A 57,671-nucleotide genomic window follows, 5' to 3' on the forward strand; every position below is an offset into this window, starting at 1 on the left:
GAAATTGGGTAATTTGATGATACGATAAAAAATACTTTCGATATTGACTAATACTAATTTTTCGTCAAATTGTTTCCGAACTAGTCGGATTTGAAAAATCAAAAGCTAGTTTTTCAGCTTTAGATGGTTCGTTTCATTTATCGGTTTGTTCTACAATATCTGCAACAGGTTCATCTTTTAAAATAATATTTCGTTTATATGGGTCAATATAATCTTCATCATCCTTCATCATTGTATTTTTTCTGCTATCATCAAAATTATTAGAAGTTAAATCAGGAATATCAACTAAAGCAATTTTAGGTTTTTCTTTTTCATTTTTAATTGGATATAATAATTGCATAAAATTTTGATAGCGGTCCGAAAAAGATAAACTACTAAAATCAATCATTTTTCGTACTGATGTTGTTTTTGGTTTTGCAACAACTTTTGGTTTTTCTTTTTGTTTAACAACTGGTGCTAATTTTTTAGTTACCACTGTTGGTCGCAGAACCTTTTCTTGTTCGTCCTCTTCATCATCTTGTTGGCGACGGTTAAATGATTCTAATGTTTCATTACCAACATAACCATAGCCACGAAGAAAAACAACACGGTTATTTTTTAACAAGGTAATAAATTGATTTGCTTGATCTGATGTTACTCTTGGAAAATATGTATGAATCAAATTTAATAACTCAGCTTTAATAATTCGATTACCATTTTTTGGTAAATATGTTTTAAATAAATATATTTCTAAATCCGTTAGATTTTTCATTTTTTTAATTTTAGCTAAATCAAATTTCATAAGGCCTCCTATTTACCAATAATCTTTTGAACAATGTCGTTAATAAGATCTGCTTGCTGATTCTTTACCATTCAATTACTATATAAAATTGATTCAATTTTTCAACCACGATCAACTAAATACTTTTGCCAATAAAAATCATATTCTTTTTGTTCAACTCCGATTGGATATATTAAATCATCACAAATAATCCCTAAAACATAATGATCATTTTTTTGATCATAAACAGTAACATCAATTTGATAAGTTCCTTGAACAGTGTGTGTGGCAATTTGATAACGATCATATTTGCTTAATGCGGTTGTTAAAGCAGCAGCAACTTCGGATGTAAATTGACGGTTAACTTTATAACCTTGTTGCTCTTGATGATAACTTTTAGCTGTTGCTAATTTTTCTAATACTTTATGTTCTTGATCTTTACCACGATTTAATTGTTCAACATATTCTAAATAATATTTAAAATAGCGCGGACCGGGATGTTTTGAATCTTCAGAAATTAATGATGACGGAAATGATTTAACAATATAAATTTTTTCTTTTGCCCGGGTAACAGCAACATTCAAACGGTTTTCACCCCCAGCTTGGGATAACGGCCCAAAGAATTGTGCAAATTTATTATTTTCATCGCGGGCAAAACCAATTGAAAAAATAATAATATCACGTTCATCACCTTGAATATTTTCAATATTTTTAACAAATAATCCCTCATTCCGACCATCATAAACACGGTGCAACTCTTGTTCTAGTTCTGGTGTTTTTTCAAATTCTTCTGTCAAATATTGTCAAATTAAGTTTTTTTGAACTTCGTTAAAAGTAACAACCCCAATTGTTTCTTGTTGTTTGCGCGTTACAATGATTTCTTTTATTAAAGCAACAACCCGTTTTGCTTCAGGAATATTACCACGGTTTTTTCAAGTTCCATCCGGAACTTCAATTAGTTTTAAGGGAAAATCTTTTTTTGTATTATTTGAAATCATAATTAAATTGTTATCATAAAAAGCCGCATTAGAAAAATTAATTAATTCACTATATTTTGAACGGTAGTGAAAACGCAACATACTAGAATTATATTGTTTACTAGCAAAGTCAAGTAAACTTTTATCTGTTAAATTTGTTTCAATTTCTAATAATTCGGCACTATTTTCCAACCCTTCATAATCAAAACGCGATGAAAAAAAGTTTGTTGGTCCTAATTGTTTTTTATCTCCCGCTACTAAAATCCGATTAGAGCGGTAAATAATTGGAATTGCTCGTTCAACAAAAATTTGTGACGCTTCATCAAAAATCAATTGGTCAAACTCCTGATGATTTAATGGTAATAATTGCGAAGCAATATCTGGCGTTACCATAATCATTGGAAATAACGTTTTAATTAATTCATAATTATTTTTAAAAAAATAAGTAATTGATCTTTTTGTTTTCTTTTTAGATTCTTCAATAATTTTTGGTAATGTTTCAATGAAGTTTTCTTTAATAGAATCACGAATTTGTTGATGATATAAATAAGTTAAATATTCTGTGGTATTAAGCATTGATTTATTACTTAAATTAGTTAGTTCCTGACGTCAATTCAATGTACCAACCTTTAATAATGCTCCATGTTTAAGTTTAAATTGATGGACAAAATAATGTTGATAAAGCAACGGGATGTCTTCTTCATCCGCAATAATTGGTCCTAAGTAAGCATATAATTCATAGTTTTTATCTTCACGTTGTAAGCGATCATTTTGATCAATTAATTCCAAGCGATTAACAAAATAATCAATATTTTTAAATTCTGTTGTCAAAGCCGCAATTAATTCTTCTTTTTCAACTTTAAATAAGTTAAATTTATTTTCATCAACACCATTAATTGTGTAACTAACCAGATTATTATTTAATAAATTAAAAATTAACGCTAAAAATTTTTGTGGTTTTAATCCTGTCGCTTTTTTTAACATTTTTTTAAATTCTTTCGTACTAAAACGATGATAAAGTGCCGCAAAATTTGGAAAATCATTAAATAACGCTAAAAATTTCTGAACAACGATTGTATTCTGATACATACGATGACAATGATGCAAATAATCATTATATTCTAATTCAAAGAAATAAAACTGACTTAATAATTCAAAATCTAATGTCATTGGATGGGCTTTAACATTATCTAAAAATTGGAGGTAGTACTGATACTCATTTTGACGCACAAAAGCTTTGTATCTTTTAATATCATTAAACATCGTATCCATTTTGCTTAAGAATGTTGCACTTTCTACTGGTGGATACAACTGGTTAATATTATTTATACTATCTAAAATTTTTTGATAAAAACTTTCCTTTTCTTCTAAATTCGTAATCATTAAAGCATAATTTTGAATTTTTTTCATATTATTATAAACTACCTTAATTGCATCTTGTTTTTCCGCACAAAAAAGAACTCGTTCACCACGACATAAATTATTAACAATTAAATTACTAATTGTTTGTGATTTTCCGGTTCCCGGTGGACCTTGAATAATTGTATTTTTTTCTAAAGCTTTTTTAATTGCTACTTTTTGAGAAATATCATAATTATTAATAGCCATAACAGCACTTTCTGTTAACTCTTCTTGATATAGCAACTGATTTTCTTTTCAATCTTCTTCGACATTATATTCATTTTCAAAAATTTTATTAACCGAATCATCAGTAACTTTTTCTAGATCACAATAATCACGATATAATGTGGTTGAGGAAATATTATACATCCCAAAATAACCATCAAGGACTAATCCTAAATTATTAATCTGATAATTATTATTTAAATAACTTTCTAAATTCTCATCATGTTTGAGAAACAATTGTTCTTGTTGTTTATAATAATTTAAATTATGTAAATGATTAATGCTGTCTTCGTTTTTAACTTTAAAACCCAATGTTTTTAAATCAGTAATTGCCTTCATAAAAATATCATCTGTTAAGGTTAATGAATCAAAACTAAATTCCGCAACATTATAATTACTATCTTTGATTTGACTCAAACGAATCGCTGAGTTTAATAAGATTTCATCATGTTTTGTTGCAAGAACAATTTTAGTTTTATTTCGACTAATTTCAGTAATTGGTCATAATAATAATGGGGCACGAAAAACTTTTTGTGATTGTGTTAATCCTTCAATGTATGGTCACCCAATATATAAAGGATTAATATTTTTTTCAAATAAATATAGTTTAGCATCTTGTAAAATTCGGGCAAATTTATTAAAAATTTTCGTTGTTTCTTCGGTAATAACTTTCTCTAATTTTAATAAACTTTCTTCAGTAATCTTTTTCCCCTCTTTTTTTACAAACAACGTAAAAATAAATTCAAGAATTTTTGAATAATGCAAAATTGGATACTTAGTAAAACCATGTTGTTTTAAATGCAAAGCAAATTCTTCATCGTTCCTGCTTTTATTAATAATTCCACCAACATAGCCACAAATTTCTTTAATTGTTTCTGTTGATAATTTTGTAATAATTAGATTTTCTTTTTTGCTAATATTTTTTCACACTTTTTCCGGATTTTGATTTGACAAAAATAACAAATCTAACAAATTAATAATATTTTTACTTTTTGTATTAATTTTTGTTAAAAAGATGTCTCCTACCGACTTGTCATTTAATAGTCGTTTTTTATACTCACTTAAAATTGTTAAAATATTTTTTTTCATAGTTTTTCTCTTCCTATTAATCTTAATTATACTAGCACATTTGCTAAGGGTTGTAAAATATTAAAAATAAAAGTAGTATTTTTGATTTTAAAAATACTACTTTTTTCTAAATTAAAAAGTTATCGAGGTATAAGTTATTATAAAAATGATATTGTTATGAAGTTAACGGTTAAATAATATGTGCACTTCACCGCGTAGTGAAGTTAATAATAATACTGGAAAAATAACACCATAAAGAAATGAAAGAGCTAAGAAATAAGAAATAATACTTACATATAATTGTGCTTTTTTATTTTTTGAATTAATAGAAATTAATCCTAATCAAAAGGAAATTAAACTTGAAATAAAAAGGATTACAATTGTTAAAAATGTTTCAAATGACATTTTTAGCACTGTTAACTCTGCTTTTCTTGTTATAAAGAAATTAAGTCCCTGCGGTAATAAAATAACATAAAGTAGTCAAACTACCATTACTAAATTAAAAATTCAAATACCTTGTTTTCCAACTTTATTATATTTATCATTATAATTTTGTAAATCAAAAGTATGACTTTCTTGACAACTAGGATCAAAATATAATAACAAACTGGAAAAAAACATTATAATCGAAGGAAGCACACTAATCAAAATCAAGATTGGTCGAATAAATTTTGCTTTTTTAGTTTTAATACAAAAAATAACAATGTTACAAATAAAACCAAAAAAAGTAAAACTAACCAAAATTATGCAATATGCTCACACTAATGAATAATTAAAATAATAACTTGTTATTTCACCACCATTTACTGCTACGACTTGATAAAATAAAAAGAATGGAAAAATTGTTAAAATACTAAGCTGATAAAGTCCTATTATTCACATGCCTCATAAAAATAATTTATAATTTTTCATTATGACATTGCTTTGCAATTAACAATGCGAAAACCAAACTGGAGTCACTAAATAAAAATGAAATATCATCCCATCATCAGTATTTCAATCATTTCCAATTAAACTTAATATTCCACTAGCAATCGCGATAATTGTACCATATAGTGTTTGTGACAGTCCATCAGCAAAAATACTACTAGCATTGCCACCATTTGTTAATAAATTATAGACTTGATCACATCTTCATTTTGCAATGTGTAGTTTTCAATATCCAAACCAGTATCACTTTGTTTCTTGCATAAAACCATTGTGTCAACCATATGCAATATTATTAAAAAAAGATGGTTCATCAGCATTAAACTTAAGGATACCTAACTGACTCATTAGTTCTAAATAAGCAAGATACTCATCACTTGTTAAAAACTGATAGACCGTTGGACTTCATAACGTTTGATTTAATTGTTGACGATCAATTTTAATTTTATTTTCTATTTTTTTAATTGCAGCTAATAAATTATTGTGCTGTTCAACACTAATTAAATTATCATCCTGCCCTATCTGTTGATCAGAAGTTATTTTACTTGTTGGTAGGCTCATCCGTTGTTCTGTTTCTAGTTTTTGTTTTAATAAACTATCATTTGTTATATTAATTGTTAAGGTTGTTAATGAAATGATACTAAAAATCATTAATAACTTTTTCATTATTAAACGTCCCTTCTATTGAACAATTAATAAACAATTATCATAATTTTTTCTTAATTTCATTGTAGCATAAAAAATAATTCTTATTGAATTAACCAATAAGAATCATTATAATTTATTAAACTATCAAATTTTTTTCTGAAAAATTTAAATCTCATTTCTTAGCAAACGCTAATGTTTTTTCTTTATATGCATTTTGATCAACAACAAGAGCCCCTGTATGTTCTGCTTTATTAACTAAAAAGATTTCACTCTTCTGACTTTCTTGTTGTTGTAAATAATACATCACCACTGAATTATGATATTTTACAAAACTATCTTTTGTCCCATGAATAAATAAAATTGGTAAATCTTTTAGGCGTTGATTTTCTTTTAATAAATTCATATGTTTTAAATTTGTTTTTGAATGCTTACGAAAGTTACGGTTAATTCCTAACGATATTAATCATCATGGTAACTTAACATATTTTCGTAAAAAAGCACGAATTTGTTGTACTGGTTGTGAAAATGGACAATCAACAATTAATCAATCAATTTTATTTTCATAATAAAACTGATGGGCAAATCATAATGCTGTTTATGCTCCCATACTAATCCCAAAGACACCAATCACACTTGGATTTTTATTTTGTTTTAATCACGTAATTAAAAAATTTAAAATAATTGAATTAGTAACACCTAAATCAGATTTATTACCATAAGTATTTCCGTGCGCGTAAGCATCAAATGTTAAGATGTTATATCACGCTTGATAAAAATGATAAATATTTCGTAACCCAATATATTTATTTCGTTTAAAACCATGTAACCCGACAACTCATTTCGTTGAAGTTGGATGTTCTAACGTTAATGTACTAATTTTATTATTATTAAATTCAATAAATGATTCTTGTAAATCATTTTCATTAATAATAAAATCTTTTAGTTTTTTCGCTTTAACATCAGCTTCTAACTGTTGTAAGGTATTTAATTCAACATTATTTTGATCAATACCACTCCGTTTATATTTAAAAAGATGTGGCACAAATACTTTTGAACAAATAAAGTATAGTAATAAAACAATTGGAAATAAGATAATTACTAATAAAACTTTAAAAAAGTGTAATTATATTGTCTTAGTTTTCGTAAACTTTTTTTGTAATTTGCCTCCATAGTTTCACCACCAATTTGTTATTTAATATATAATCGTTAATTATACAACAAAAGGGGAGAAAATCTTAACTAAATTAAATAGATTAATTAAATGAATTTACATTATTTAATTAATCTATTTAACATATTCTTATTATTTTCTTCTAAGATACTCTTCAATATCAAGTTCTTTTTTATATTCTAACTTTTTATTATAAAGTTTATATCACTCTTGTACATATTCATCGACATGAATCAAATAAGAAATATAGTTTTTACACGTTTTTCTATCATTTGCCTTATTTTTTAATTTAAAAGAAAAACCTTCTTTATTTTGATAAATTTTAGTATTTAAATGATACATATCTCAAAATTTTTTTGATATAAAAAACAACATTTTATGAAATTGAGATACTTCTAATAAGTCATCGAAGTTTTTTTCTTCTTCTAAAATATCTAAGATGATTGCTTGTAGTGGTATATTTAAAATCTTTGCAACTTTATTAATAATGTTCCTAATTATATATACAAATTTAAAGAAATTTGTATTCTTATACGTATTATTTATTTTATTAAATAACTTTTCATCATATGTCTCTTCTAAATTATCATAATTTTTAAAAACATAATCACAATCTTTAATTGAAAATATCGGAACAATATCAACTTTAATTTGATTTTTTCCCGTAATTTGTATTGACCTATTGTTATCTTTTACTTCCTTGCCTTTTCCAACACTTTCTTCTAAAAAATTAAAAATATCTGTTTTTATTTTTTTAAATTTTTCAAGATTTAATTCATTTTCAAAATATTTTATTGAAATATCTAAATCATTGTCTTTTAATTTTCTTTCAAAATAAACAGTTTTTGTTTTTACTGAACCCTTTAAGGCTATTTGACTTTTAAAAATAAAATTATTTTTAGTTAAAATAAATTTAACATCCTCAAATTTTTCTAACATTTTTTTATACTTAAAATTAAAATTATTCTTTTTTTAGGTTCTTTATATAACCATAGATATGTCATAAATTTATTCTTCATCTATTTTTGACATTTATCCTTTATATGAAGAAATGTTCCTTAAATTAATGTAGAATTTCCATAGTCTTTAATTTAATATTATCATTTATTTTTTAAATAATGTTTTTATCCTAATTATTTTTAAAAGGCATTATAATCAAACTAAATAACCTTACCAAAAATTATCAAAAAATAATTTTAATTAAAATATTTATTAATAATTTTTAACACATTATTTGTAAATATGTTATTTAATACTTATAAAAGGAAGGAATTTATTTATGTTAATTGCACATCGAGGTTTTCGTAGCCCCGCCGGAGAAAATCGTATGGTTGATTTTATTAATGCATTAGAAACTTGTCCTGGAGTTGAATTTGATATTCGAATGACTAAAGATCATCAAATTATTATTTTTTATGACCATAATTTTAAAAGAATTGGGAATGTTAATAAAACTGTTCGCCATTTTACTTATCAAGAAATTAAAGAGCTTGATTTTTTTAAAAAAAATCCCGAATTTTTACCACCCTTATTGATTGATGATTTTACTAACAAAATTGCTAAGCAATACCGAGTAATTAATGTTGAAATCAAACCAGATCGTTATAATGAACAAGAATTTACTTTGATTAAACAAGCATTGTTATTACTACAAACAAAAACAAATGCTGAAATTATTGTTTCTTCATTTGGCCATGACGCTTTAAAATTTATTAGTAATTTAAATAGCCCTTTTAAAAAAGGTTATTTAATTGAGAGTTTAAAAGATATTGATCAAACTTTAATTAACAAATTTGATTATTTACATCCGTCAATTGCAACAGCCAAGCAAAAAAAGAATGTTGCTATTATTAAAAATCTTAATTTACCATTAAATATCTGAACTTTTAAAAATGAAAAAGATCTTAAAATTATTAATAATTTATATCCCCAAGATTTTGTCCATAGTTATATTAGTTACATTGCAACCTTAAATCCGACCTTAAAATAATATTTTTATTTTGAAAGGAAACAAAATGAAAACATCAGAACAACAGAAAAAAATTAGTAGCAAAACAATATGAATTATTGCTCTTTTAGCACTAGCCGATGTCTTAGTAATGGCTATCCCATTCTACTTAAAAAACGTTATTTCTTCTGTCAAAATTTAAGAAGGATTGGGAATTAGCGCCTCGCAGTTTTCCCAAGCCAATGCTATTTATGGATATGTAGCATTATTAAGTTATTTTCTGGGCGGTTATTTTGCCGATCGCTTTAATTTAAAAAAGTTAACCCTAATTGGGTTAACTGGAATTGGGATTGTCAGTATTTGATATGGCTTAATTCCTTTTATTACTGGTGGAAAAATTATTAAAGTTTATGTTATTTTTTCCTTATGAAGTTTTATTACTTGCTTTATTTTTTGAAGTGCGCTATGGAAATTGTTATCAGAACAAGGAACTCCTGCTCAAAACGGTAAACTAAATGGAATTCATGGTAGTTTAAATGGGTTGATTGGAACAGTTATAATTGCAATCGCTTATTTAGTCTTTTGATTTTTTGAAAATGTTTGAACAGAGTCATTAGGAAACTGAGCTTTTAGTACTCTTGTCTTTATTTTTCCGGGTTTAATTTTTATTAATTGTATTTTATTATGAAAATTTGTTCCTAATATAAATCATAATTCTAATCAAAATAATAATTTTGATATTAAAGAATTGGGTAAAACATTAAAAAATTTTAAATTATGAATTGTTACTTTATTAATTATGGGAGTTTATATGTATCAATCTGGTTTAAGTATTTTTGTAACTTTTATGCAAGATGCCTTAAAAATTCTACCAATTATTGTCGTTGTTGTAGGAATTTTACGAACATATTTCTTCCGGTTTTTATTTAGTGCCCCCGCTTGTAAATTAGCTGATCGTACCCAAAAATATATTTTATTTATTGTAATTGGTTTAAGTTTAGCATCCTTAATTACTATTACTGCGATTAGTTTACCTGGTTATAATGAAACGTCATTTGAATCATTATCATCAACTTGAAAAATTGTTATTCAAACTTTAATTGTTATTTTATATTTAACATTAGGAATTATTTGTTGATCATTAGTTACCAACCGTTGAGCAACAATTTATGAAATTAATATTAGTCAAAAAGAATATGCTGCCTCTGTTGGGTTAATCTCATTTATTGCTTTTTCACCAGATGCCTGATTTTGACAAATTGATTCAATTTTATTAAAACATTATGGAACTGAAGCGGTTTATCTAACTAATAAATTAGCAAACCAAATTAGTTTAACAATTATTACAGGAATTGGCCTTTTTGCCTCTCTCGCAGGAGTTCTATTATTATTGGTTCTAAAAAAAGAGAAGCGACAAAAACAACAACTTGTTACCCTTGAATTTTAAAAAAAGAACTGTTGTCGTTGAAAGTTCTTTTTTTTAAAATAACATTTAATTTTATTCTGTTTTGTCAGGTTCTTGTAAATCCCCTTCAGCCTGATAAGCTTCCTGGCGAATATGTTTAGCATCCTGATAATTTGGATTATCTTTAGATTGATAAATTTTTTGATTTCGAACTAAATAACGATCTAATTCAGTTTGAATTTCCTTCACAACATAATTTCAATCATCTGTTACCGTAAAGAGAGCATCTAAAGTCGCTTGTAATTGTGGATTAGTTTTTAATCGTGCTTGATATTTTTTTCAATAGTATGTGTAATACCAAATAACAGCAAAACTAATCATTCCGACAATATAAGCAATTTCTAATGTATTTGATACAATCGTTGCAATTCTTTTTGAAGCACCTGTATTTAACAAATTAATTGCAGTATGATATGAGCGTCCTAAGTCAACAAAGAATTGCACAAATTATCAAATTAAGAAAATTAATACTAATGATCAAGCAATCATTTCTCAAACCTTTACCCGCATTTTTTTCGTAAATCCTAACTTTAAAGCAACCATTATCACAAACGAATAAATAATAATCATAATTAATGATGCTTCCCCAGTAATAGCAGCATACGAGAAGACAGCATTGCCACCCGTTGCACCTTGAATAATATCAGGAATAAATAATCAAATCATTGCAAAGATAAAAGTAATAATTAAGTTTAAAAACGAAGCTTTAAAAGGAATTCTATCTTTATTTAATTCTTTATATTTACTTGGCATTAACCCTTCCACGGCAAATGGTTCTAAAATCGCCCCTGAATATAACGCATTTTGCATTCCCGCATTTGCTTTTAGCGAAATAGTACAAATTAACATAATAATAACACCAGCATAATAAATTCACTGTCCAACATGATTACCTAATAACCGGAAAATTTGTAAATTTGGATTATTAGTAAATGCGCCCGCAACTGCTCCTAACATTAAGATGGTAACAACAACATAAAAGATAATTGCTAATGCAATTGTTCAAATAATACTACGACCAATATTGCGTTCTGGATTACGAACATTTTTTCCAATTGTGGCATATGTTTCAAACCCTAAAAAGAAAAAGAAACACGAGGTAAAAGCAATTGAAAAATTAGTTGGATTTAAGGTGGTGTACTTTGGACTAGCATTAAAATCTCACGCAGAAGTTCCATTAATAATAAATAGGGTAATCAACGCAATAATCAATAATCCTGTTGAACCTCATTTAATATAACTAGAAGCATTTAAATAACGTTTCAATAAACGCATTCCTAAGAATAATGTACACATGACACTAACATATAAATAGCAATTCCAATTGCATCTCAAATTAAGTTTGCTCAATTGCCTAAAATATCTTTTGTATCAAGAAACGTTCCTGAACCAACAAAATTTAAACGAATCATTGAAACAATTTGTGATGTAACAATAATTGGTAATGTCATATATTGTAAGAATGAAATTAATCATCCTCAAAATTTTCCAAAGTTTGTTCGAACATAAATATAACTAGCACCATTCCCAGCGGGGTGTACTTTTGATAACTTATTAAATGCTCACGCACAAGTTCCGGCCACTAACCCCTCCACTAAGAAGATTCAAATCATATGCATCCCTAAAAACTGCCCCGTTTTATCGACTTCTGAAAACATCATTGTTGCATAAACTGAAGTAAAAGCAATCCCACAAGTATAATTAAATCCTAATCAAACTAATTCTGGCAAACTAAACTTCTTGCTCTGAGCAGTTGTTTTCTTTTGTTCTTTCATTTTTTATGGCCTCTTTTCTAATTTTTTTTAAATCTAAAAATATCATATCGTTTTTTCAAATATTTTTAATAAAGTCAATAATTTTTTTAATTATAACAAATAACTTTTTAATGTTTACTTAGTAACTAACAAATTATTTTCAAAATAAATGTTATTTAGCTAACTTTTTCTGTGCCTTTCTTGTTTTTTTCAATTGGCGTAAATTATGTGTTTCTACTAATGTAATGTCCGTTACTTTCTCATATCCATTGAAAATAATTAACGCTGTAACTAAACAGAAGATTGGTCCAACAACTCAAATTCATGTAAAGAACATCAATGCAATCATTAATAATGCGCCAGCAATTCGTGCACCAATTTTACCACGTAATGCAAAAACAAAACAAGTAATAAATCCAATTAAAGCTAAGAAGGAAATAAAAATAAAGGCAATTAAGACATGGTCATCAATTTGATATTGATTTATAATTTCAATACTTCTTGTATCATCCACAATTTTATGCAGCGAAGCAGAAATAACATAAAGAATATTGATTCCAATGTTAAAAGTTAACACAATAATACCAATAATAAAACCAGTGATTGTGACCTTATTAGTGTGCATCACATATTGAATTGGTACAATTTTAACATTCTTATTACGATAGTAACGGAAGTACAATAAGTTATTAATAAAAATATAAAAGTATTGTAATGACACGGCAACAACACAAATGACAACCAACGCGGTGGCAACCATAATATCCCCACCGGGCTGGAAATAATTTAAGAAAAAGTATGGAAATAATGTACTCGGATCTTTACCATCTAAATGACGATAAGTCCCCCGTAAAAGAATAATTGTTAAATACAACACCATATATAACATAATTAATCATAAATATTTTTTATGATGATCTTCATAATAGTAATAATGGTCACCTGATGTTAAAACATAACTAGTAATCATTGTTACTGGCATAATTAAGTGTAAAATAATTGTTGCAACCAAATGATAAGGACGATACTGATGCGCTTGATCTTTTTGACCAACAATTCCAATCCAAAAAACTAACATTGTAATAGTGATGTATGTTGTAACTGCTAATTGAATAATATAATGCGGCTTTGTATTTTTAAATTTTGATTCAAATAAATATAAGAAAAAATATAAGGCGACAATATAGTTTGTTTGCGTTGTAAAAAATGAATAATAATTTGAAACCCGTTCTCCGTAACCCCCAAATGGGCAAATTTTGGTTGTGGATAATAAATTGCCATTATTAAATCAAGTAATAGAAATAAGCTCAGTAAAATTAACGTAGCTAAACGTAAATAAAAATGTACCCGGGTATTCCATTTAAATATGCCAAAACTCCTTCACAGTCAATATAATACTTATATTCTAGCCCTTTTTGCCCTAAATCACAAGTAAATATAACGAAAAAGATTAGGAAATAATATTAAATCTTAATAAAAAGACTTTCTATGTTTAGAAAAAGTGATAAAATTATATTCAAATAAAGAGGGGGATTTAAAATGTTTAATTTTAACAATGAAAAATTAAACCAGTTAATTGTGAGTTATATAAATTACAACATTGACCCTAAGCATGATAATGATTTGCAAATAACAAAGTTTGATAACAGTAATTTATTTTACCAAATTGATACGCGCAAACTAAAAGATAGCACTAATGGGGTTGTTAGTTTTCATTTAACAACATCAGAACAATTCGCAAAAGCTGGTGAAATTATTGATGAATTTTATTCAGAAAAAACACCCTTCATCTGATGTACCATTACAATTGATAATACTCAGGGTGAACGATCATTTTTTAAAAAAAGCGGATTAAATCATTGGCGAACTGGGAACGGAATGTTATTAAATCTCACAACCTTTTCCACAACAGTTGAATTATCAGAAAATGAAAAATTTATTACTGCAACAGATCTAAAAGCTTTAAAAGAAATTAATGATACGAAACTTACCAGTGCTAATAATCTTAAGATTGTTAATGACAATGAATTACCGTTAAAAGATTTACCAACACCAACAAGTACTGCTGCTTTGGACCAAACTTGTAATCTTTGTTATGTTGCAACATTAAAAAAAGATGATGTTCCAATAGTAACTGGTATTATTTATTTTGAAGCAGCACTTGCTGTGATTGGTGAAATTATTAGTTATGATAACGAACACCCTAATGATGAGAAAAAAATGTTAAACCATTTATTAAATCAAGCCCAAAAAGCAAAATATCAAAGTGTAGGAATAGTTGCTCCAATTGATAAAGTGCCCCTATACCAAGAACTAGGTTTTAAGCCACAAGATTTATATTTCAACACTTATGTTATGCATTATTCAAAATAATGCATTTTTTTATGTAAATAAATAAAATTAATACTGTCGAATAATCTATTTATTACTCATCTTAATTATTTTTTAATGTCCTTTTTCGATCTTGTTTTGTTAACTTTACCATAATAAAAACCTTTCTTTAAAAAAGAAAGTAATTTTCTGAAGCAAAAAAGATTTCAGTAATAAAGGTTAAATAAATAAGGGTTTACTGGTAAAAACCAGTAAACCATACCTTTTAAATCTAGTGACAAAAGCAAAGTATGAACCAACACTAATTGTACTAATAAAAATTAAAGTTCCAAAAATTGGTTGGTAAATTGATGTAAGTGCTAAGTTCCGATCAACAGAAGGGACAATTAAGAAAAACCCATTCGAATTATAATTACTTTGTGTGTAAAATATATAAACAATTCAAGTAATATATTTTTGTGGAATAAAATAACCAATGATAATTGCTGGTGTTGTTGTTGCATACGATAAATCAATTAAAAAATCACCGAACAATAACGAAAAAATAAAAATTAATATATTAATCGTTTGCACAATGTAAATATTTTTTAATGAACCAGCAACTAAAAACACTAAGAAGAACATTATTAAAATATTTAAAATAATGTGGTATACCACACACATTTTGGAGATTGCAAGAAAACAAGAAAAAATAATAAAATATATAATTTAAAATAAAAAAATATCATTAAAAATGATAAATATATAAATAAAAATTATAAAATTGGTACACTAAAAAATAGTTTAAATAAAACTTTATAAATTTTAAATTATTTAGTTAAATTAGTTAAAAATTGAAATGGTGTCTGAAAATTCAAAGATTTATGCACTCTTTCAAAATTATAAAAATAATAGTAATCATTTAATTTATTTTGTAAACTAACTGAATCCAATATTTTTTCACCAAATACAAATAACTTAGTATAATTTTGATGAAATCTTTCAATTTTACCGTTTGATTGTGGAGAACGAACCGGTGTTGTCTGATGCAAAATATCTTTATCTGTTAAAAATTGAGTAAAAGTAGTTTCTTTAACACTACTTTTTTGATTATTACGATGACTATTAATAAATTCAGAACCGTTATCAGTTCTAATCCGTGTTATTTTAATACCAAATATTTTTTTAAAATCAATAATTGCTCTTTTAACAGCATCAATAGCATTTTCAGTACATAATTTATCATAAATATAACCGAATACTCCTCTAATTCTTTCATCAATAAAATCATAAACATAATACTTTTTTTCAACTGGAAATTTACTTGGCATAAAATATTTAGCATCCATTTGTAATAATCCTAATTCTTTAACTTCATATCTTGGATGTTGTCTTTTAATTTCTTTAATTTTATTTTTTATTTTTAATCAACGCTTATCTTTTTTAAGTCAACGAAAAAATGTTTTTAAATTTTTAGGTGCTTTATTTTTTAATTCTTCACCATTAATTCCTTTTTTTAAATTATAATACAAAGATAAAACACCACCAGCACGTTTATCAGAATATTCAAAATATAAATCACAGATATTTTCACGAACATCATTACTATATTGATAATTAATATTATTAGGAACTGTTGATTTTAATAATAAATCTTCAAAATTATTATTTGCATATGCAAGTAAAATTTTATTTGCTCAGTAATAAAAAGTTGAAAACTTATTTTTAAAATATTTTTTAATTAAATCTTTTAATAACAACTTAGTTTCAAGAAAAAACTCCTTACATAAATTAATATATGCAAATATTTTTGTTTTTATTCTTTTATAATATTTATTTTTATAATTTTTACTTAAAAAATCTTGCAATTTTGCTTGTAAATCGCTTAAATTAGAGTTATTAATAATATATTTCATTAATTTACACCCACCTTAAAAATATATATTAAATTATGCTAATTATAACATTTTGAAATTAATTAACTTTTTATTAGTTATTATTTACAATTTATAAAGAAAGAAGAGAAAATATTATGTATGACTTAATAAACCTAGCCGAAGATTTAAAAAAATGTAAAAATTGTAGTTTTATTACTTGTAAATTGTAAATGCCAAATCATAAAAAGTTAACTATTAATTTAGTTAACTTTTTTAAGTTAATTATAGGAGGTTGAAATTATGCAAACAAAGCAATATTTAATTTTGCGGTCATTAGTGAAAAAGTATGGTAAAGATATTGTTATTAATACTGTCAATAAGATTGTAAAAGATATTGAAATTAAAAAGTAAAAGAATAAATTATTCCGCGTAATTTATTAGCGGATAATTTATTCAATAATGTTTTTTAAGTGGAGCAAAGCGACAACGAGCGGAGCGAGTTTGCAAATTTCAATTTTTTAATTTATGAAAGGAGTTATATCGTGCCAGTATGATTAACATGAATATTTAGTATTTTGATTTTGTTAGGTATTTTTGCGTGAATTGGTTTATCAATTTATCAAAAAATTCGACAAATTCAAGGTAAGAAAAAAGAAAAAAAAGAACTTGAAAAAAAGGAGGATAGAAAATAATGAATTTATTAACTGAAACAGTTACAAAAATCGGTTTTGGTGATGGAATGAATTCCATTTGAACTGGTTTAGGTAATGCAATGGGTAAAGTAAAAGATGCCGTATATGGTATTTTACCGCAATTAATGACCTTTTTAGGTGATGCGTGAATTATTTTAATTCCATTTGGATTATTTATTATTATTAAGATATTAAACTTTTTCCGTCATATGGTTAAAGGATTTTAATAGAATATAATACTATATTCTAAGTTATTTCTTTAATTTTGTCGAAAACTCTTGATATTTATAAAATATACCTAAAATTAGGTATATTTTTAATATATAGAGGTAAATAAATGATGAAAAAAATAATTACAGAATTAATAAATAGCTTAACAGATGATCAATTTTTAGAATTTTATGAAAAAATAAAACAACAAGCAGACTTAATTAAAAAACAAAAACGTTTAAATGAAATTGATCAAAAATTTAGAGATAAAGGCATTATATGTCCTAATTGCAAATCTTTTCATTGTGTTAAAAATGGTCATAATTCCGAAGGAAAACAAAAATATTTATGTAAAAAATGTCGTGCTAGTTTTGATGCATTTCGTCATCATTTTACTTATTGAAGTCATTTAAATTATGAACAGTGAAATTTATTAATTCAAATTTCATTGTTAGGACAATCTAGTAAAATAATTTCTCGTTTTATTAAAACAACCCCAAAAACCGCTTGATATAATCGACAAAAATTAATGCAATCAAAACAATTAGAAAATACACAGTTAAAATTTAAAAAATTAAATGGTCAAATCCAAATGGATGAAACATTTATTAAAGAAATTCATAAAGGCAATTTTAAAGATAAATTTGATAAACGAAAAACTCATCTCGATCCATTTTCAACTGATACCAAATGCTGTATTCAAATGGCGGTTGATAGCAATAATAATATTTTTGTTCAATCCACCAATACCAAAAGATTACAAAAACAATGGATTATTGAAAATATGAATAAGCAACTAATTAAAGAAAAATCAATAATTATTTCTGATATGCAACCACTATATTTATTAGTAGCAAAACAAACAAATTCTACTCTATATTCCACCAAAACTAGTACAAACCCTGATACTAGTTATCAAAAGTTAAATAAGATTAGTAAATTACAATCCAGTCTTAAAGAAGCCTTAATTCATTATCATGGTTTGGGTTTCACTAATATTCAAAATTATTTAAAGCTCTGAAAATGAAAATACCAACACAAAGGTTTAACACCAAACCAACAATCAACGGTATTATATTTTAACGTTTAAAAAATTTAAAGCAAAATCATAATCTTACACAAAATTAGTTTTCAAATTGTCATATTGATGATTTTTTTTATTTCATCAAGAGTTTTCGACAAAATTAAAGAGTTATTTTAAACAAAACTAAGGCACACTAGTTTATTCATTTTTTATTAATTTATTTTATAATAACTATTACTTTAAAATTTAATAGTGTTTTTCAGTGTGCCAATTTTTATTATTTTATATATTTAACATTGTTAATAACATTGTTTATTAAACATTAAATAAACAATATATTAGCATTATGTATAACATTGTTAATAATCAATGTTTTTATCAATAAATAAGCAATATATAAACATTAAATATAACATTGTTTATTAAATAAATATTTAGTTAGGAGATTATCTTATGAAAATTAATAAAACTAATTTATTATTTACTATTTTGGTTTCATTGTTTGTTTCTATTATTTTATCTTTTGTAATTTGAGTTTTATATTATTTAGTTACAAGATATTTAAACAATTCATTAGATAAAGGAGATTTAATATTTCATGTTTCAATTTTAATTATATTAACTTTAAATATTTTCATTATATATATTCAATTTTTATATGCAACATATTTTTATAAATATAATGAAAATTTAATTAAAAGAGGAGTTGATAAAATTGAGTAATTTTGTTAAGAAAAATCAAAATATAGCAAATTATTTTATTTCTAAGGAATTAATCCCTTTTGAAACAGATAAAGCAAGTTTTATAAATTTACCTAATCATAATCGCCATATTGGTTTTTGATTAAGTAATAAGTTTATTTATCTTAGTGAAAAACACTCAGAACAAGTAGCAATCGGTTTAATTTATGATAATTCTTATCCTATTGTAAAATATGATGAAAATTTAAAACGCCATATTTGAAAATATTTAACTGGAACAGAATTAATTAATTTGTATAATCAATATAAACAAAATTATTTTAAAAGTATGCACAAAGCATTATTTTCAAATGAACCTAAAAAAGTAAAAACAACTAATAACAATAGTAATTTAATAAATTGAAATGATGAAAAAGTACAACAATTAATTAATGACTTAGAAAGTTTAAATTAAATGAGTTTATACGATTATTGAGTTCAATTTGTTAGTTATATTATTGGTTCAAATGCCCCTGAATTTTTATATGTTATATCGTTTGTATTATTTATTATTTTATTTTTTGGAATGTTTTTTAAACTTATTCAGAAAATGTGGAGTTTTTAAAAATGCAAAATGATTGAGAAAAATTAAAAGAGTTTTTTATTCATGTCTTTTTATTTATAGATAAAACAAATGTTGAAACTATTACAACTTGAAATTTAACTCAAAATGAATATTTAACTCTGATGGTTGGTGTTTGAATTGTAATTTTGTTTTTAACTTGGTTCTTATTGTGAATGATTTTTAAAATAGTTGGATATTTTAAATAATGAAAAAGTTTGCATTTTTTCTAATAAACTTTTGTTATATTAGTGGTTCAATGGTTTTGTTTAGTTTAATTTATTTATTACTTTGAATAATTTCATTAAATTATACTGGTTTAGTATTTTGACTATTATTTGCTTTACAATGTGTATATTTTATTTGATGAGTTTGAAAAAATGTTTTTTATCAGTTAAATGTTTTTCGTTTAGTTTACTTTATTTGAGATAATCCATTATCCGTAATTATTGGTAAATTAGGAACTGGTAAAACATTACTTTTAACTTTTTTATCACAAGTTATGAAACTTTTAACGAAGAAAATTTATAGTAATTATCCAATTGAAGATGATGCAATAAAACTTTTAACTTTTAATAACTTAGATTTTACTGATAGAACTAAATTAGTACCACCTGATGATAGTTTAATTTTGTTTGATGAGAGTTTTTTATATATTGATGGAACTAGTCCCCACGAAGTTAAAAAAGTTCACGGTGGTAAAAGTGTGTGAATTGTTTTAGCAAGACATTTTAAAAATAGAGCGATTTTTACCGTACAGCGTGAGGGTATGGTGTGAAATAATATTCGTCATTTAGCAAGCGGTATTATTATTCCGATTTCATTGAAAAAACCCGTTAAATCTAAATTAGGTAATATTTTTAATCGTAGTTTTGTTATGCGAATTGGTATTTTCCAAGATATTACGGATTATGAAATTTGAAAAACAAAATCAGTAGAACGAACAGCAGAAGGTAAAAGAGCAAAACATAAATCAGATGTTGGTTTAGGAATTCGGTTTTTTAAGATAATTATTCCGCTTGAATTTGCCAATAAATATGATAGTCATTGATTAAGTTTTGTTCGTGATTTAAAAAATGATTAAGTTATTAATAAAAAAGAATACTTTTGAAAAGATATATCAAAATTAAACAATAAACAACGCTTAGAATTGTTTGATATTGATATTTTGAAAGAAAATTTAAAAGCAAAAAAAGGGAAAGGAAAAATAAAAAATGAGTAATTTATTAAGTGAAAGTGTGAATAATGATAATTGAAATAAGATTTTTAGTTTTATTTTTGATACTTTTTTATTTGTTTTTGATGTGATTTGAAATACTAAATTGCCAATGACAAATATAACAATTGCTTATTTTTTAATCTTTTTTATGGTTATTAAGTTATCAATTTATGCTATTCACGGAACATCAACTAATTATAACGATTTGGGTTCAACGGTTAAAAGCGGTGTTATCAATAGTTCTAAACTATACGGTGCTACTGTTCGGGGTGTTTCTAGTACTAAACAAGGTTTACAAAAACATATTAAAGAACGAAAACAATTTAAAGTTAGTCGCAATAAACAACAGTTATCAAGTTTAGCAAAACAAGCAAAAACAAGAGAACAAGGGTTTAAAAGAATTCATAGTACTAAAAGAATAAAAAAATAAGTAAGGAGTTGTAAATATGAAAAATAAAATTTTGAAATTTTTAAAAAAATGATGATGAAAAACATTAATTTTTATTTTATGTAATTTTTTAGGAATTGTTTTGTTTTATTTTAATTATGATTTTGAAAAACTTAGATTTCTTTTTAAAAGTTTTGGTGTTATTGGACTTTTAATGTTTTTTGGATATTTCTTAATTTGAATTTGTTTAGCGTTTTTTTTAATTAGTATTATTGAGTTTTGAAAACGTTTCAATAATGTTATTAAAAATCAAAAGAAAGGTGAAGTAAGCAATGATTAAATTAGTTTTATTGGTAGCGGCAATCGCTATATTCGGTACTGGATTTATTACAGTTATTATTAATCAGTTGACATCAGCAAAAAATATTATTATGGATTTATATAACTCTGATACTTGGTTATTATCTATTTTTGGTAAAATGGCGATTTTATTTAGTCATCCGTTAATGTTAACAATATCAAGTTTATATATTATTGGTTTTATTATTTCAAAAACATTGTATAGTTAGGAGTTGAATTTATGAAAAGTAATGTAGAAAATAAAAAAGAAAAGAAACAAAATGGTTTATTTATTTCTTGGGTTGATTTAATTTTATATCTTATTATAAGTTTTTCTTTAACCCTTGTATGTATTTTAGATACAGTTTTAACGATTGAAGAATTAAAAGAGAAATATGCTGGTATAAATGGTTATATAATTTATGGTTTATGATTTGATATATTGTGATATATCTTAATAATTCATTATTTTTATGGTTATTTATTTAATGAAATTATCAAATTAATAAAAGAAAATCGTAAAAATAAGTTGTTAGAGAATGATGCGTAAGTTTTTAGTATTATTTTCGTTTATACCAATTTTATTGATTTCTTTTTTCTCGTTAGGGGCGATGACATTACAACAAAACCATCAATCACAACAAACAGAAGAAAAAGCAAGAACAAAGCGAAGTGTAGAAACTGGTATTAATGAAACTGATTTTATTAATACGATGTTTTTACGCAGTACTTTTTTCGAAAATTGAAGTGATACCAATTATTTTATTAATCCTACTTTAAAAACATCAAAATCATTAACTTATAACGATAAATGATATTTAGATTTTTTAAAGGATAGTTATTCAACTGGTATTTCTTATGATAAACCTAGTGATAAATTTATGGATTTGTATAAAAATTGAAATACTTATTCTAAACAGAATAATATTGATAAGTTCTATGATGTTGATAAAAAACAATTTTTAAAAGAATTAACAAATTTTGTTTATTCATTTGCAAATAAATATAATTTAACATCAATTTTAAATAAAGTAAAAACAAATATAAATGATTTACAATCAGTTAAATTAATTGAAGATAATTGAAAATTAATTACTGATACTACGGGGGAAGGAAATAGTGGTAAAACTTATATTGGAATTTTTGGAAATAAACCTAATGTTCATATTACAAGTTGAAAAGGAATTGAAGGCGAAGGACTTTGACATTTATATCAATATAAAGCAATTTATCGCTGGGATGGCGTTCGTGAACCACAAATACCAGCAATTAACTCTAATACTGGTGAAATTACAGATTGAAATATTGAAAATCAAAATAAAGTTAAAGATTTTTTAAATATATATTTAGATGTTATTATTCAAGAAAATATTAGAGTTCAGCAAGGTGGTAATCCCGATTATGAGAGTTCTATTGTTGGAACACAAAGAATAATTTTTGATTTTGAAATTATTAATAATTTGGATAAGTCTAGTACTGGTACTATTTTAACTAAAAAATCAATTTATCGGATGGTTTTAACAATTAATAAAGATAATAATATTATTGCTGGTAGTTTAGAATTAATACATCTTAAACAATATTGGAATGGATATGATTATAATAGCTATCGGTATACCGATGATTTAGGGTTTTTATTTTCTTTTATGAAAGATAAAGAAAATATCTTTAATTTTAGTGCTGAAACATATAATTATTATCAAGGTAATAGTCCTAATACTGGTAAAGAAGTTTTTGAACAGATGAAAGGTCAAATAGATATTAATAACTTTTTAAAATCTTTTTTTGCATATGCTTTGGTACCTGCTTTTCAAAATCGGAGTAATTTTATTGAAAGTGGTTATATTGATAATTTACAATATGATACTGTGTTAATTAATTTTTTTGGTTTAAAATTAGAAAATTTTAAAGATGTTATTTTAGATGAAAATGGAAGATCAATAAAATATTTCGATGACTACAATAACTATATTTATAAATTTGAAAATAATAAAAAAGTTTTAAAAACCGAAAAAGAGAAAAAAGAATTTGAAGAACGAAAGAAAAAGTTTTTAGTTTCTTATGATAAATTTAAAGAATTATTAAATAGTATGTTTGTTATATCTAAAAATTTTTATAAGGATTATTTAAGAACAATTTTTGATTTAGAAAATAATACTTATACACAAGGATATAATAAAAAATATGGTTTATTAGCAAATAATGGTTTTAAAATTTACCCACGATATTTTTATTTTTCTGATAAATATAAATCATTAGATTTTAAGATGTATTCTGCTTATAAAAATCGGTTTTATAACACTAATTATGGAGATGTATTTAACTATGATTTTTCTGTTGCAAATGATTATAATATTAATCAAAATGAGGGTTATGTTTTTGAAGGTGCTTTGAAAGATAAATATGGTTTAAAATATAAGAAAATGGAAGAACAAAAAATCGGTTATAATGTTTTTGAGTTACAAGCACAAAAAGAAAATGATATGTATCGTTATTATGATTTTAATTTTGGTATTTATAACTGACAAGAAATAAATAATGGTGGATTATTTCCTGATAGTCAATGATGACAAGCACAATATGAAAGTTGTAGTTGATATAATTTAGCGTGTCATATCAGAAATGCGGCAATTTGAATAGTTAATAATATACCCGGTATAAAACAAGTAAACGAACTAGCGAGTGGTGTTGGTAAAATTTTTCAAACAATATATAGTTTTTTTAGTCAAACATTCGAAGTATGAAAATTTAGTCCTGCACTTTATAGTACAATAACTAATTTATTCTTATTAATTATTTTTATGAAATTTGTGCGATTAATTTAAAAAGGAACTATTTTTAAGTTCCTTTTTAATCTTTTCAATCTGTAATTTCACCAGTATTAGAGTTAATTGCTGGTATTTGTGGTTCACGAACGCCATCCCAGCGATAAATTGCTTTATATTGATATAAATGTCAAAGTCCTTCGCCTTCAATTCCTTTTCAACTTGTAATATGAACATTAGGTTTATTTCCAAAAATTCCAATATAAGTTTTACCACTATTTCCTTCCCCCGTAGTATCAGTAATTAATTTTCAATTACTATCTTTTGGCGGTTGTTGTGGTTCTGGTGTAGGTTCTGGTTTATTACTTCCCCCGTTTTCATTGTTATTTGGTTTTTCACAACTAATTAATGTTGTTGTACTTGTTACTGTTAATCCGATTACTCCTAAAATACTTAATAACTTTTTCATATATTTATCCCTTTCTGTGAAATGTTATAATTAACATAATTATATTATACATTTTTTAAGTATGTGTAAATTTATGAAATATATTAATTAATAATTTTAATTTAATAAAGAAAGGAAATAATAAAATGTTTAATTTTAATAAATTTAGTGAAAATATTTATGAAAATGCTTTAAATCAGTTAAAAGAAAATATAGAAAAAACTGATGATATAATTTTTAAAAAACGAGATAAAACAAAATATTTTGTAAAAGAAATAAAAACTAGAAAAATTAAAACAGAATTTGGAATATTAATTTATAAGAGAAGAATTTACAAATATCTTTATAAGGGTAAGTGAAAATATGTTTCTCTTGTTGATAAACAATTTGGAGTTAAAAAATGGCAAAGAATAATTAATGATTTAAAACTAAAAATAACTGCTGAAATAGTAAAAAATAAAAGATATAGTGATATATTAGATATGTTTAATTGTAAATTACATTGTTCATCTATTTCGCGTATTTTACGAAAAGCATTAATAAAAAGAAAAGATAAAAAAATAGATTTGAAAAATTGTGAAAATTTATATATTAATTTAGATGATGCCCATGTAACTTTAAAAAATAAAAATAATAAATCTTATTTGCAAACTGTTAGAATAATTTCATTTAATACTGGAAAAGAAAATAATAAATCTTTAAATAAAAAATATTGTTATTTTTTTCTTAATAAGAAAACTCGGGGTGCAGAATTTAATGCGTTTTTTATTAAAAAACAAATTCAGAAATTTTTTAAAAATTATGAAAATATTAAATTAATTATTGGTGGGGATAGCGCTAAGTGAATTAAAAAAACTGCTAAAATTTTAGATGGTATGTTTATATTTGATAGGTTTCATGCAATAAGAGAATTAAAGAATAATATATATTGTGGTAATCGTAGTAAAGAATCCTTTAAAAATTATTTATACGCAAAGGAATTGTTTTTACAAGGAAAATACAACGAATTTATAACTTTTTTAAAATCATTACAGAATGAAAGAATTAAATTAAGGTATTTTATTAATTTAAAAAATGGTATTTTAAATCAAAATAAAGACTGAAATATTGGCGTATCTGCTGAAAGTGATGTTTCAAGAGTTGTAAAATCTTGTTTAGGATACGGTAATAAAACATTTTCATTCTTAACATTTAAAAAAATTTTAGATTTAAAAATTATGAGATTTAATTTTAGTTAATTTAAAATAATTTAATCTTAGTTTTTTAAACTATTTTTTAGTGTGCTAAAATATGAAATTATTATTTGTATTTTTATTTTTTTGTGTTATTATGTTTTTATAAAAGAAAAAAGTTTCTTGTTTTTAAATAAATTAAATAATACCCGTTTATATGCAACACTCCCTTTTTATATTTAACAATGTTTATTAAACAATAGATAAACAATATTTTAACATTATTTATAACATTGTTAATTAAAAAAAATCTTTAATTTTGTCGAAAACTCTTGATGAAATAAAAAAAATCATCAATATGACAATTTGAAAACTAATTTTGTGTAAGATTATGATTTTGCTTTAAATTTTTTAAACGTTAAAATATAATACCGTTGATTGTTGGTTTGGTGTTAAACCTTTGTGTTGGTATTTTCATTTTCAGAGCTTTAAATAATTTTGAATATTAGTGAAACCCAAACCATGATAATGAATTAAGGCTTCTTTAAGACTGGATTGTAATTTACTAATCTTATTTAACTTTTGATAACTAGTATCAGGGTTTGTACTAGTTTTGGTGGAATATAGAGTAGAATTTGTTTGTTTTGCTACTAATAAATATAGTGGTTGCATATCAGAAATAATTATTGATTTTTCTTTAATTAGTTGCTTATTCATATTTTCAATAATCCATTGTTTTTGTAATCTTTTGGTATTGGTGGATTGAACAAAAATATTATTATTGCTATCAACTGCCATTTGAATACAGCATTTGGTATCAGTTGAAAATGGATCGAGATGAGTTTTTCGTTTATCAAATTTATCTTTAAAATTGCCTTTATGAATTTCTTTAATAAATGTTTCATCCATTTGGATTTGACCATTTAATTTTTTAAATTTTAACTGTGTATTTTCTAATTGTTTTGATTGCATTAATTTTTGTCGATTATATCAAGCGGTTTTTGGGGTTGTTTTAATAAAACGAGAAATTATTTTACTAGATTGTCCTAACAATGAAATTTGAATTAATAAATTTCACTGTTCATAATTTAAATGACTTCAATAAGTAAAATGATGACGAAATGCATCAAAACTAGCACGACATTTTTTACATAAATATTTTTGTTTTCCTTCGGAATTATGACCATTTTTAACACAATGAAAAGATTTGCAATTAGGACATATAATGCCTTTATCTCTAAATTTTTGATCAATTTCATTTAAACGTTTTTGTTTTTTAATTAAGTCTGCTTGTTGTTTTATTTTTTCATAAAATTCTAAAAATTGATCATCTGTTAAGCTATTTATTAATTCTGTAATTATTTTTTTCATCATTTATTTACCTCTATATATTAAAAATATACCTAATTTTAGGTATATTTTATAAATATCAAGAGTTTTCGACAAAATTAAAGGTTTTATTTAATTTTGAAAATAATGGTTTAAGATTAAACTGGATTTTATGATTCATATCCAACAACATCTTCAAAATAATTAACTAACACTTTCCGTAAACTACCATTATTTTTAATAATTTCTGTAATTGGCTGGTCACTATAAATTTCACCATCTTTTAAAAGCAAAACACGATCACAAAGTAATTCAACTTCTTCTGGTGTATGTGAAACAATTAATAAATTAATTTTTTTTTCGTCTTTTCACCTTTTTAAGAAATTAACAAGTTTAATTTGCATTTTTAAATCCAACCCTGTAACTAATTCATCTAAAACAAGAATTTCTGGATCATTTATAATTGATAAAAAACAATTAAAACGTTGACGTTGCCCACCAGACAAAGATGAAATTTCTTTCTTCAACAAATTCTTCAACTCAAAAGCATCAATTAACGTTTGTCCCTCTAAAGTTGTTAAATAACCACGTCCTTTATAAAATTTAATTAAATCAATTGGGGTTGTTCCTGATGGTCAATAGCCATCTTGAAATTGTACTCCAATTGTTTTTTTAATCTTTTCATATTTGTCATTAAAAAACATTACCTTACCAGTTGAAGGTTTTAAAACACCAGAAATAATTTCAACTAAAGTTGTTTTTCCACTCCCATTTGCTCCTAAAAAGCAACTGATTCACTTTCTTTAATCTCTAAATTAATATCTTTTAAAACATAATTTTTACCATAATGTTTGCTAATATTTTCTAAAATAATCATTTTTACTTTTCCCTCCCAAATACAATGTTATAAACTTTATTGATCATATTTGTCATTACATCATCAAGTTTTAACCGTGGTTTTACTTTTGCAGCGGCAACTGGATCAGGACCTTGTGATCACAACGGGTTATTATCCTTATCACGAGGGACTAATGACCCAAATACATAAAAATCAACATCAATTGATTTTTCAATTGTTCGGCCTAAATCTTGAATTCAAATTTTTGCTCATTGAAAATAAAATCCTGCCTGAAAATACTTCATAACTCATAAGTTTAAATGCTCGTTTGGATTAATATTATTATCAGCTGGATCAATAATTTGATTGATTGATATTTCAATAAAATACGAGCGTAAACTTAAGGCCATAAATTTTTGCATATCATAAGAAAAAACAATCTTTTGCTCAATATAATCATTAATTTCAGCAAGGGGAAGACCAATTTCATCATAACCCGGTTTACCGATATTTCCTTCAGCTGTATCACGATATTTATCATATTCATTACGATAAAAACTATAAAAACCTTCCATCATTTTCTCATTTGTTGCAACAATTTTTTGTTGAGTGTCATTATATAAAAATTGTCAAATCTTGAATTGACTCATATCTTTTGCTGGTCAACCGCGACTTGGTTCTACAATTTGTTTTAAATTATCTGATGTTTTAAAACTATTATTTGTAAAAAAATTAATAATACTAGCAAGTGGAATAACTAAAAATGAACTTATTAAAATAGCTCATAAATATTTTTTCATATTTTTTCTCCTTTTGTATAAAGTGCTTCAATAATTCATAAACTGTTCATATTGAACCATTTTTAATTATGACAAAAAAAGCAAGCATATGATTATTACCGCTCTCAATTTTGCTCACTTACATTTTAACCTAAATTTTCATATCACAATATAAATAATTAAATATGTTAATTTTAAAAATATTTTTTACAGAAGACATCAATATTAAGAGAAAATTGAAGATAATAGGAATCCTTACATTAATACCTATTAGTAATAATTTAATTATAAAAAATAAAAGTAGTCTCATCAATATGAGACTACTTTTATTTTAAAAATGATCTTCTGTTGGAATTAGGTTTTGGTCAAGGGCATCACGCATTAAAAATGGTTTATTATGACCAGGTAAAACCTGTCATATTGGTTCCAAGTTTGTAATACGACGTAACTCTGTTACAAAGTAATTATCATTACACATTGCTCCCGTATACCCTGGGCTTGCTTTATCAGGCATTAAACTTGCCCCTGTTGTTACTAAGTTTAAGGCTTTAATTCGTAACATTTGTGTTCCGGCGGTATGACCGGGAATATGAAAGACTTCAATTTGATAACCAATTTCTTCGACAACAGTATCACCAGTTAACGGAACAAGATTTGTTAATGGATAAACAATGCCTGGTCCTAGAATTTCTCCAGTTGTATCATCAACCTTATGTTGTGATAATAATCGTAAATCAATTTTTTGAATATAAATTTTTAAATCTGGACATTGCTGTAATACATCATCAATCCCATCATAGTGGTCAATATTACCATGGGTAATAAACAAGGCTTTTAAGGTCAGATTTTTTTGTTTAATATATTCGATTGCATCTTTTGCCGCATTTGAGGCATCAATCATAATTGCTTCATTTTGATCATTAATGATTAAATAAACATTTTGATTATCATAAGTTGCATCTACAAAATTTTTTATCTTTGCCATTAGTAGTTCTCCTTCTGTCTTACTCTTCGGTTTCTTTAAACTCTTCAATAAAGTAAGAGTTTGATTCAATGTAATTCAACAAATCTTCAATTAAAAATAAAACGTCATTAATGTTATCGTAATCTAAACCTTTGATTTTACTAATATTCATAACATATAACTTTTGTAATAATTTATGCCCATCATCTTGATTTTCAATACGATATCCAAATCAACGGGCAATTCCTAAGGCAGCACCACCTAATAAATGGCTTAAAAAAGATTTAACATTAGGATTGTCAATATGTTTATCGTAAAAAGTAGTACGGATATAATTAGTTTTAATTATTTCAGAAATAATTGTCAACAATAAATTCGCATAATCAGTAATCGCAATAATGTTTTCACCATAAGTTTGAACTTCATCATCAATTTTAACAAAAACATTCATAACACCCTTATATAATGCTTTAAAAGAAATAACATCTTTTAATTCATTATTATTCGGAATCATATCATGATAACGTTCAAATCCAATTTTTGTTGCTCATACAGCAGCAGAATAAATGCTTTCAAAAACTTCTTGTGTTGGGCGATATCATTTAAAACGTAAAAAAATTTTTGGATCAACAGCCCCTGTTTCCTTTGCTAAAGCTTCTTGTGTTAGTGTCATCGCCTGTTTATAATTTAATTTTGCGTCTTTTTTCGCCAATACTTTTATTACGTATGTTTTCTCCATAAAACTTCCCTTATCCTATTAATTTCTATATTTTGTTGTTATACCATTTTTTCAAGAAAAAGTCCTGTTTCAAAACAAAATAAAAACCCGCTATAGCGGGTTTTTTGCTTTATTTTAAAAAACAAAGCATTAGTTAGTAAATGAAAATTGACGTACACTATAACGCATTTTTCCAGTAAAACTATTAAGATTTTTACGGTAAGAAATGATAACTGATTTAAAATCATCTAGATTAAATTCAGCATTAAATCTTTCTGCTAAATCGTTTCATACTACACATTGCATTTCTTCACCATTATCTAAAACTCAAAATTCACATAAATCTCTTGTTTGGCCGTCTTTACTAGTTACTGTTTTTAAAGTAGGTTGTTTATCTGCTAATAAAAACTTTTCGTCGTTAATAATATCATCAGTTCTTTTGGTAAACTTTTGATTCGGTCTATTATTATACACTTTTACGGTCCTCCTTTCTCTTATTCAAATGAATACTTAAAATCATACCTTATATTTTAATTGAAAAAAAGAAAGATTTATTATATTGTCATATGAACAAAACCATTATATCATTAAAATAACTTTAAAAAAATTATTTTGAAAAAGGTTCATCTTTTTCTACAAAATCATCATTTAATAATTGCTGTGAACGTTGTTTTCTAGCGTTACACTTTGTTCCTAATCATTTTTTTAAATAATAAAGTGGATAACCACCTAACATTATTCCCAACACAATAAAACAATTCCATAATTCTCACATATTCGCCGTTACAGTTGCATAATAATACATTGCTAAAATTGAACCAATAAAAGTAATTGTACATAAACTTAATGCTAAAATAACTAAAATAATAAATACTGGTTTTCGATAAAGGGGTTGATAATTAACATCCTTTTGGCGTAAATATATTAAGGTAATCATTGTAATGAATTTTAAAACACTAACAGCAATAATAAAATAATTTGTGACATTAAACAACGATGTTCATAAAATGTAAATAATTGCTAACACGACTAAAAAGAGGATTGCTAAATATGGCATATTAGTTCGTTTCGTTGTCTTTTGAAAAAAGGCAAAAAAATCGTTTTCTTCACTCATTTTAAAAATTAACCGTGAATGATACACTAAAAATGAATTTAATGATCCCACAAAAATAAAAATTGCTAAAATTGAAAATAAATAGTTTAAAAATGATGGAATCGCAGGATTATTACTAATCGCATAATATCATACATTGTTAAAACCCGTTGGTCCTAATCAATTCTGTGGTTTATTAATTGTTAATAATCCAATTGCTAAAATAATATATAATAAAACAATTGCAATTGTCGCGGTAATCATTGCCCGCGGAATGTTTTTACGAGGATTAATAATTTCCCCACTAACATACGTAATTGCTTCCATCCCCGAATAAGCAAACATTGTCATTGCTGTTGCTGGTAATAATAAAAATGATGAAAGATAAATTTGACTTAAATTTTTATTAATTGTATCATCAGTAAAACTAGCAGTGTTACCATAAACCATTGCAATAACTAAAAGCAAAACAATTGGAAATCCTTTTAGTAAAGCAAAAACAATTTGGGAATAACCACTACTTTTTTTAATAAAAATTTGCATAATAACTAACACTAATAAAATTATAATCCCAAATAATTTACCATATCATTGGTTATCTAACTTTAATAAGGTAATTAAAATATTGCCTAGTGCTAAACAAGCAGTTGCAATAGCTGTTGCACTAACAAATAATACCATAATTCAACCAAACCAAAATGAACAAGCATTTCATTTTGCACGTTTAATTCAGTAATAACTTGTCCCATTTTCAGGATACGAAGTAGCTCCTTCGGATAATAATAACATTTCTGGTAAAACTAATAAACCTCCTAAAATTCAAGCAATAATAATTAAAATGGGATTAAACTGTGCTTGAAAAGCAACTTGGCCAAACGAAACTAAAATCGAAGAACCTAATGTTGCTGAAATTGCTAATGCTAAAATCTGTCAAAACCCATATTTTCTTTGTAATTTCATCCTTATTTCCTTTCTTGTTGTGCTAAAAATGTTTTAATAGCCGCAAGATAAACTTGATGCCCTTTTGAAATCGCTTCAACATGGTTAATGTTTAATAAGGATACTAATTCACTTTGACCGGTTGGTTCAAACTTTGCTTTTTGAGTAAAAAATTCTTTACTCATAAAGTAAGGAACAAAATCATCGTAATTACCATGAATAATTAACATTGGAAAATCTTTTAACCGCTTGGTATTTTTTAATAAATTATATTTTCGTAAATTAAAACCAATTTCTTTGTTAAATTTCTTTGTTAAACCAAAGCTAATTAACCACCAGGGATGCTGATAACGATATTGCATCACATAACGAAATTGAACTAATAAACTACTAAACCCACAATCACTAATTGCTCAATGAACTAATTGATTTTGATAACCTTCATCAATTAAATATTTTGTTAAACAAGCAGCTCCCATACTATTCCCAATTAATCCAATTTCTTCAACAGAATAACTATCTTGAAGTCATTTAATAACATCACTTAAATTTTGGGCATTCAAATAACCAATAGCGGTATAGTCCCCCACACTTAAACCATGTGCAACACTATCAAAAGTTAATACATTGTAGCCTTGTTGATAAAAGTAAAATACTTGTCGTAACCCTAAATATTTATTTTCCGTTCAACCATGCAAACCAATTACTCATTTCTTTGAATTAGAATGTTGTAAATAAAGCGCACTAATTGGTGCTTGATGGCGATTTAAAATCGTCACCATTTGCATTGCTGTTTCTTCTTTTTTACTAAAAACAAAATTAAATTGATCTAATTTTTTTGCAATAACATCTTGGTGATATACTTCAAAACTATTAAAATCAAAAGTTGTTGTTTCAATTGTCATTAACCCTTTTCGTTGATAAGTTTGGGTAAATGTAAAAAAATCTTTAACATATTTTTTTGATCGAAAATAAACTAACGGAAATAATACTATCACACATAAAATGCGTAATCAATTAAAACAAAATTTATGATAACCATCATTTAATGTTTGCTTACTAGGTGTTTTTTCAATTACTTTCATTTTTTCTTTCCCTTTTTAATATTCTTACTCTAACAAAATTTTTACTAAAAAACAATTTAAAATGTTATTTTTTGCTAAAAAAGTTAGCAAAATGAAATTTATTGCTAACTTTAATAACTTTTAACTATTATTGTCCAAAAACTACGGTTTCAATAACTTTTGCAATCCCATCATAGTCATTATCATCAGCCACTAAATCAGCGATTGCTTTTACATCATCGGGCGCATTCCCCATTGCCACGCCAATTCCAGCTCACTGTAACATCGCAACATCATTATGTTCATTCCCGAAAGCCATCACATTCTTTGCTGTTAAGTGATATTTTTGACAAATTTGAGCAATACCAGTCGCTTTATTAATATTACAACTAGTAATTTCTAACGCTGAGCGATCACCACGAATTTCTTGTGAAATTTCAATTTTATCCTTTCATTTTGCAACCAACCGATTAATATCGGAAATATAACTACTAATATAAATTTTATTAACATTAACATTGAAATTATTTGTATATAAACATGCTGTTACTTCATCTTGTTCTTCGCTAAAAGATGATAAATAATGTTTTGTCATTTTATCTTCAAATCCTTTGCAATGTAATAACATTTTATTAAACGAAGAATGATCAGCATCAAACATAATTAATGTGTCTAAATCAAATGCCAAGACATCAACATAAAGTTCTCGTAGTAATTGTTGATCAAAATAATCACAAAATAAAATTTCTTCAGTGGCATTATTTGCAACAACTGAACCATTTAAACTAACAGTAAAATCATTAATATCCGTTAATCCTAAATTTGTTACAATATGTTTTGTTTGATATAATGGTCGTCCGGTCGCAATTACTAACTTAATATCTTTTGTTGCCAGTCCTTTTAAAACTTCTAATGTATGCGGGGACATTTCGCCAGTTGAATTTAAAGCTGTTCCATCTAAATCAACAGCAATTAACTTAATTTCTGTCATTATCATTATTCTCCTATATAAAATAATTTTAATCTATTTTCTAGTACTTGTAAAAGATATTGTTAAAATTAAAATAACTTTCAGATATAAACACTTAATTATATTGAAAGTTTCAAACTATTTATAGTTTCCTTGAGCGGAATTTTTAAATGTAATTTAGTGTTTATATCTGAAAGTTATTTTAATTATAATATATCTTTTATAATTTTACAATTTTTTTTTAAATTTAAAATGTCGGAAAACACTGCTCTAAAACCCTTATTTTATAAGGATCTAATTTTTTAACTCCTTATGTTTATTGGGTTTTTTTGATGTTGAGTTATGTTAGTTAATAAATATGCAGTTTATCCTTCTTTAAAATAAATTTATAATTACTATATAAATTATACTCCTTTTTTCAGCAAAATGAAATATTATTTTGCAAAATAATGTTTTAGTAATTTATAACTTACGATCACATTTAAAAAGGAGTTGTTTAATAAACAACTCCTTTTTCTTTTTCACCATTAAATGAGAAAATTGTAGTATTTATTAATTAAAAACCATAAAGCATCAAAGATAAATCTTTATCTACATAGTAAAAACTATTATTATCTTTTTTTTGCATAATATTAATATTTAAAAATTTTTGGGTAGTATTAATATTTAAGTGATTTACTTTAATATTTGCGGCATTGCTAAAATCAAATTCAACTATTGGCAGATTTTGAGTATCTGAATAATTAGTAAAAATTAACTTATTATTTAAAATTACATAACTTGCTGGATATAATCCAGTTACTGTTCTGTTTTCCAACGGAAATGCATAGTAAAATGACATATTATCAGCCCCATTAATCTTTGTTAAATTTCATTTTCCATTAGTTAATGTGGCATAATAAGTACTAACATCACCTTGAATTTTTAAAATTCCAACATTATCCTTAAGGTTCAAATATTGCTCTATGACAAAATCAGAAATTTTAGTCTTAACTCAACTCATGTTGATGTGTTATTACCAGTGATTGTTCAAGTTACACTTTCTCAATTTTGGCTGATTTCATTTCATTGTGTATAAAATAACTTATTTTTAGCTACTAAATTCATTGTTTTAATTGGCGTAGCGATATCATTTAAATATTTTACAGTAGGATTATTAAAGTCTGAAATAATATGATAATTTATTATTTTTTTTAACAAATATGTTTTTCCCATTCCTGATGAACCAAGAATAAACATATTATGGTTTGTTCTTTTACTTGTAATTTTAAATTGATCTAACAATACAACATTTCCCATATTATTTGTTCCCAAGTACATTCCTTGTTTATCATATAATCCACTATCAATAAATGGAAGTGATGCTGCTAATGTACTTGTTGGCATTTCTCGACCATATTTTTTTATTATGACCTTATTGTTATAGGGTATAAAACCTTTTAAACCATTAAATTGTTTATATCACAATGGATTAAGTTTAATATCCATTTCTTTTAATGCTTTTGTTAATTGTGTTTGTGCTTGTAGTAATGTTTTTTTATTTGTTCCATAATTTAAAAATAAAATATTAACATTTTTTAATAATTCACCACCACCATTAACCTCATCAATTAAATGGTAGTATGTTTCTAATTCATAGTTATTTTCATTTGTATTAACATATGATTTTGTCATTACTTGTCTTGTTTGGGTTGTTTGAATGGCACTGTTGATTGCTTTTTTTGTTTCATCATAATTTAAAGGATTTATATTTCAAATAATAGTTTGCTCATTCGAAAATAAACATGCTCCTAATAAATCATTAATAAATAAAGGGTAATCCTGAATAGTATTAATTGAATAATATAAATCATTTGCTATAAAATAATTTTTTTTAATATTTGGTTATTTAAATTGCAATAATTTTGCTAAATTATCTTTATTTTTATTAAAATCTGTTTTATTTAATGGTTTTTCATACGGATTTCACATCAATTTTAAGATTTTTGTTATTTCGTAATTAGATAAAATATTACAATTAATTTTTCCTTTATATAATTTGTCTTCTAAAAATAATATTTTTTCATTTAAATCTTTTTCACTATTTCCATATACAAAAAGAAAAAAACATTTTTCTGTTTTAATTTCATCATTTATTTTAATTAATTCTTTTTTTAAAAAAACAATATTATTTTTAATTTGTTTTGTAATTTTTACAAATTGATTAAAACTAATTTCTTTGTTTTTATAACGAATTAGCGTTTTATTAATTTGTTTTTGTAAATATTTAATGTTATCATCAAAATTTAATGGTAATTCTAACTTTAAAAAAGTTATTGGAAAATTAGCAAATTTAAAAACATCTTGCAAATCTCGTAATCTTAATATTTGCTCTTCGCTACTTAATAAAGTGATATCGAATCCCTTTATTTTAATTGCTCCAATTAAAGTATTTTTTAAAGTACCCTTTAAAATTCCGTGTGTTGCAATATAATTATCATTAATAACTTTATTATATGGCACTAGTAAAGTTGTTTTATTTTTACTGTATTTCTTACAACTAAATAAGTAATTAATTTTATAATATAAATATTGTCATCATTTTAAATTAGTTTTTTTATTTGTAATAATTAGCGGTAAGCTAATTAAAATCATAATTGATGATAATAATAATTTTATTCATAGTTTTCATTGAAAACCAAAGATAAACATAATTGTTAATCCAACTCAAACAGCAATTATTAAAACATCTGTTATTGTTATATTGCGTCAAAATCGATATTTGGCGTCTTTTAATTTTTTTGGTATTACATTTCTCATATTTTACACCTCTTTCTTTTACATATTAAAACGGCATTTTAAATGCCGTTTTAAAAACTATTTTTAATTAATAAAATATAAAATATATTAATAATAAAATGACTTTCATTGCTAATTTATCCCTTAAAACGCGTCATAAGAGCTATTTTTCAAGATAAATTTTTAAAATAATTCATAATATTTTGCTTGCTTATATATATATATATATATATATATATATATATATATATATATATATAATGTCAATAGGTCTTGATAAAAAGTTTCAAGATTAAAGAAAGGAAATTATACAAAATGAAAAAACTTTTAAGTTTATTAAGTGTATTAACTATTAGTGGAACTGCTGTACCAACAACAATTGCCGTTAGTCCTTATGAAAAAGAAAAAAATATAAATAGTGATATTAATTATTTACAAACAAATAATTTAGATACTTTAAATAGAAATAAAAGAGAAAATAATATTAATTTAAATGTTCCTAATATAGTTCAAGCTGATCCAGATTGATGTGGTCCAGCAATTGGAGAGTCACTTCTAAGATATTTTAATTATAATGCTAATAATTCAAACACAGGAAGAGGAAGCAGAAATTTTCAAAGTACTTTAGCATATAGCATGAGAACAAACCCGCAAACAAATATTGGAAGTGGAACTTTGGTAGGTATCCCATTGGGAACATCAGTGGAAAGTTGACAATATACTATTAATCAAATAATAACAACTAATAATTTAAATCAAGGGAGACAATATTCAATACAAAATATTGATAGGTATTGTGGCAACACACATATTACAAATACAATCCGAAATAGTTTACAAAATAATATGCCAGTAGCGCTTGCTTATAGAGGTGTTTTGCCTGGTAGTTTTAGTTTACACAGTAATAATACAAGTAATCATTTTATTTTAATTAATGGTATTAGTTATAATAATCAAACAATTAATTATATGGATCCTTGAACAGGACAATTTGGAACTTTTGATATTAATTCATTTTGACTTTTAGTTTCTCGTGATGATAGTAGCGGTAATCATTTGCAAAGTTATTTAATTTATCATGATCCAAATTCCCAATCTGAAAATCAAATACCAAATTCAAATCAAACAGAACCAATGGAAATAGGAAATTGTGGTGGCGTTATTAGACAAGCTATTATTGAAAATAATCTTCATTGTATTCTTGGAACAAGAAGTAAAAGAGATTATTTAAATAATAATTTATCGTGTCCAAGTGCCGCAAACCCTTATTATGAATATTATGGAAATAATAACGAAAAAAATGATTATTTTAGAGTATGAGGTAAATCTGGACATGATGGCATTGAACTAAAAATTTCATTAAAAACTGCTCTTGCTTTTGAAAATTTTTTTCAGCAAAATCAAAGTTTAGAAATTAAAAATTATTTAGAAAATTTAATAAAACATGTTGAACAAAAAAATGATACTTGATCTGGTGGTTGAATTTTAGATACAGATATAGAACTTATGAAAAATTTTATTTATGACGGATATTTAAAATTTCATGATAAACTTTTAGAATTAATTGATGCAGAAAATAGAAAGAAAAAAAATAATTCAATTTTTGTTAGAACATGAAGAACATATAATTGAGCAAATTTAAGTGAAGAATATCAAAATAGCGCCTTTTATATTAGTAAAAATAGCAAGGGTAATAATTATTAGTAAATAAAATATGAAAAATATATTAAGCATTTTAGGAACAATTGCTTTAATAGGAACAAGTACAACAAGTTTAGCTGCCTGTAATATAAAACCACAATACACCGAAGAACAACTAAAAGAACTAAAAGAAGAAAAAAATATAAAAGTAAAAACAAACGACGGTAAAAATGGTATTTTATAATGAATGGAACCACAAGAAAAACCATTTAATACGGTGGATAATAAATATTATTTTGTAGTTTGGCGTAGTGATACAAGTAATAATTGAAGGATTATTAAATTTTTGAATGATACAAATAGTAAAAAAGAATTAGATAGTTATGGTAGATATAAACTTATTTTTAAAGAATATAGTCCTTTTTATGATTTCACATTATTAATTAGGGGTGAGCGAGGTGATGCAGATCATACTTGAAAAGATGATAATGGTACATATTTTAAGTTTCTTTATCGTTGAAATTTAGTAGATAAACCAGCACCCGATTTATATCTTGATCATAACAATAATATAAATGTTAAATAATAAGAAAATATATAAATTAAAAAAGTCATATTTAAAATGACTTTTTATATTTCTAATGTAATTAATGATAATTTTTCATTTTTTCTATTAAATAATTGTAATTTATTAATAATAATTTGTTCTTTTTCTGTAAAAATTGTAATATCATAATTCCCATAACCCCATATTCCAGATATTTTAATTTCATTTAAAGCAAATAGTTTAACATCATAAGTTATTTTAATGCTATCTCCAACTAAATTTTTAGTCATACTTATTCAAACTGCTTTAGAATAAAGTAATCTATATCATTGAGAAAAATAGTTTAAATAGTCTTCTATTTTGTCATTAGAAATAATTAAATTTGTTAAATATTTGCCGTATTCACCATCTGATAACTTAATTTCTTAAGGAATAAGGGATGGTATATTATTTGTTTCTAATTCATTTGTTATTGATAATCAATTAAAATAATTGGCTTCTAATTGATAAATATGGTTTTCTGAAATATCTTTGTTTTTAACAGTTACTTTAATTTCATCATTACTAATGATATTATTTTGTTGTTTTAAATTTCAATCTGTAATTTGTCCTGTTTTTGGTTATATAAAAGGTGTGTTTGGTTCATTTGTTCCATATCAACGATAAAGAAACTTAAAATATGTACCATTATCATCTTTTCAAGTATGATCTGCATCACCTCGCTCACCCCTAATTAATAATGTGAAATCATAAAAAGGACTATATTCTTTAAAAATAAGTTTATATCTACCATAACTATCTAATTCTTTTTTACTATTTGTATCATTCAAAAATTTAATAATCCTTCAATTATTACTTGTATCACTACGCCAAACTACAAAATAATATTTATTATCAATTTCTTTTAATGGTTTGTTTTTTTCATAAATTTCTTTTCAATAATTTATTGGTATTGGTGGAATAGGGTCACCAGTAAAATTAAAATATGATGAATTTAATTTAACTTTACAGTCTTCAAATTCTCAATAACCAGTTTCTAATTCTCTTGGATTAGAAACTAATTCAAAATAATAAGGAGAGAACAATTTAATATCATCATTATAACCTTTATTAATTGCATATTTACTATATGTATAATTTGATAACATATAGATAACTTGTTTAATTCTTTTTACATATGTTTTATGTAATTCACTTGGATTATCTAATTTTCAGTTTTCAAATAATCCATCAATAACATCTTCTGGTTTTTGACCTTCAAATTTTTGGCGTAGTTCAGCTGCTTTATTGGTAGGATTTCCTTTTTCATCGTATTTTGCCCCTTGAAATTTTCTATCATAATTATAACGATATGTTAAAAAATTTAATAATACTTTTTCTAAACCGTTATTTTTTATTAAACTTAAAATATTATCTGGTTGAATATATTTTTTTGCAATACTTCATGGTAAAAAACTTTCGGTAAATCAATATTGAAATACTCTTAAATTAGGGTTTGTTTCAATTGGCATTGATAACAATGGTACTAAACTAGCATTTTCAATATTTGATGATGGATAAGAATAAACACCATTCACATTGCCTCAACACTTAATGTTTCCAAATAGCATAGATTTAGGATATTTAATTTCAATTCCAGTAAATATTGTATCTTTGGGCAGTGATTTTTGTAATACTAAATGAATACTATTTTGATTTTTTCATTTAAAGTCAGTTATTTTAACTAAATGAGTAGATTTAATAACGTTAATTCCATCGGGTGAATAAGGACGTTTGTATTCTTCGATGATATAGCATTCATTTTTATTGTATTCACTAATTGGTTCATTAATAGATACTATTTTTAAATCTAATGTTTCTAAAAATGCTTTGTCTTGTTTTGAAATATCATTGATTAAAATATCTTTTTCATCAATCATTATATAACTTGTGCTATTATCTTGAATTGTAGTATTTTGTTGAATTTGTAATTTAAAATTAAAGTCACTAATTTCATAACCCGTTATTTTAATATATTCATCTTTATCAATAAAACCTATTTTAACACTATTTTGAGAGTAGTTTAAGGTTGGTTTTTGTTTTGTCTTAACAAGATTATTAATTTTATAAATATATAAGGTTCTAGCACGGTCTTCACTAAATAACTGTTCTAAATCGGGGTCACTATATTGTGATTGACTGGCAAAATCTAAGGGGATATTATCAATTGAATAATCAATTGGTTCATCGCTTAATTGTGATAACATCTTTTCTGATGGTTTTAGCATTATTCTTGTCCTCCTTGCTCTTCATTACGATCATTTATAATTATTTCATCATTTTTTAATTGTCTATTTAAAGTAGCATTTACGGGTAATTTAACATCAACAATTAACTCATCAATATTTTTAATATTGAATGTTCTACTGTTTAAAATAGCATTATCATATTTAATTAACTTAATAATAAATTCCGTTAATTTAATTTCTCTAATATATATCATTTGTTCGTATGATGCGTTTGTTTGAATATTTACACCAGCAACTTCCGCTTGTGTTTGTTGTGCTCCCTTAGCTATTGCGGGAACATGATGGCGATTTATTTTATAATAATTAGTTAATAATCAATCATATATTTTGGTTAATTGTTCACCTTTAAAATTACCAGCAATATAGTCTACTGGTTGAAAATTACTATCAGGGTCTCCTTCAACTAATAACAAGTCATTTTCAATAAATGAAGCCAACATTTTACTAATTTCTTGGTCAACTACACCAGTCACACCATTAGTATTAATGGTAAATTTACCACTATTTAATAACGGGTCTAACATTATCTTTTCAGCAATAATATCTAAAATACTAGCAAATTGTTTGCCATAACGAGCAGAAGGTTCAAAATTAGGGTTATTAGGAATAATTTCAATTGGGATAAAATTAAGTGGTAATATTTCTTCTCTTTGTAATGTTGTATAGTTATTTCATTTAGCATCATCAATATATAAGTCCGTAATAGTACTGTATAATCGAGTTTTTAACTTTCTAATAACTTTTACTTGTTTAGTTACATAATCAATTTCTAATTTTTCAGTAATAAAAATACTCTGGTCATTTTTAATATAAGGATCATAATCAAAAGTGCAAGATACTAAATTACCCAATTCATCATACTGGTCATTGTAAAAATCAATAGTAATAAAATTAAGTTTTGAATTATTAGCAAAAATAAAGTATGCACCTTTACCATTCTTATTAATTTTATATTCGTTATATCAATTCTTATTAGTAAAGTCTTGCATTTTTAAAAAGTTATTAATTAATTGAGAGTTTATTTGTTTATTAGTAAGTGGATTATAAATGCTAATTTCTAAATCTCGTGGATTTAAAAAATTAGCATTATCTTCACAAATTCTTTTTTCTAAAATCTCATTATGTTTTTGAACAGTAACATTTTTACGATTAGTAATCGTTGATGCTAAATTAAGATAATAACTATCAATATCATATTCTTTTTTTAATTTCTTTTTTGCTGGCAGCAATCCCATTTATAACAACTCTTTATTTTGTTTTTTCTTTTTTAATAACATCTTCAATGCCATCTTTATTTTGTTCTTTTTTATGTGTTTTGATAAATCTAATTGTTTCAATAATTAAAACAATAACTCCAAAACCATTAAGCATTGCACCAATAATTACATATGCAGGTCAACCAATTCCTAATTTAGTAGGTCCTATAAAACAAATAATAATTCCTGCAATAAAAAACAATGATTAAACTCCAAAGATTTTCAAAAACATAATTATATCTTTAACTTCTAATTTTGGCATAAAACATCTCCTTTCTAATTTATTAATTAATATTTTTTTCTTCAAATAAACAATGTTCCCATTGGTGAATTTTTATCATTTTTATCTTTAACATTAACAATTCCAGCAACAGTAATCTCTAAACTATAACCACCAACAAATGATGCACTAATATTGTTATTAAAATAATCAAATGTTTCGATTACTCCAGAATAAGGTCACTTAAAGGGAGACGCAGAAATTTTGTAAATATAATTTATTTTATTAAAATCTTTAATTTGATAATCTTGACTATTTGATACAAAATCACTAGTATCAACAACTTGTCATATACAAGAATTGTATACTGCTTTTGCAGTTGGTACTTCTTCATCTGTTGACTTATCATTAATATTTTTTGTAATTGGTACTTGAATATTATTTTGTACTTCTCTGACTATTTTTGTAAATCTTGGTATATCTTCTGGTTTTGGGTCATTATGAAAACTTAAATCACCATATATGTATATATCTTTAGAACTAACATATCTTTGACAAGATATATAATCAATTTCTAGATTAGAATTTTTTGTTAATTTATCTTGTTTTTTATCTAAATTTTCTTTTGTTTCACTTGATAAATTATCAATTTTTTTATCTAATTTGTTATCAGTTTCTATTCTTTCGTTTTTTTCTTTTTCTAATAAAGCATCTTTAATTTTGTCGAAAACTCTTGATATTTATAAAATATACCTAAAATTAGGTATATTTTTAATATATGGAGGTAAATAAATGATGAAAAAAATAATTACAGAATTAATAAATAGCTTAACAGATGATCAATTTTTAGAATTTTATGAAAAAATAAAACAACAAGCAGACTTAATTAAAAAACAAAAACGTTTAAATGAAATTGATCAAAAATTTAGAGATAAAGGCATTATATGTCCTAATTGCAAATCTTTTCATTGTGTTAAAAATGGTCATAATTCCGAAGGAAAACAAAAATATTTATGTAAAAAATGTCGTGCTAGTTTTGATGCATTTCGTCATCATTTTACTTATTGAAGTCATTTAAATTATGAACAGTGAAATTTATTAATTCAAATTTCATTGTTAGGACAATCTAGTAAAATAATTTCTCGTTTTATTAAAACAACCCCAAAAACCGCTTGATATAATCGACAAAAATTAATGCAATCAAAACAATTAGAAAATACACAGTTAAAATTTAAAAAATTAAATGGTCAAATCCAAATGGATGAAACATTTATTAAAGAAATTCATAAAGGCAATTTTAAAGATAAATTTGATAAACGAAAAACTCATCTCGATCCATTTTCAACTGATACCAAATGCTGTATTCAAATGGCAGTTGATAGCAATAATAATATTTTTGTTCAATCCACCAATACCAAAAGATTACAAAAACAATGGATTATTGAAAATATGAATAAGCAACTAATTAAAGAAAAATCAATAATTATTTCTGATATGCAACCACTATATTTATTAGTAGCAAAACAAACAAATTCTACTCTATATTCCACCAAAACTAGTACAAACCCTGATACTAGTTATCAAAAGTTAAATAAGATTAGTAAATTACAATCCAGTCTTAAAGAAGCCTTAATTCATTATCATGGTTTGGGTTTCACTAATATTCAAAATTATTTAAAGCTCTGAAAATGAAAATACCAACACAAAGGTTTAACACCAAACCAACAATCAACGGTATTATATTTTAACGTTTAAAAAATTTAAAGCAAAATCATAATCTTACACAAAATTAGTTTTCAAATTGTCATATTGATGATTTTTTTTATTTCATCAAGAGTTTTCGACAAAATTAAAGTTTAATTCTGTTGTTGGAAAGAAATTAATTTTATTTGCATTCTGCATACTAACAAATAACCGTGGATTATCATAAGTGGCAATACTTTTTACAATTTTAACTTTGACTGGCATTACTGTCAATGATGGCACAACTTTGATAAAATTATTATCAATCGCTGCTTGATATCACGTTGTTGGAATGCCATTAACAAAGTCGCCACTATATGAACCATCAAAGTTAAAATCATATGGTTTAATAACTCAATATTCCTGACTATTAACAGTTTCTTTTCGTACTATTTTATTAGATCCTGATGATACCTCTAATAGTTTCCGTTGTTGACCATTATTTAAAGTAATCACTTTATTCGTCCAAATTTGTTCCATTGCTGAATTGGATGGAATTCATAATTCAACATTATTTAAATTATAATATTCACTCTTTGGATCTGCTGAAGCATAATATTTTGTATTAGAACTTGCGTTATAAGTAAAATAACTTTTATCTAACGAATATAAACTCTGGTAATTATTTGGATTTCATGGCCCTGGACTACCACTAAGGTTATATTTCCAGTTTTGTTTAACTAATGCGGTATTATTATTACTAAACTCTGTTCACTGCTCTGGACCAACATTATATTGTAAGGTTGATAATTGTGGTGTCAAAGTAATTTCTTTCCCAACCCACAAGTTTAACTGCTGAAGTGATGTCACATTTGCAATTGCATTAACAACTTGATTATTATTATTATTATTATTATTTGCTAAAGCAGCACGATCATCTGCTGATAATTGTAGCATTTTTGTATTAGCGTTAATCCCATAAACTGGTAAGTTTTTATCATTATATGCTGCATCAAAACTAGTGAAAACATCATCAGTTGCATTATTATAACTCATTGTTCCAATTCCTAAAGCAAAGTGATTTGCACGATCAGGATTCTTATTTCAATCCTCTTTTACCGAAGCTGGAATAATACCGTTTGTTGCTTTACTAAAACAAGTATTTCACAAAGCAACATAATCACCTTTGTCTGGGAACGGTGGATATGGAATCGCGCCAATCCCAAGGGCTTTTGGTAAGACAGTACATAAAATTTCAGAAATTAAAGCTCGCACACTATCGCCACTCGGTGAATTTTTTATTAATTCATTTAGATAATTAAAAATTCCTAATGATAAATTAGTTCCTGACAAAGTAACAAAGTTATATGACAACATATCTTTTAAAATTCCTGCCACTGTTGGTTCTTGGTTTACTGTTTTTAGTGACTTAATTATTTTACCACCATCAATACTATAATAATTTGCTAATGGTGTCATTCCCCCAATTGGATATAAATATTTATCAGTTGGATCCCCGGTGTTTGGAACATTATTAATTCCATTTCATGGATATGTTTTGTAATATGACAATGGACTATTACTAATAACATTACTATATTTAACCTCACTACCATATTTAATATTTTTATAATAGTTTGTATTAAAGTTTTTAGCATAAACGGGGGCTAATAATGATACTGTTAAAGTAAAAGTTACTAAAGCAAAGATGCCTAAATAAGTAAAAGCTTGCTTTAAGGAAGTTGATAAAACCACCATCCGGAAGCGACCAACAAACGTTTTGAAGTCCAAACTACGAACAGAACGCGCTAATTTATTATCAACATTTAATTCCCGTGTTGGATAAATTAAACTTAATACTTCTGTTTTACTAATTGAAAAATAACAAGTAACAAATGTAATCAACGATAGAAAAGCAACAAAAAAGGCTGATAAAAAGAGCAGAATCATTCAGTTTCAAGTAAAGGTTCAATTAATAATAAAGAATAAATTAAATAATTTTACAACAAAGAGTTGGAGGGTAATCCCAACTAACCAACCGGTCGGGACAGCAATGAGAACACTAAGCATTAAAATACTTCAATAAGATAAAGTAATTTCACGAAGATAATATCCACCCGCTTTTAACATCCCAATTTGTGATGATTCTCGTTTAATCATTTCTTTAATGATAATATATGAAACAACAAATAATGTTATTGCAAAAATAATAATGAAAAATAATCCAATATAAATATAAACATTAATTGTTTTATCTAATAAACTATAACGTCATGTTAATTGACTTGTTTCATTTTTAGTTTCAAAAGTACCAATGGCAGGATCAGTTGCTTTTTGATTATTATTTATTTGTAACGCTTGTGCATAAGTATCTAATTCATTAGGATTGTTAGCATAATATTTTTTAAAAAGTGCTAAATTAGCTGCTGGTTGTCCAGCTAAACTTTTTAAAAAAACACGTGAATTATCTTTTAAACTAATTAAACCTTTATTATTATCTTCTGACAATAATCACATGCCATATGAAGATAAATAAACAACAGTATCTGTTTTAAAATCAGGAATAAAATCAGTTTCATAAATTGTTGGATAAATGTTTAATCTGTCTCCCCCTGTTGCCCCAACCGTAAAAGTTTGTTGGCCAATCCTAATATCATCACGTAAGGATTTATTTTGAAATTTTAAATAATTAGGACTAACAACAACATAACAGTTGTTTAAGGTTGATTCAACAAGAGATGGTCCTTCTCATTCAGAAACCTTATTAAAAATTTTTAATTGCTCATCTTTTAATAAATCATGTCAACCAATTACTTTGTATTTTAAATTATTAACAATATCTCACGTTGTAACTTCCTGACGCATTGAAATTGCAAAATTACTAACAATTCCGAGCATTTTGTAATAACTTTGAACAAAATTAATAAACGAACTTCGTTCACTATTATTGCCAAAAAAAGTAACATTATTAAATAAATCACCAACAACCATTCGTCCTTCATTAATTCCGGTTTGGTTTAATTTATCAATATATTGATAAGGTGATTGCGCTAAATATTGAATTCGCTCTGCTTCATTCCCACCACTATCTGTTATTTTATAACGCGCCGCAACTCCAAAACTACCACGTAAACCTTTATCAAACAAAGTATTTATATTAACAGTGCTAATTGTTTTATTGTCTTTCCCTAATGTGACGTCAATATCAGGCATCTCAAAATAAGAAAAATCATTATTTGTTGTTTTTAATTCTCAATCTCAACGATTAACTGCCTTTTGATTTTGATCTGCTTGCCCATTTGTAAACATAGCAATGGCATTTTTAATTTCTACTTCTGTTGCGGTGGGATTTATTACTAGAAAATGTTTATTAATATAATCAATAATAATTCCTAAAAAGTTTTTATAAATTTGCGTTGTTTTAAAATTAGCAAAATACTGATCAGCTAATGTATTTTGCCCCATTGCCCGTAATTTCGCAATTAATGTATTTTGATAACTCGGTGCTGATTGGCGAATTTTTAAAGCTAACCATAACCCAGCTATTGCTCCAGAAGATGTTTTGTCAAACGTAATATCTTGCTGTGTTAAAGCTTAAAAAACATCACTATTGGCCGTACCAATTGTAATTTTTGGATATGTTAATTTATTATCGTTGTTTTCTACAATAACATATTCTGAATCAAAGGCAAAACTTGGTGTAATTGTTTGCATATTTGAATTTTCAAATTCCATTGCTGAATAGTGAAAAGAATGGTTATAATCAAAACTACCATATCCCATTTGACGGTTCGCTGCTTGTAAACTAGTTACCGTCGTAAATAAACAAGAAGTAATAATTGAACAAATAAAAATTAAAAGGAGCAATGAAATAAATTGCCCTTTTGCCTTAATTATTCCTAAGATTCCTTGCTTCATCAACAGTGTTTTTTTCATGTTTAATCCTACACCACTATCTTAATCATTTTGCACAACATCATAATAACGTTTTCATTGTCCGCTACTATCTTTTGCAAATCATTGAATATTAGAAATTACTCAGTATTGATGACTATCATCACCAGGATTGACATTTGTCCAAGTAATAGTATATTTGTAATTAACTTTTTGATAATTATTTCCTAAACCATCATACTTTTCAAATCAATCTAAATCATAGTTTCCTAACGCATCTAAATAAGCTTTATTTAAATCTTGGTATGTTTTAATTCCATCTTTTGCCACATATCATTTTTCATGTAAGTTTAGATTAGTAGCAACATCAGCATCACCAATTCCTTTATATTCAAGGTCATACTGCATATTATTTTCGTTTAAAAACTTTCCATTATTAATAAATCAATTTTCTCCTAATAATAACGTATTCGTATAATCATATAAGGAATTATTAATTGCTAATAAATCTTTCCGTGTTTCTGAATTAGGATCAAAATATAATTTATTTAATAACGCACGAACTGGTTTGGTTCCATCGTTAAACCATGTAAATGCTACGTCCATAAATGAACCGGCTGCTGGTTTGGTTGGATCTGCACTACCAGTTAATAATTTTGCAATTTCTGTTTGATTTTGTTCCTGGTTATTTGGATCAGATCATGAAATTTGACTAACTTTTGTTAATGAATCAGCATTATCTAAAATTCCTTGTGATAAGGCAATAACAAACTGATTCATATCATTAATTGTTAAAGTTCATAAACCATCATTTGCTGGTAACATCATCATTTTAGCCATAGATTGTAAGACTACTTTAAATCCTGGCGTAACAACTTGTCCTGCAACTTTTAAAAATGTTCCAATAGCATTATTGGCCTCCCCTTGTTGTTCTATTGTTGCCTTTGTATATCAACCATTAACTTCGTTTCCAAATTCAATAAATAATTCGGCTAATGATTTTGATGAACTATCTTTTTTAAATAATAAATCAGCTAGTGATAATTTTGGTGTTTTTCCATTCCACATTGCATCACGATTTTTATATTGGTCCTCTGGTTTTGCCAAATCTAAATCATCTTGCATTGGTTTTGTTAATAATAAATCACTAAAAATTTGTGCTTGTTGGGCAAAGAAATTATTAATTTTTGCTTCAATTTCTTGTTTTGCATTTCCTGTTGCTCCTAAATTACTTAAGGCTACTGAAACACCTTTTTTTGCTAATTCATAATTTGGATTTTTTTCGTTTGGATTATTTGGCATTGTTGGTGAACCAAAAATTTGAAAATAAATAGCTCCTAAAATACTTCCAAAAAAAGTCCCATCCGCATCTTTTGACAATGGTAAAAATTTGTTTAATTGATTAATATATGTTTTTGATTGTGAACGGTCCGTAAACATATCAGCCATTAAAATTAACTGTAAAATTACCATTAATTTATCTTGTTCTTCTGATTTCTGTGCTGTGGTAAATGATTTACCTGTCGCAAATTTTTTCCCATTAATAACAAAATTTGAATTTGTTGTAGTATCAAATTTAATGTCTTTTGTTGCCAACGGATTATAATTCATATTTAAATCATAAAAGTAAGTTGTTCGTTGTAACTCAAACACTGCTTTGTTATAAGCATCCTTAATCGTTTTATGTAACCGCGCATCTCCTTGTTGTGTTGCTAAAATTTCTTTTGCAATTGAATAATTTGATAGTGGTCCCCCATCATATCAATAATTTAACATATTACTATTTGCTGCTAAACTAGGCATTGCTGGTAATAAATCATTTTCAGAATATCCTGGAAGCTTTGCTTTTGTTTGATTTTCCGTATTATATAAGTCATTATTCAAGATATTCATATAATCATAATTTGATGCCATATTATTTAATGGCATTCCATCTTTTTGATTTAAATAACGACCACGATAATAATCAACATCAACTAAATTGCCATCTTTATCTTTGTATGAATCTGGCAATCGTGTTAACATCTGTAAAGTTGATGGTGTATATCCATTTAAATTTTCATGTCGATTAGCAATTGCCATTTTTGAAAATAATGTTGTTTGTAAAATCTTTGATTTTAATGGTCCATTTGGCATTTTTTCGACTTCGGGATCTTTATATTTATCCCCCGTTTGTGCTTTTCCCTTGTTTTTACAACTAACAACAGTAATAGCTGGAGTTGTCACTAAAACTGTAGCAGCCAAAATATTAAGTAACTTGCGCATTCTTGTTCCCTCTTTTCTTTTTTATTGATAAGTTGTCTTTGTTAATAAATTGTTTTTTATAAGCCATTGAATTAGTTAATCTAAGCATTATTTTATTCTTGCAACGACCCCATTCAGCCATTAATTTCATTTTTTAAGAATTTATTTGGTAAGCTTTCTAAACCATTTTTTTGACTAATATTAAAAAAATGAAGGGCATTTAATAATAATGAAAGTTCAACCAATTCGATTTCATTATTATCAGTAATTTCTCATAAATTTTGCATTGTTTTTTTGACTGTTTTCATCAAAAAAACAAATATAGTAAGCATAGAATTTTAATTAGTTTTAATAAAATTTTTAAAAGTAACGAATGTCTTAAAACTCGTAAATCATTTGGTCGGCTTTCAAAATTACTAATTGTAATTAAAAAGATTAGCAAATGAAAAGCAAACTTATGTACAAATTTTGTTTTTAGATCAAATAAGTAAAAAATTGCAACAATAAAACCAGTTAAAATACTTCATGTTAACCATAGAACTAAGATTTGATGATTATGAATTTTATCAAGTCAAAGCAATAATTGTTTTCCCATTAAAAATGAAAATAACAATGAAGTAAAGATTAACATCATTAATTTAAAAATATAATTTAAAAATTGTTTGTTCATTAAAATAATAATTCCAATCATAAATTGAAGAACTAACACTGTCTCAATCACAGCATAAGTAGTAATATAATTACCGAGAGCATAAATTTTTATAAAAACCATTTGTAAAATTATTGTCATAATAAATTCAGTAACAATTAAGATTACATTAAAAAAATATTTTGTTGCTTGTACTCCTAATCTTAATTTAATTGCATAAATTCTAAAAAAATAAGTAACAACTTTCTTTAATTTTGTCGAAAACTCTTGATATTTATAAAATATACCTAAAATTAGGTATATTTTTAATATATAGAGGTAAATAAATGATGAAAAAAATAATTACAGAATTAATAAATAGCTTAACAGATGATCAATTTTTAGAATTTTATGAAAAAATAAAACAACAAGCAGACTTAATTAAAAAACAAAAACGTTTAAATGAAATTGATCAAAAATTTAGAGATAAAGGCATTATATGTCCTAATTGCAAATCTTTTCATTGTGTTAAAAATGGTCATAATTCCGAAGGAAAACAAAAATATTTATGTAAAAAATGTCGTGCTAGTTTTGATGCATTTCGTCATCATTTTACTTATTGAAGTCATTTAAATTATGAACAGTGAAATTTATTAATTCAAATTTCATTGTTAGGACAATCTAGTAAAATAATTTCTCGTTTTATTAAAACAACCCCAAAAACCGCTTGATATAATCGACAAAAATTAATGCAATCAAAACAATTAGAAAATACACAGTTAAAATTTAAAAAATTAAATGGTCAAATCCAAATGGATGAAACATTTATTAAAGAAATTCATAAAGGCAATTTTAAAGATAAATTTGATAAACGAAAAACTCATCTCGATCCATTTTCAACTGATACCAAATGCTGTATTCAAATGGCAGTTGATAGCAATAATAATATTTTTGTTCAATCCACCAATACCAAAAGATTACAAAAACAATGGATTATTGAAAATATGAATAAGCAACTAATTAAAGAAAAATCAATAATTATTTCTGATATGCAACCACTATATTTATTAGTAGCAAAACAAACAAATTCTACTCTATATTCCACCAAAACTAGTACAAACCCTGATACTAGTTATCAAAAGTTAAATAAGATTAGTAAATTACAATCCAGTCTTAAAGAAGCCTTAATTCATTATCATGGTTTGGGTTTCACTAATATTCAAAATTATTTAAAGCTCTGAAAATGAAAATACCAACACAAAGGTTTAACACCAAACCAACAATCAACGGTATTATATTTTAACGTTTAAAAAATTTAAAGCAAAATCATAATCTTACACAAAATTAGTTTTCAAATTGTCATATTGATGATTTTTTTTATTTCATCAAGAGTTTTCGACAAAATTAAAGACAACTTTTAAGATTGTATAAAATAAAATAATACTTGCCAGAAAAAATATTGTAACACGTTCCAATGAGGAATTAAAGAAAAAATGAATTGAGCTTGGGATATTAAAATTTGAAATTCCATTTTGTAAATTCATTTTTTTCTCCTCACAAATTTTAAATAGTCCGTTGTTGCTTATTGAATATATTAAAGCAAAAAAAACAAGTGGGTACTCTTTGTTTTTTTATAAAAATTAGACTTTCAACTATCGAGAAAGACTCTTATTGTAAAAATTTAAAATATCTTGATAAATTTCTTGTTTAATTGGTTCATTTAAAATTTCATGACGAGCATTTGGATATAATTTCACTTTAACTTTTTTACCGGCTTTTTTATACAATTCAACGGTTTTTAATACTGTCTTCCCATATTTGCCAACCGGGTCATCTTGTCCAGCAATAAATAACAACGGTAAAGTATTTGGTGTTAACTTAATATTTTTTTTATTAGTGATAAATAATAATCCCGTAAACATATCTTTAAAAGCACTCGTTGAAAAAACTTGACCTGTTAGCGGATCATTTGCAAATGCCTCTTGCACGGTTCTATCTGTTGATAATCATTCTGTTCCTAAGACCCCTTCATCTTTATAACGAACATTTAGTGGCGCATAAGAAAATTTATAAATAAAATTATCTTTTGACTTTGGTCCCTTAAGTTTTTGACCAATTCTAGCCATTTTAACTGAAAATTTTAATAATCGTTTTGGATAATGCGCTGTTCCACAAATAACTAAAGCAGCAATATTTGTTCCATATTTAATCGCATAATGGCGAACCATAAATGATCCCATTGAGTGACCAAACATCACAATTGGCGTATTAGGATAACAATGTTTAATATAAGTTGTTACTTCATATAAATCATCAATAATTTTTTCTCAGCCTTCTTTTTCTGCAAAAAATCCTAAATCTTCAGAACAAGTCGCTGTTTTCCCATGGCCGCGATGATCTTCGGCAACAACAACATAATTATTAGCAACTAAAAATTTTGCAAAATCTTCATAAAGTAAAGAATGTTCCGCACTCCTATGGACTAATTGCACAACGCCTTTAATATCTTTGTCGTTTACTGGTTTTCATTCATACATTTGTAATTCTGAACCATCACGTAATTGTTGCTTTCACTCTTTAAATTTAATATGCTTTATCACCCTTCTAATTAAAAATAAATTTGCTATATTTTACCATTTTCAAGTTGTTATTAAAAGCACTTTATTTAAAAATAATAATCCTGTTAACTAAACAAAAAGAAAAAGTGTCATTTAACACTTTTTTACCGCCCTTGGTTTCCGGCACGATGAAGATCACGGAACGGACCATCAATTGAAACTAATTCATCATATTTTCCATTCTGAATAATTCCTTGCCCTTTTCCTAAGACAAAAATTTCATCAACATTTTTAATTGTGCTTAATCGGTGCGCAATTGAAATTGTTGTTTTACCAACCATAATTTTTTCTAATTCGGCTTGGATTTCTTTTTCAACAATATTATCTAACGCACTTGTTGCTTCATCTAAAATTAAGATTTGCGGATTTTTTAAAATCATTCGGGCAATAACTAACCGTTGTTTTTGTCCTCCTGATAACATAGAGCCACGTTCACCTAAAATGGTGTTATAACCATCTTTTCAGCCCATTACTAAATCATGTAAGTTAGCTTTTTTACAAGCTGCAATAACTTCTTCTTCGGTCGCATTAAACATTCCATAACGAACATTATAAATAACATCCCCAAATAAAATTTTTGGCTCTTGTTCAACATAACCAACATGTGTTAAGTAACTTGCTAAATTTAAATCTTTTAAATTAGTATTATTAATAATAACTTCTCCGCTTGTTGGATCATAAAAGCGTAACAATAATTTTGAAATTGTTGATTTTCCACTTCCAGTTTCGCCAACAAAAGCATAACTTTTTCCTTTTTCAAATTTTAAAGTTGTTTTTGGTAAAATAACAACCCCCGGTTTTTCTGGATACTCAAAAACAATATCTTTTAAAACAATATCACCAGTGATTTCATTAACATTTGGCGCGTCACGGTTTGGTTCAATTGTTGTATCAACACGAATTAATTGAATAATTCTTTTTGTTGATGCTGTTGCCCGCGCTAATCCTGGTACTAATCCAGTTAATGTTCAAATTGGGAAGGCTAATGTATTAACTCCTGTAATAAAAGCTGGTAAAACTTTCATAATGTGGTTAGTACTTTCTGACCCTTTATTACCATATAAAATAATACTTGATAAGACAACAATAACAGTTAAACTTAATGCACAAAGAATAATAATTGTTGTCATTCGCGCTTGAATACGATTTAAACGACGATTAATACGATAGTATTCCTTATGAATTTGTTCAAAACGAACACGTTCATATTCTTCTGTTCCTGTCGCTTTAATTAAAGCAATTGAAGCAATTCGATCAGTCACATCACCATTAACGTCAGTAATTTTAGCACGAACATTTTCTGTTTCTGATGATTGTGAACGGAATGTTACAGCAACTGCTGTCATAAATAAAGCGGTTGCCCCTAAACAAATTAACGCTAATTTTCAATCAATATTTAACAATACGATTGCACTTCCAATAAAGATAATTGGAATACTAATTAAGTTAGCTGGCGTTAATTGTGATTCATCCCCAATAATTTGCGTATCATTAATTAATTTTGTCATTGTTTCTCCAATTTTTTTATCAGAATAATAACCAATGTTTAAATCAACTAAGTTATTTAGAACGGCATTTCGAACATCAATTTCAATATTCCGTCCCAACATTCCCCCAACACGTTCACGAATATTTGTTGTGACAACCCCGATTACTAAGACAACACCAATGATAATTAATCAAATTCATCAGTCTAAACCAGTTGATACTGCCCCCGGATCATTTCCAAATTCAAATAAAATTTGGGTCATTAACTTATTTATTAAAAGGGTAATTGTTACAATTGACGTTGAACTTAAAACTAAAGTAAATAAAATTGTAAATGATCGTCATAAATAGTCACGATAATAAATTGCAACCAACTTAAAAAAACCGATTCGCGGTGCTTTAATTTCCTTCATCATTTCTAATGGCGTTTGTTGCTTACGAGTCTGATTTTTATGGTTTAATTCGTTATACTCCAAGTCTTTTTCAATCTTATTAATATCAATTAACTCTTTAATTTTCCCCATAAACTCACCTCTTATTCCAAATAAGTTTTATCAATAAACTCTCTTATCTGTATATTATAACAAAAAATAAAACTTTTTTAATGTTTTAAAAAAGTTTTTTAGACATATATTCCATATCGATCAACCAACTGTCTTGTTCGTCGTTCTAATAATAAAAACAATGTAGCATTAACAATATACTTTGCGGTAAAGATTCCAAAGAAAATTCCAATAAAGATTAAAGTATGTTGTCATGATTCGAAAATAGACGCCATCCCATTATTGTCGTGATCATGGTCATGACCAGCGTGAGCAACACTAACACTATCTGGTCAATTAATAATTTCGTTTTGTGTACTAACTGCGGGGGATAACATATTAATCCCGTGGTTAATCATATGAACATGTTCTTCTTCTAAATGAGAATGGCCAGTATTTACTAGAATTTTTGCAACAATTAGAAATGATAACGTTTCAACTAAAGCACACAATGGCACAATAATTACAAATGCTAAAATCTTCTTTGTTCAAGCAATACTAATAATTTTATGATGGTGATCATGAGCCTTTTTAACATGATGATACTCATGAATTGTATGATCTTCAATATCTTCTGGAACTTCTACTTTATAGTAAGCATTAAACAAGATATAATAGATAAACCATGTGATAAGAACAACTAGAATGTTAGAAATCATAAAGAATGCCATTTCAATCCAAGTGTGGTGACCATCAATTAGATTATGAATCCAAGGTAAAGCTATTCCCTCCAATAACGCAAACCCTAACCCAACAATTGAGATTGAATAAATAATCACTAATGTGTCAAAAAAGCGTAAACCAAAGGTTGCTCCTCATGGCGTTGGAATATTAAAAATTTCTAATAAACTTAAACCAACAGCGACAGCTAAAAAGATTGCCGCAGCAGTAATTTTAAAGGTAACCGACCTTTGATTATATAATTCTTTGTGAAATAATGATGATTTAATTCGAACCCAAATCCTATCATTTTTCACAGTTAAATCATTGTTACTATTTTTTTTCATTATTTTTTTCCTTTCTTATTTATAAAAATTATAATTTATCTTTTTAAAAAGT

At 25.6% G+C, this 57,671-nt stretch carries 58 protein-coding genes and 1 pseudogene (1 of these 59 only partly in view); 22 read left to right on the forward strand and 37 right to left on the reverse strand.

The window, feature by feature from the left end; translation table 4 throughout:
• The 7 genes from ACOBME_RS03115 to ACOBME_RS03145 form a co-directional block, all read right to left on the reverse strand.
• Window positions 1-781, reverse strand: partial view of a hypothetical protein gene (locus tag ACOBME_RS03115; RefSeq protein WP_338963795.1) — the 5' portion only. 707 nt of this gene lie to the left of the window's left edge; 781 of the gene's 1,488 nt are visible here — the first part of the coding sequence; it begins with the start codon at window positions 779-781; its stop codon lies off the left edge, out of view.
• Window positions 782-789: 8 nt separating this feature from the next.
• Window positions 790-4,452 carry an AAA domain-containing protein gene (locus ACOBME_RS03120; protein ID WP_419334224.1) on the reverse strand — a complete coding sequence of 1,221 codons (3,663 nt, stop codon included), beginning with the start codon at window positions 4,450-4,452 and terminating at the stop codon, window positions 790-792.
• 162 nt (window positions 4,453-4,614) lie between these two features.
• Window positions 4,615-5,343, reverse strand: coding sequence for a hypothetical protein (locus ACOBME_RS03125; protein ID WP_419334226.1), 729 nt, complete (start codon window positions 5,341-5,343; stop codon window positions 4,615-4,617).
• Between the two features lie 18 nt (window positions 5,344-5,361).
• Window positions 5,362-6,024, reverse strand: coding sequence for a hypothetical protein (locus ACOBME_RS03130; protein WP_338963800.1), 663 nt, complete (start codon window positions 6,022-6,024; stop codon window positions 5,362-5,364).
• A gap of 118 nt (window positions 6,025-6,142) precedes the next feature.
• A complete protein-coding gene (locus ACOBME_RS03135) occupies window positions 6,143-6,409 on the reverse strand; it encodes a prolyl oligopeptidase family serine peptidase (protein ID WP_338963802.1) in 267 nt (88 codons plus the stop codon).
• Window positions 6,410-6,601: 192 nt separating this feature from the next.
• A complete protein-coding gene (locus ACOBME_RS03140; RefSeq protein WP_338963804.1) occupies window positions 6,602-7,048 on the reverse strand; it encodes an alpha/beta hydrolase family protein in 447 nt (148 codons plus the stop codon).
• A 261-nt stretch (window positions 7,049-7,309) separates the two neighbouring features.
• Window positions 7,310-8,116: a nucleotidyltransferase family protein gene (locus ACOBME_RS03145; protein ID WP_419334230.1), complete on the reverse strand. Its 807-nt coding sequence runs from the start codon at window positions 8,114-8,116 to the stop codon at window positions 7,310-7,312.
• 340 nt (window positions 8,117-8,456) lie between these two features.
• On the opposite strand from ACOBME_RS03145, the gene ACOBME_RS03150 reads away from it, so the two are divergent.
• Genes ACOBME_RS03150 through ACOBME_RS03160 form a run of 3 tightly spaced genes read left to right on the forward strand, consistent with a single transcriptional unit; the run spans window position 8,457 to window position 10,572 of the window.
• On the forward strand, window positions 8,457-9,167 hold the full coding sequence (locus ACOBME_RS03150) for a glycerophosphodiester phosphodiesterase family protein (protein WP_338963808.1): 711 nt from the start codon (window positions 8,457-8,459) through the stop codon (window positions 9,165-9,167).
• Window positions 9,168-9,192: 25 nt separating this feature from the next.
• Window positions 9,193-9,327 carry a hypothetical protein gene (locus ACOBME_RS03155; RefSeq protein WP_338963811.1) on the forward strand — a complete coding sequence of 45 codons (135 nt, stop codon included), beginning with the start codon at window positions 9,193-9,195 and terminating at the stop codon, window positions 9,325-9,327.
• A 6-nt stretch (window positions 9,328-9,333) separates the two neighbouring features.
• Entirely contained in the window at window positions 9,334-10,572 is a 1,239-nt protein-coding gene (locus ACOBME_RS03160; RefSeq protein WP_338963814.1) for an MFS transporter, read from the forward strand.
• Window positions 10,573-10,623: 51 nt separating this feature from the next.
• Here the strand turns inward: ACOBME_RS03160 and ACOBME_RS03165 are convergent, their stop codons facing one another.
• From ACOBME_RS03165 to ACOBME_RS03180, 4 genes are all read right to left on the reverse strand, one after another.
• Window positions 10,624-10,986, reverse strand: coding sequence for a hypothetical protein (locus tag ACOBME_RS03165; protein ID WP_338963816.1), 363 nt, complete (start codon window positions 10,984-10,986; stop codon window positions 10,624-10,626).
• Window positions 10,987-11,037: 51 nt separating this feature from the next.
• Window positions 11,038-11,856: an amino acid permease gene (locus ACOBME_RS03170; protein ID WP_419334234.1), complete on the reverse strand. Its 819-nt coding sequence runs from the start codon at window positions 11,854-11,856 to the stop codon at window positions 11,038-11,040.
• 11 nt (window positions 11,857-11,867) lie between these two features.
• Complete coding sequence (locus ACOBME_RS03175; RefSeq protein WP_419334236.1) at window positions 11,868-12,365, reverse strand: APC family permease; 498 nt, start codon at window positions 12,363-12,365, stop codon at window positions 11,868-11,870.
• 151 nt (window positions 12,366-12,516) lie between these two features.
• A complete protein-coding gene (locus tag ACOBME_RS03180; protein WP_338963822.1) occupies window positions 12,517-13,704 on the reverse strand; it encodes a hypothetical protein in 1,188 nt (395 codons plus the stop codon).
• A gap of 179 nt (window positions 13,705-13,883) precedes the next feature.
• Between ACOBME_RS03180 and ACOBME_RS03185 the strand changes: the two genes are divergently transcribed.
• Window positions 13,884-14,717 (forward strand): hypothetical protein, encoded by an 834-nt coding sequence (locus ACOBME_RS03185; RefSeq protein WP_338963824.1) that lies wholly within the window; start codon window positions 13,884-13,886, stop codon window positions 14,715-14,717.
• 177 nt (window positions 14,718-14,894) lie between these two features.
• Here the strand turns inward: ACOBME_RS03185 and ACOBME_RS03190 are convergent, their stop codons facing one another.
• Entirely contained in the window at window positions 14,895-15,209 is a 315-nt protein-coding gene (locus ACOBME_RS03190) for a hypothetical protein (protein ID WP_419334238.1), read from the reverse strand.
• A 275-nt stretch (window positions 15,210-15,484) separates the two neighbouring features.
• Window positions 15,485-16,570 (reverse strand): DDE-type integrase/transposase/recombinase, encoded by a 1,086-nt coding sequence (locus ACOBME_RS03195; RefSeq protein WP_338963828.1) that lies wholly within the window; start codon window positions 16,568-16,570, stop codon window positions 15,485-15,487.
• 503 nt (window positions 16,571-17,073) lie between these two features.
• Between ACOBME_RS03195 and ACOBME_RS03200 the strand changes: the two genes are divergently transcribed.
• The 12 genes and pseudogenes from ACOBME_RS03200 to ACOBME_RS03255 all read left to right on the forward strand — a co-directional run bounded on the left by ACOBME_RS03200 (window position 17,074) and on the right by ACOBME_RS03255 (window position 24,531).
• Complete coding sequence (locus ACOBME_RS03200; protein ID WP_004028165.1) at window positions 17,074-17,223, forward strand: hypothetical protein; 150 nt, start codon at window positions 17,074-17,076, stop codon at window positions 17,221-17,223.
• Complete coding sequence (locus tag ACOBME_RS03205) at window positions 17,223-17,450, forward strand: hypothetical protein (RefSeq protein WP_004028563.1); 228 nt, start codon at window positions 17,223-17,225, stop codon at window positions 17,448-17,450. The genes ACOBME_RS03200 and ACOBME_RS03205 overlap by 1 nt, the downstream gene beginning before the upstream one ends.
• A 110-nt stretch (window positions 17,451-17,560) precedes the next feature.
• The gene (locus tag ACOBME_RS03210) at window positions 17,561-18,523 is read left to right on the forward strand and encodes an IS1/IS1595 family N-terminal zinc-binding domain-containing protein (RefSeq protein WP_338963247.1); all 963 of its coding nucleotides are present in this window, start codon (window positions 17,561-17,563) and stop codon (window positions 18,521-18,523) included.
• A 387-nt stretch (window positions 18,524-18,910) separates the two neighbouring features.
• The gene (locus tag ACOBME_RS03215; protein WP_419334241.1) at window positions 18,911-19,180 is read left to right on the forward strand and encodes a hypothetical protein; all 270 of its coding nucleotides are present in this window, start codon (window positions 18,911-18,913) and stop codon (window positions 19,178-19,180) included.
• Window positions 19,173-19,613, forward strand: coding sequence for a DUF3627 domain-containing protein (locus ACOBME_RS03220; protein ID WP_419334243.1), 441 nt, complete (start codon window positions 19,173-19,175; stop codon window positions 19,611-19,613). The genes ACOBME_RS03215 and ACOBME_RS03220 overlap by 8 nt, the downstream gene beginning before the upstream one ends.
• Before the next feature lie 152 nt (window positions 19,614-19,765).
• The gene (locus ACOBME_RS03225; RefSeq protein ID WP_419334245.1) at window positions 19,766-19,969 is read left to right on the forward strand and encodes a DUF2649 family protein; all 204 of its coding nucleotides are present in this window, start codon (window positions 19,766-19,768) and stop codon (window positions 19,967-19,969) included.
• Window positions 19,969-20,982 (forward strand): annotated as a pseudogene (locus tag ACOBME_RS03230) (hypothetical protein). The gene ACOBME_RS03225 and the pseudogene ACOBME_RS03230 overlap by 1 nt, the downstream one beginning before the upstream one ends.
• Window positions 20,975-21,409 carry a hypothetical protein gene (locus ACOBME_RS03235; RefSeq protein ID WP_419334247.1) on the forward strand — a complete coding sequence of 145 codons (435 nt, stop codon included), beginning with the start codon at window positions 20,975-20,977 and terminating at the stop codon, window positions 21,407-21,409. The pseudogene ACOBME_RS03230 and the gene ACOBME_RS03235 overlap by 8 nt, the downstream one beginning before the upstream one ends.
• 16 nt (window positions 21,410-21,425) lie before the next feature.
• Window positions 21,426-21,707: a hypothetical protein gene (locus tag ACOBME_RS03240; RefSeq protein WP_419334250.1), complete on the forward strand. Its 282-nt coding sequence runs from the start codon at window positions 21,426-21,428 to the stop codon at window positions 21,705-21,707.
• Window positions 21,700-21,936 (forward strand): hypothetical protein, encoded by a 237-nt coding sequence (locus ACOBME_RS03245; RefSeq protein WP_004028554.1) that lies wholly within the window; start codon window positions 21,700-21,702, stop codon window positions 21,934-21,936. Before ACOBME_RS03240 ends, ACOBME_RS03245 begins: the two co-directional genes overlap by 8 nt.
• Before the next feature lie 11 nt (window positions 21,937-21,947).
• On the forward strand, window positions 21,948-22,256 hold the full coding sequence (locus tag ACOBME_RS03250) for a hypothetical protein (protein WP_419334252.1): 309 nt from the start codon (window positions 21,948-21,950) through the stop codon (window positions 22,254-22,256).
• A complete protein-coding gene (locus ACOBME_RS03255; RefSeq protein ID WP_419335361.1) occupies window positions 22,249-24,531 on the forward strand; it encodes a spiroplasma phage ORF1-like family protein in 2,283 nt (760 codons plus the stop codon). The genes ACOBME_RS03250 and ACOBME_RS03255 overlap by 8 nt, the downstream gene beginning before the upstream one ends.
• A gap of 25 nt (window positions 24,532-24,556) precedes the next feature.
• Here ACOBME_RS03255 and ACOBME_RS03260 read toward each other — a convergent pair whose 3' ends face one another.
• Window positions 24,557-24,940, reverse strand: coding sequence for a lipoprotein (locus ACOBME_RS03260; RefSeq protein ID WP_419334254.1), 384 nt, complete (start codon window positions 24,938-24,940; stop codon window positions 24,557-24,559).
• 125 nt (window positions 24,941-25,065) lie between these two features.
• On the opposite strand from ACOBME_RS03260, the gene ACOBME_RS03265 reads away from it, so the two are divergent.
• Window positions 25,066-26,157 carry an Mbov_0401 family ICE element transposase-like protein gene (locus ACOBME_RS03265; protein WP_419334257.1) on the forward strand — a complete coding sequence of 364 codons (1,092 nt, stop codon included), beginning with the start codon at window positions 25,066-25,068 and terminating at the stop codon, window positions 26,155-26,157.
• A 345-nt stretch (window positions 26,158-26,502) separates the two neighbouring features.
• Here ACOBME_RS03265 and ACOBME_RS03270 read toward each other — a convergent pair whose 3' ends face one another.
• From ACOBME_RS03270 to ACOBME_RS03325, 12 genes are all read right to left on the reverse strand, one after another.
• A complete protein-coding gene (locus ACOBME_RS03270) occupies window positions 26,503-27,465 on the reverse strand; it encodes an IS1/IS1595 family N-terminal zinc-binding domain-containing protein (RefSeq protein ID WP_338963247.1) in 963 nt (320 codons plus the stop codon).
• 125 nt (window positions 27,466-27,590) lie between these two features.
• The gene (locus tag ACOBME_RS03275) at window positions 27,591-28,214 is read right to left on the reverse strand and encodes an ABC transporter ATP-binding protein (RefSeq protein ID WP_338966563.1); all 624 of its coding nucleotides are present in this window, start codon (window positions 28,212-28,214) and stop codon (window positions 27,591-27,593) included.
• A gap of 85 nt (window positions 28,215-28,299) precedes the next feature.
• Window positions 28,300-29,058 carry a hypothetical protein gene (locus tag ACOBME_RS03280; RefSeq protein ID WP_338963872.1) on the reverse strand — a complete coding sequence of 253 codons (759 nt, stop codon included), beginning with the start codon at window positions 29,056-29,058 and terminating at the stop codon, window positions 28,300-28,302.
• A 310-nt stretch (window positions 29,059-29,368) separates the two neighbouring features.
• Window positions 29,369-30,022 (reverse strand): MBL fold metallo-hydrolase, encoded by a 654-nt coding sequence (locus ACOBME_RS03285; protein WP_419334259.1) that lies wholly within the window; start codon window positions 30,020-30,022, stop codon window positions 29,369-29,371.
• A gap of 19 nt (window positions 30,023-30,041) precedes the next feature.
• Window positions 30,042-30,713 carry a hypothetical protein gene (locus ACOBME_RS03290; protein ID WP_419334261.1) on the reverse strand — a complete coding sequence of 224 codons (672 nt, stop codon included), beginning with the start codon at window positions 30,711-30,713 and terminating at the stop codon, window positions 30,042-30,044.
• A gap of 156 nt (window positions 30,714-30,869) precedes the next feature.
• A complete protein-coding gene (locus ACOBME_RS03295) occupies window positions 30,870-31,193 on the reverse strand; it encodes an OB-fold nucleic acid binding domain-containing protein (RefSeq protein ID WP_338963879.1) in 324 nt (107 codons plus the stop codon).
• 133 nt (window positions 31,194-31,326) lie between these two features.
• Window positions 31,327-32,772 (reverse strand): amino acid permease, encoded by a 1,446-nt coding sequence (locus tag ACOBME_RS03300; RefSeq protein ID WP_338963881.1) that lies wholly within the window; start codon window positions 32,770-32,772, stop codon window positions 31,327-31,329.
• A 2-nt stretch (window positions 32,773-32,774) separates the two neighbouring features.
• Window positions 32,775-33,836: an alpha/beta hydrolase gene (locus ACOBME_RS03305; protein ID WP_338963883.1), complete on the reverse strand. Its 1,062-nt coding sequence runs from the start codon at window positions 33,834-33,836 to the stop codon at window positions 32,775-32,777.
• Between the two features lie 127 nt (window positions 33,837-33,963).
• Window positions 33,964-34,806 (reverse strand): Cof-type HAD-IIB family hydrolase, encoded by an 843-nt coding sequence (locus ACOBME_RS03310; protein ID WP_338963885.1) that lies wholly within the window; start codon window positions 34,804-34,806, stop codon window positions 33,964-33,966.
• A gap of 535 nt (window positions 34,807-35,341) precedes the next feature.
• Window positions 35,342-35,740 carry a hypothetical protein gene (locus tag ACOBME_RS03315; protein ID WP_338963887.1) on the reverse strand — a complete coding sequence of 133 codons (399 nt, stop codon included), beginning with the start codon at window positions 35,738-35,740 and terminating at the stop codon, window positions 35,342-35,344.
• A gap of 8 nt (window positions 35,741-35,748) precedes the next feature.
• A complete protein-coding gene (locus ACOBME_RS03320; protein WP_338963889.1) occupies window positions 35,749-36,459 on the reverse strand; it encodes a hypothetical protein in 711 nt (236 codons plus the stop codon).
• A gap of 210 nt (window positions 36,460-36,669) precedes the next feature.
• The gene (locus tag ACOBME_RS03325) at window positions 36,670-37,584 is read right to left on the reverse strand and encodes a hypothetical protein (protein ID WP_419334264.1); all 915 of its coding nucleotides are present in this window, start codon (window positions 37,582-37,584) and stop codon (window positions 36,670-36,672) included.
• Between the two features lie 294 nt (window positions 37,585-37,878).
• Here ACOBME_RS03325 and ACOBME_RS03330 point away from each other — a divergent pair, with 294 nt between their 5' ends.
• From ACOBME_RS03330 to ACOBME_RS03340, 3 genes are read left to right on the forward strand one after another with little or no spacing between them, the layout of a single operon-like run.
• On the forward strand, window positions 37,879-39,267 hold the full coding sequence (locus ACOBME_RS03330) for a C39 family peptidase (RefSeq protein ID WP_419334266.1): 1,389 nt from the start codon (window positions 37,879-37,881) through the stop codon (window positions 39,265-39,267).
• Window positions 39,268-39,277: 10 nt separating this feature from the next.
• Entirely contained in the window at window positions 39,278-39,448 is a 171-nt protein-coding gene (locus ACOBME_RS03335) for a lipoprotein (RefSeq protein WP_338963896.1), read from the forward strand.
• Window positions 39,449-39,451: 3 nt separating this feature from the next.
• Window positions 39,452-39,790, forward strand: a complete 339-nt coding sequence (locus tag ACOBME_RS03340) for a hypothetical protein (RefSeq protein ID WP_338963898.1) — start codon at window positions 39,452-39,454, stop codon at window positions 39,788-39,790.
• Window positions 39,791-39,834: 44 nt separating this feature from the next.
• On the opposite strand, the gene ACOBME_RS03345 is transcribed toward ACOBME_RS03340, so the two are convergent.
• The 4 genes from ACOBME_RS03345 to ACOBME_RS03360 all read right to left on the reverse strand — a co-directional run bounded on the left by ACOBME_RS03345 (window position 39,835) and on the right by ACOBME_RS03360 (window position 43,497).
• Window positions 39,835-40,041 carry a hypothetical protein gene (locus ACOBME_RS03345; RefSeq protein WP_338963900.1) on the reverse strand — a complete coding sequence of 69 codons (207 nt, stop codon included), beginning with the start codon at window positions 40,039-40,041 and terminating at the stop codon, window positions 39,835-39,837.
• A 330-nt stretch (window positions 40,042-40,371) separates the two neighbouring features.
• Window positions 40,372-42,018 (reverse strand): hypothetical protein, encoded by a 1,647-nt coding sequence (locus ACOBME_RS03350; protein WP_338963903.1) that lies wholly within the window; start codon window positions 42,016-42,018, stop codon window positions 40,372-40,374.
• Complete coding sequence (locus ACOBME_RS03355; protein ID WP_338963905.1) at window positions 42,018-43,274, reverse strand: hypothetical protein; 1,257 nt, start codon at window positions 43,272-43,274, stop codon at window positions 42,018-42,020. The genes ACOBME_RS03350 and ACOBME_RS03355 overlap by 1 nt, the downstream gene beginning before the upstream one ends.
• 13 nt (window positions 43,275-43,287) lie before the next feature.
• Window positions 43,288-43,497, reverse strand: a complete 210-nt coding sequence (locus tag ACOBME_RS03360; protein WP_338963907.1) for a hypothetical protein — start codon at window positions 43,495-43,497, stop codon at window positions 43,288-43,290.
• 810 nt (window positions 43,498-44,307) lie between these two features.
• On the opposite strand from ACOBME_RS03360, the gene ACOBME_RS03365 reads away from it, so the two are divergent.
• Complete coding sequence (locus tag ACOBME_RS03365) at window positions 44,308-45,270, forward strand: IS1/IS1595 family N-terminal zinc-binding domain-containing protein (protein ID WP_338963247.1); 963 nt, start codon at window positions 44,308-44,310, stop codon at window positions 45,268-45,270.
• A gap of 24 nt (window positions 45,271-45,294) precedes the next feature.
• On the opposite strand, the gene ACOBME_RS03370 is transcribed toward ACOBME_RS03365, so the two are convergent.
• From ACOBME_RS03370 to ACOBME_RS03385, 4 genes are all read right to left on the reverse strand, one after another.
• Entirely contained in the window at window positions 45,295-48,663 is a 3,369-nt protein-coding gene (locus ACOBME_RS03370) for an ABC transporter permease (RefSeq protein ID WP_419334271.1), read from the reverse strand.
• A gap of 129 nt (window positions 48,664-48,792) precedes the next feature.
• On the reverse strand, window positions 48,793-49,134 hold the full coding sequence (locus ACOBME_RS03375; RefSeq protein ID WP_338963958.1) for a hypothetical protein: 342 nt from the start codon (window positions 49,132-49,134) through the stop codon (window positions 48,793-48,795).
• Between the two features lie 21 nt (window positions 49,135-49,155).
• Window positions 49,156-51,357, reverse strand: coding sequence for a lipoprotein (locus ACOBME_RS03380; protein WP_419334273.1), 2,202 nt, complete (start codon window positions 51,355-51,357; stop codon window positions 49,156-49,158).
• Between the two features lie 92 nt (window positions 51,358-51,449).
• Window positions 51,450-51,644, reverse strand: a complete 195-nt coding sequence (locus ACOBME_RS03385) for a hypothetical protein (protein ID WP_419334275.1) — start codon at window positions 51,642-51,644, stop codon at window positions 51,450-51,452.
• A 667-nt stretch (window positions 51,645-52,311) separates the two neighbouring features.
• Here ACOBME_RS03385 and ACOBME_RS03390 point away from each other — a divergent pair.
• Window positions 52,312-53,274 (forward strand): IS1/IS1595 family N-terminal zinc-binding domain-containing protein, encoded by a 963-nt coding sequence (locus ACOBME_RS03390; protein ID WP_338963247.1) that lies wholly within the window; start codon window positions 52,312-52,314, stop codon window positions 53,272-53,274.
• Window positions 53,275-53,616: 342 nt separating this feature from the next.
• On the opposite strand, the gene ACOBME_RS03395 is transcribed toward ACOBME_RS03390, so the two are convergent.
• The 3 genes from ACOBME_RS03395 to ACOBME_RS03405 form a co-directional block, all read right to left on the reverse strand.
• Entirely contained in the window at window positions 53,617-54,564 is a 948-nt protein-coding gene (locus ACOBME_RS03395; protein WP_338963967.1) for an alpha/beta fold hydrolase, read from the reverse strand.
• Between the two features lie 122 nt (window positions 54,565-54,686).
• A complete protein-coding gene (locus ACOBME_RS03400; RefSeq protein ID WP_338963969.1) occupies window positions 54,687-56,594 on the reverse strand; it encodes an ABC transporter ATP-binding protein in 1,908 nt (635 codons plus the stop codon).
• Between the two features lie 98 nt (window positions 56,595-56,692).
• Window positions 56,693-57,619, reverse strand: a complete 927-nt coding sequence (locus tag ACOBME_RS03405; protein ID WP_338963972.1) for a hypothetical protein — start codon at window positions 57,617-57,619, stop codon at window positions 56,693-56,695.
• Window positions 57,620-57,671: the final 52 nt, after the last annotated feature.

Origin of the sequence: Spiroplasma endosymbiont of Sarcophaga variegata (assembly GCF_965178695.1) — a bacterium.
Classification (GTDB): domain Bacteria; phylum Bacillota_I; class Bacilli_A; order Mycoplasmatales; family Mycoplasmataceae; genus Spiroplasma; species Spiroplasma poulsonii.